Below are 57,058 nucleotides of genomic sequence, written 5' to 3'. Positions count from 1 at the left end.
ACCTCGGTCCAGGCGCTTCGGCAACGAAAAGGTCTGAGCATTCACTCGCTGATGCGGACGAGCTTTACCGATTGGTGGCCGAGGCGGGATTTCGTCAGGTGACCATCCACACGACGACACAGAACATCCGATTTCCCTCGTCGAGGGAATATGTGCGACTACAATTGGCGGCGACTCCGCAGGCCGGGCTGGTCAGCGGAATGGATGCCGGACATCGGGAAGCAGTCATCGCAGCGATCACCGGTGATCTAAATTTTTCGCTGGCAATCTATTCAACTGAAGGGGAGCTGATGTTCCCCCAAGAGGCCCACGTCGTGCTCGCACGCAAGTAGCGTAGCTGACCGATGAGCCATGGCACCGACGCGCTGGGGGGGTTGGGGCGCGACCACCTGTGGGTCGACGTAGCTCAGGACAGCAGCCACGACGCCGACGATCATCTGGAGACGCGCCAGGGCGATCGCCTCATTGTCCTTGAAGAATGCGAAACGCAAAAACCGCGCTCCATCGGAACGCGGCTTTGCCAGATACGCATGGCGCTTCGCCAACAATACACTTGCGAAACTAACGGCGAAACTTACGGGCTCCGGTACGCGAGACCTGATCCGGAGCGCCGGGCGGATGTCCGCCTCGCAATCCGTTTTAAACGCATATCGTTACTGCAGGGTTAGCAAGAGCTTAAGCAAATCTAAATTTGCCGGCTTTCCGCTTTGGGCAGATCGAAACCTGTGAACTTGGAGCTTACGCCGGGTTACCACGGAGGAAATTAATGATGCCGGAAAAATCCGCGCCGGCATTCCCTTGTGCGTTGAACAGCGCATAGAGCTGGGCTGCCTCGGCGCCGAGCGGCGTTGCCGCACCGACGCTCTGTGCGGCCTCCTGCGACAGTTTGAGGTCCTTCAGCATCAGTGCCGCCGCGAAGCCAGGCTTATAGCCATTGTTGGCGGGCGATGTCGGCACCGGGCCGGGCACCGGGCAGTAGGTGGTCAGCGACCAGCACTGGCCGGACGAGGTCGAGGCGACGTCGAACAGCGCCTGGTGCGACAGGCCGAGCTTTTCCGCCAGCACGAAGGCCTCGGCAACGCCGATCATCGAAATGCCCAAAATCATATTGTTGCAGATCTTCGCCGCCTGTCCTGCGCCGTCGTCGCCGCAATGAACGATGCGGCCGGCCATCGGCTTGAGGATTGGTTCGGCCTTGGCGAAGGCCTCCTTCGAACCGCCGGCCATGAAGGTCAGCGTGCCGGCCGCCGCACCGCCCGTGCCGCCGGAGACCGGCGCGTCGATCGTCAGCAATCCGTGCTTGGCGGCGATGGCATGGGCCTTTCGGGCCGACTCGACATCGATGGTCGAGGAATCGATGAACAGCGCACCTTTTTTCGCCTTGGCCGCGATGTCTGCGTAAACCGACAGAACATGCTTGCCGGCCGGCAACATGGTGATGACCGCATCGGCATCCTTCACCGCCGCAACGGCATTGGCCATGACGACGACGCCGTGCTCCCTGGCAATGACGAGGTTCTCCGGCACTAGGTCGAAGCCGTGCACGGCATATCCGGCCTTGACCAGGTTGGCGGCCATCGGATTGCCCATATTGCCGAGGCCGATGAAGGCGATGGTGGTCATAATGGCGCTCCGTGAGTGGAATAGTGAATAGTGAATAGTGAATAGTCAGTAGTCAGTAGTCAGTAGGGATCATGTATTACTCATGGTCTATATGATAGACTCACCATTCACCATTCACCATTCACTATTCACTAAATTCTCTATCGTCCGATCAGCGCGCGTGCGATGATGACGCGCATGATCTCGTTGGTGCCTTCGAGGATCTGGTGGACACGCAGGTCCCGCACCAGCTTCTCGATGCCGTAGTCGTGCAGGTAACCATAGCCGCCATGCAGCTGCAGGGCGTCGTTGGCGACGTTGAAGCCGGTGTCGGTGACGAAGCGCTTGGCCATCGCCGACCATTTCGAGGCATCCGGCGCGTTGCGGTCGAGCTTCGAGGCGGCGGTGTAGAGGAAGACGCGCGCTGCCTGCAGTTCGGTCTCCATGTCGGCAAGCTTGAACTGCAGCGCCTGGAACTGGTTGATCTTCGAGCCGAAAGCCTTGCGTTCGGCGGTGTAGGCGAGTGCCTTGTCGAGCGCCGATTGCGCGCCGCCGAGCGAGCAGGCAGCGATGTTCAACCGGCCGCCGTCCAACCCGGCCATGGCGATGCCGAAACCGGCGCCCTCGACCGACAGCAGGTTTTCCGCCGGCACCTTGCAGTCCTCGAAGACGACCTGGCGGGTCGACTGCATGTGCCAGCCCATCTTGCGCTCGTTGGCGCCGAAGGAAAGGCCGGGCGCATCGTTCGGCACGACGAAGGTGGAAATGCCTTTCGGCCCGTCGGCGCCGGTGCGCGCCATGACGACATAGAGGTCGCTGTCGCCGGCACCGGAGATAAACTGCTTGGCGCCGTTCAGCACATAATCGCCGCCGCTTTTGACCGCACGCGTCTTCAGCGCCGCGGCATCGGATCCCGAACCCGGCTCGGTCAGGCAGTAGCTGGCCAGCCATTCCATCGAGGTCAGCTTCGGCAGGAAGCGCCGACGTTGCTCGTCGCTGCCGAAGCGGTCGATCATCGATGCCGCCATATTGTGGATCGAGATGAAGGCGGAAAACGCCGGATCGGCCCGCGAAAGCGCTTCGAAGATCAGCACGGCGTCGAGCCGGCCGAGCCCCGAGCCGCCGACATCCTCGCGGACATAGATGCCGCCAAGGCCGAGCGGACCTGTCTCGCGGATCACATCGGCGGGGAAATACTTGTTGCGATCCCAGTCGAGTGCGTTCGGCGCCACACGGTCGGCGGCGAAGGCTTGCGCCATCTCCTGGATGGCGCGCTGGTCTTCGTTGAGTTCGAACTGGCTGGTGCCCGCATCGACAGCGGCGTCCATGGCGTGCTCCCTGATGTTTCCGGCCTGCTGGCCTGTCGTTTTTGGCTTTGCGCGCAGTCCAATCTAGACCAATGATGCCGCCGCGCAACCCGATCGTCTCCATCCAACCATCTGGGCAGCGGCTGTGTGCGAATGCGCTTTGGAGCAAAGTGTGACGACAAATTTCGACGAACTGCTTGGACGCTTCCATGCCTATCTCCAGACGTTCGATGATGCGCTGGTGCGCGACGCCGTGGCCCGAATCGGCTGGGACATGCCAAGCCGGCCGCTCGAACCGCATGCACTGCCTTGTCTCCTTCAGCTCGACCGTATCGTCGAACTCGCTCCCGCTGCGGCCAAGCCGCTGGCGCGGCTGGTTGCGGAGCGTCGCGGCGATCTGCGCTGGGGGCAAACCTATGGCGAGGCGGATTTCGGCAAGGTTTTCATCGACAATTACGGCTGGCTGGAGGTGTTCGGTACACGCGGGCATTTCGTCAATGACGAGGTTGCGGCCGGCCTGCTGATCCTTGGACCCGACATCGTCTACCCCGATCATCACCATGTCGCGGAGGAGATCTACATCCCGCTGACCGGCGGCACCGAATGGCGCATGGGCGACGGCGGTTTTCGCCTTCGAGCGGCGGGCGAGGTGATCCACCATGCCTCTGACGTCAACCACGCCATGCGCACTGGCAAGGAGCCGCTGCTGGCGCTCTATCTCTGGCGCGGCGGCCCGCTGGCAGCCAAGTCGACGATCACCGCAACCGTTGCGCAGGGCAGGGGCTGATAATGGCCAAGGCAATCATGCTGCAGGGCACGGGTTCGGATGTCGGCAAGACAGTGCTCGTCGCCGGTCTGTGCCGCGCGGCGAAGAAGCGCGGCTTGAAAGTGCGGCCCTTCAAGCCGCAGAACATGTCGAACAACGCCGCTGTCGCCGATATTCCGGGCGATTCAGGCGGCGGTGAGATCGGCCGCGCGCAATGGCTTCAGGCGATCGCCTGCGGCGTGGCGCCGACCGTCCACATGAACCCGGTGCTGCTCAAGCCGCAGACCGATGTCGGCGCTCAAGTCGTCGTGCAGGGCAAGGTGTTCGGCGAGGCGCGGGCGCGCGACTACCAGGCGCTGAAGGGCCGGCTGATGGATGCGGTGCTGGACTCCTGGGCAAAGGTCGGCGAGGGCGCCGATCTGGTCATCGTCGAGGGCGCGGGATCGCCGGCCGAGATCAATCTCAGGAGCCGCGACATTGCCAATATGGGCTTTGCGACGCGCGCCGGCGTGCCGGTGATCCTGGTCGGCGATATCGATCGCGGCGGCGTTATCGCCTCGGTCGCCGGCACCCATCTGATCCTGCCGGAGGAGGACCGGCGCATGATCGTCGGCTATCTCATCAACAAGTTCCGTGGCGACGTCTCGCTGTTCGAAGACGGCATCAAGGCGATCGAAAAATTCACCGGTTGGCGCTGTTTTGGCGTCGTGCCGTGGCTGAAGGCGGCGGCGCGGCTGCCATCGGAAGATTCCGTCGTGCTCGAGCGACTGGCGTCCGGCGAGAAGCGCGCGCTGAAGATCGCCGTGCCGGTGCTCTCGCGCATCGCCAATTTCGACGATCTCGACCCGCTCAAGGCCGAACCGCAGGTCGAGGTGGTGTTCGTGCCGCCTGGTGAGCGCTTGCCCGAAGGTGCGGGTCTGGTGGTCATTCCCGGCTCGAAGTCGACGATCGGCGATCTCCTGAAATTTCGCGAGAACGGCTGGGACCGCGACCTTGCCGCGCATAGGAAACGCGGTGGTCATATCGTCGGCATTTGCGGCGGCTTCCAGATGCTTGGTCATATCGTGCGCGATCCCGACGGCATCGAGGGCAGCGTTACCGAAACGCAAGGCCTCGGCCTGCTCGACGTCGAAACGGTGATGGAGCCGGAAAAGACGGTGCGCAACGTCAGCGCGCGCTCGGTGCCGTTCGATCTGCCGCTCGACGGCTACGAGATCCATCTCGGCCGCACCACCGGTCCGGATACGCTGCGGCCGTCCGCCGTTATCAACGGCATCGATGACGGCGCTATCTCGGCCGATGGCAAGGTGCTGGGCACCTATATGCACGGGCTGTTTTCCGCCGATGCCTTCCGGGCGAAATTCCTCGAAAGCCTTGGCGTCAAGGGCGGCGGCATCGACTACCGCGCCGAGGTCGAACGGGCACTCGACGAGATCGCAGCCGAACTGGAAACCCACCTCGACTGCGACGCGATTTTTGGGCTGGCGCGTTAGATACTTTGCTTGAGCATGATCTTGTCCGAAAACCGGTCTCCACTTTTCGGGATCATGCTTTCTCGTCAGCCTTCGGCCAGTAGGTGCCGAACGACCAGACATTGCCTTCCGGATCGCGGCATATGAATTCGCGGCTGCCATAGTCGCGGTCGGTGAGCTCTTCCAGAATCTCGGCGCCGGCGGTTTTTGCGCGCGCGTATGCCGCGTCGGCATCAGCGACCGCAATGTAGATCGACTTGCCGCCGCCCGAGCCGGGCGCGCCGACCATCTTGCCATAGGCATCGTCGCGCGCCGTGCCGAGCATGATGATCGAAGAGCCGAATGCGAGTTCGGCGTGGTGCACCACGTCGCCTTCGCCATGGCGGGCGCGAACGCTGAAGCCGAAGGCCTCGCACAGCCAGTCGATCATGTTGCCGGCATTTCTGTAGCGCAGCGCCGGATAAAGCCGCGGTGGTTCGGTGGTGTTCGGCATGGCTGATCTCCTTCAACGGGTTGGTCGATCAACCCAGTCTGCGCGAAGGCCGGTTGCGCGTCTTGAAGAAATGTTACCTCGCGGCGACAGTGGTCGGCGTGACGCCTGCGAGGTCGCGGAACTCGCGCACCAGATGCGCCTGGTCGGCATAGCCGCAGCCGGCGGCGATGTCGGCCCAAGCGCTGTTCGCCTGTCTCGACAGGCCAAGCGCATGGTTGAAGCGGACGATGCGCGACAGCGTTTTTGGGCCGGTTCCGATCGCGTCCGAAAATTTTCCGGCAAGATGCTTGCGGCTCCAGCCAAGCTTTTCGGCCAGCGTCGAGATGCGGGTCCGGCCACGCGTCGAGACGATCGTCTCATAGGCCCAGACTATGTCGGCTTGAGTGCGGTCTGCGGTTGCCAACCGATCGGCGACGAAGGCTTCGACGATGGCGAAGCGTGTGCTCCAACCCGGCGCATTGCCGAGCCTTTCACGAAGGGCGATGCCTTCAACGCCGAGCACGTCATCCAGGCCGACCATGCGGTCGGTCAGTTCGCTCATCGGCCGGCCGAAGAAGCGACGAGCGCCGAGCGGGGTGAAATTGATCTGCACACAGCAGGTGCCGCCGCAGGATTCGATCACCACCGGCCCGGCATAAAGGCCGGCGGCAAAACTGGCGAAGCGGTCATTGTCGCTGGGGTCCCTGCCGAGCCCGATGGCAAAGGGTTCGGCAAAGCTGATGACCAGCGGCACGGTCAGCGAGGCATATTCGATAGCGCGGAAATGGCCTGGCATGGTTTCGCGAAAGCCGCACATGTCGGTGACGGCGCCCTGAAGCCGATGGCTCGGCGCGCGCCGCACCATCTCGAATCGATCGAGGCCTGGGCTGTCGTGATGGCTGCCGTCTTTGCTGTCGGCGGGCATGCGCTTTCCTTCCGCCAAGCGACTTTAACAGACCATCCGTCGGAATCAAAAGCGCCCGGCTTTTGGCCGGGCGCTCCGAGTTGCCTGAGATTCGGAGTTGTCTGGATGTGTTTAAGCCCCGCGCATCAGGCAGCCGGCGGCCAGCACGATGTAGGCGATGACGACAATCCACGCGGCATTCAAAGGTATAAACGCAAGAACGCCAAGCGCGGCGAGAACGCCGATGATGGCGATGACAAGGGATATAATGAAAATAAGCTGGGTAGGCGCACTGAGATTCATGTTCGGTCCCTCCTCAACATGATTCGTACAGCGGCATAGTATCAGGCGCGCGGTCACACACCAATGAGCGCACGCAGCGGGGCTTGCCGGATTGGCCAGCAGTTTTATGGGAGTGGCCAGAACGGTGCTGCGCGTTCGATCAGAAGGGCATCGCTTCAGACGAATGACAGTTTCCAAATTGTGGCGGAGACCACCAATTGTCGATGTCGCCGCCGCCCCTCATTGCCCTGCCGGGCATTTCTCCCCGTATAGTGACGGGGAGAAAGGGCTGGTCGCAACGTCGGCGCCTTTTCTTGCATCGCCTGCGATTGGCGAAATCGGTGACGAGAGCGCCCCTCTCCCCGTCACTAAACGGGGAGAGGACGCCGGCAGGCAGGTGAGGGGCAGCGCCAACGCCCTAAAAGGGTGAGGAGGCGAATTCAAACCTGAAGCGATTGTCCTTTTCACCATTCGCACCCCGTTTGCGCAAATCCGATTCCGCGCTACCTTCCGAACGAATCGGAAGGGGCTGATGGCGATGGGATTGCTGGACCAGATACGCTCGATCTTCGACGGCGATCCTGGCGTGCGCAAGGTCGCGGACGATCCGGTGCTGTCGGCGGAGCTGCTGATGCTGTTCCGTATGATATTGGCCGATGGATCGGTCAGCGAAAGCGAAATGACCGCCTTCAGGCGTATCTGCCGGGACGCCTTCGGCATTCCCGAAACCAGCATCGACAGCGTCATCGAATATCTCAACGAATTCGGCTACGAGACCAACGGCTCGCAGGCCGTCGCGCAGTTCCGCGACCTCGACGTCGAACGGCGCAAGCTGCTCGCCCGCCACATGGCCGAAATCGCCAAGGCCGATTCGCAACTCGCCGGGAGCGAAATGCAGCTGTTGCGCCGCACGCTCGACCTGCTCGACATCAGCCCGGCCGACGTGGTGAAGCCGCAAGGCTGAGGCATCGGCTGACTGTTGACGTTCTGAACGTCATTTTGTCTGTCATAGGCCATCCTCCAAGGATAGCCTGTCACAGAAATTACCGTGTCTCACTTACGGGGTGCAGTCCAGCACTGTCACCGTAGTTCCCGTTTTGTACATCTGGCGAAAAAAAATCTTGAGGCATCTAATTGCTCTATTTACCTTTGCGTATCCATCGCAAACTTTTTAAACTCTTCGATAATCTTCGACAAGTTCCTTGCCCCTCCAAATCCCTTGAAAGTACCGTCATTTACTGTTACAAAAAACCAATCTATTTCGTCGCCATACTGAAAGCTTACGTCTGTAAACTTTCTTCCATAGAGCTGCGTCCCGTGCAAATCTATTGAAACTTCCCATCCAGGGTTGTCGATCGTATCAATTTTTATGCCGTATTGGTGTTCCCAATCGCCGTTGCACTGCCCTTGGTACCACTCCTCTAACCACTCGAGCATTGATAGGTCGACCATTAGCCCCTCCTGTTAGTCGTTTGGAACAGAGGGAGGTTTATCGCCTCCTTTGTTGGGGGACTAGGCGAAGGCGACAAAGTGCACCCGTCACCCCATCCCCTAATTCGTCACCGCAATTTAGAAAAGTTCGCCGGCAAAGTCCCGTCGCGCAATCAGATGTCGTTCAGGCCGAAAGCTGGCGTCCTGTAGCCTTGGGAGAAGGACAATGCCCTCGAAGTAGTCACGTATGCCACGTCTCACAGTCGAAGCCGCTACAATCTCCATGATCTGACTTCATTTACTTATTGAATTATCCACTATTATTATGTTATCCTCGCCGTGATAGACAAAGCTTTCCGGAGAAATCCCGCGCTCAATTACTCGCGATATGCGAATCTCAGATCTGTCAGAGAATATAATGGAAACCCATCCGGAGTCGGTGACAACGTCAATAATATTGATAGACTGCATGTATGCCAGGATAGAGCATGAAATTTTGGTATTTACTGCGATGGAACCTCTCTCAAGTACGATCATGATACTGCCGTTTTCGTACTTAATTGATCGAAATTCTTTTCCAATGAGATTTTCCTTTAGGTAGTCCATATGACGTTTACCCTCTCGCGTTCAGTTTGGAATGTGTGCGAATTGACGTTCCCTTGAACTGGCCCCCCCCCCCGGAAGGTACCAAAAGTGGGCCCCGGTGTAAGGGTTCAGAGATTGTCTGGCAGGACTTGAACTGCCGCACTCGGGTTTGTCGCGTTCATCATTCTCAGATTCGTCGTTTCCTTGGTTCGGCAGCTTTGCTCCGCTCCGCGTCAAGCCCTTCACTTCGTGCGGCATTCATGCAAGCCCGAACGCCAGGACCAAGAAGCCCATCGCTCCGAACCCGGCGTGGATAACCATCCCGGCCCATGTGCTGCGACGCCGCTGGACGACATAGGGCAGCAGCAACGTGATCGGCACAAGGGTCAACAGGACTTGCCAGGGGAAGGCAGCGTGGAACAGCAACCACGGGATCCCATTGACCAGCCAAGCCCGCCTGCCGAAGGCGATCTCTTGCCGCGGCAGCGCGAAACCCCGCCAGACAAACTCTTCCCCAACGATGTTCAGCACAAAAAACGGAAGCCACGCGCCGAGAATCCAGTACCGGCCGGGACCGAGCGGCTCGAAAGCCATGAACGAGGGATTAAAATTCTTCCCGTCTTGCAGCATCCGGAGCGCGGCGCCGATGCCGCCGGTCAACACGCCGACGGCCGCCAGCCCTCCAACAGCCCAGAGCCAGTCGCCGCCATTCATCGGGCGAAGCCATAGCCGCGCGCCCAACCACCCCGGCCTTCCTGAACGCCGTTCCCGATACAACAGCAGGGCAGCCGTGAGAAGCAGGGGGCCAAAAAGGACGATGCTTGCGGCCAGGAACCACATCACCACAGGCTCTGCCCCGGTGGCGGAGACGAATGCCGGGACGGCTACCCGCGTTGTCAGGAACAGCAGCAGAGCACCCGCGCCGAACAGAGCAGCGGAGCCGCCCAGGCCCAGCGGAGGAACCCGATCAGGCTCCGGCCCGTCGCGCCTTTCATAACCGTTTGCTGTCAATGGCCATTCTCCCGCCCATGCGCCGAACGAATAAGGTTAGCCGTGCCACGAAGCGACACAGCCGGGTCCCCGCTGCTCCGCAGCGTCCCGGCGTTCGCTGGCCTTTCATTGTGCCACCGGCACGATGAACTCGCTTTGCGAACCGGCTGCTCAGCCCTGTTCGTGCAGCCGTTTTGCAATCGCCCGGTGCAGGTCTGGAGCAGCAGTGACCAGCGCCTTGGCCGCCTCGGACTGCGGGTGGTCGAGCACTTCGTTCGTCCTGCCGCGCTCGACGATCTTGCCATCATGCATGACCATCACCTCGTCGGTGATGGCGCGGGCGACGGTCAGATCATGGGTGATGAACAGATAGGCGATGCCGAGTTTTTGGTTGAGCTCGGCGAACAAATCGAGGATCTGCGCGCGGATCGAGACGTCGAGCGCCGAGACCGGCTCGTCGGCGACGACCAGCTTCGGCCGGGTGATGATGGCGCGGGCGATCGACAGGCGCTGGCGCTGGCCGCCCGAAAACTCGTGCGGGTATTTGTCCATGTCGCCTGGTGAGAGGCCGACCTCGTGCAGCGCATGCGCCACCATCTCGCGCCGCGCGGCGGGCGCCGGCTTCTTCTCCAGCACATGCAGCGGCTCGGCCACCAATCTCTCGACCTTCTGGCGTGGGTCGAACGAGCCGTACGGGTCCTGGAACACGACCTGCATGTCGCGCCGCGCCGGCTTCAGCTCCGCCTCGCTCTTGCCGGTGAGGGTATCGCCGCGGAAGCGGATCGTACCGGCCGTCGGCTTGTCCAGCGCCAGAACCATGCGGGCAAGCGTCGACTTGCCGCAGCCGGAACGCCCGACGAGCGCCACCGACTGGCCGGGCGCCATCGAGAAAGAAACATCGTCGACGGCGCGGATGGGAGCCCCTCGCTTGAGCAGCGATGTGCGCCGTGCCGGATAGTCGCGCGTCACGCTGTCTACCTCAACCAGAGGTTTTCCTTGGCCGACGCTGTGCCTAGCCCGCGCGGGTACATGCATCGAGGCCTGCGCCAGCTGGCGCGTATAGGGATGAAGCTGTCCGGACAGAATGCGCGCCGTGTCGCCGGCCTCCATCACCTCGCCGTGGCGCAGGATGGTGATGCGGTCCGCCATCTCGGTCACCACGGCGAGGTCGTGCGAGATAAGCAGCAGCCCCATGCGGTTTTCCGCTACGAGGTCGCGCAGCAGGTCGAGGATCTGCGCCTGCAGCACCACGTCGAGCGCGGTCGTCGGCTCGTCGGCAATCAGCAGCTTGGGTTTCAGCGCACAGGCGATGGCGATGACGACGCGCTGGCGCTGGCCGCCGGAGAGTTCGTGCGGATAACGCGACAGCGGGAACTGCGCTGCCGGCAGGCCGACCCGGTCCAGCATTTTTCGCGCCCGTTGCTCGGCGTCCGCGCGGCTCGCCCTGGTGTGCCAGCGAATACCCTCGGCAACCTGCTCGCCGATGGTCTTGACCGGGTTGAGCGCCGTCATCGGCTCCTGGAACACCATGCCGATGTCGTCGCCGCGCAGCGCGCACATCTGGTCCTCGCTCGCCGCCAGAATATCGATGCCGTCGAAGGTAACGCGTCCCGTGGCGTGCGCCGCCCAGGGCAGTAGCTGCATCACGGTGAGCGCCGTCATCGACTTGCCGGAGCCGGATTCGCCGACCAGCCCCATGACTTCGCCGGGCGCGACGGATAGCTCGACGTCTCTGAGGATGGGCGTGCCGCCGATGGTCAGCGATAGTCTCTCGATTTCGAGCAGGCTCATCGCTGCCGCCGCGACTTCGGATCGAGAATGTCGGCAATGCCGTCGCCAAGCAGGTTCAGGCCAAGCACGGTGATGACGATCGCCATGCCCGGAAAGATCGCCATCCACGGCGCCACCACCATGCGGGTCTGGGCGTCGAACAGCATGCGGCCCCAGCTCGGCATCGGCGGCTGGGTGCCCAGCCCGACATAGGAAAGCCCGGCTTCGGCCAGTATGCCCAGCGCGAACTGGATGGTGCCTTGCACCAGCAGCAGCGTGGCGATGTTGGGCAGCACATGTTCGATGCTGATCAGCGTCCTGCTCTTGCCGGCGGCGCGCGCGGCGAGGATGAATTCGCGCGGCCAGATCGCCAGGGCGCCGGCCCGGGCGACGCGCGCGAACACCGGGATGTTGAAGATGCCGATGGCAATGATGGCGTTGAACGCGCCCGGCCCGAAGATGGCGGTGATCATGATTGCCGAAAGCAGCGCCGGAAAGGCGAAGACCAGGTCGTTCAGCCGCATCAGCATGTCGTCGACGAAGCCGCCGCGCGCCGCGGCAAAGGCGCCGAGCGGCACGCCGATGCCCATGCCGATGCCGACCGCCACCAGCGCCACGGCAATCGAGTTGCGGGCGCCGACCATGATCATTGACAGGATGTCGCGACCGAAATGGTCGGTGCCGAACCAGTGCGCCAATGATGGCGCCTGGGTCTTGTCGGAAATGACAAGCCTGGTGACGTCGTAAGGCGTCCACAAGAAGGAGAGGATCGCGACCGCGGCCACCAGTGCGGTGACGACGAGGCCGGCGAGGAACGAACGGTTTCGAAACGCCTTGGCCAGGATGCCGGCAAGGTTCTCGTCGGGGATGTCGATGTGCAGCGTCATTGCCGGCCTTTCAGGCGCGGATCGACCACCGCATAGGAGAGATCGACAACGAAATTAACGATGATGACCGCGGCGACCAGCAGCATGACGACGCTCTCGACCACGATCAGGTCACGCTGGTTGATCGCCTGGAACACCAGCCGCCCGAGGCCGGGCAAATAGAAGACGTTTTCGATGATGATGGTGCCGGCAAGCAGGAAGGCGAATTGCAGGCCTAAAATGGTGACCACCGGGATCATGGCGTTGCGCAGTGCGTGCCGCCACAAGACAAGCCGGTAGGGCAGGCCCTTGGCGCGGGCGGTGCGGATGTAGTCCTCGTTCAGCACTTCGATCAGCGCCGAGCGGGTGACCCGGGCGAGGATCGCCGCCTGCGGCAGAGCGAGAGCGACTGCCGGCAGGAGCAGCGACTTCAGCGCCGGCCAGACACCGGCGCTCCAGCCGGGAAAACCGCCGCCCGGCACCAGCCGCAGCCAGACGGCGAACAGATAGATCAGCATCAGCGCGAACCAGAAGTTGGGCACGGCGACGCCAAGCTGGGCGGCGCCCATCGCGATCGTGTCGCCGGCCCGGCCGCGCCGGCTGGCGGAAAACAGCCCGACCGGGATGGCAATGACGGTGGACAGCGCCAGCGCCATCAGTGCCAGCGGCAGCGAGACGACGAGGCGCTCACGGACCAGATCGATGACCGGCACCGAATAGGTGTAGGAACGGCCGAAATCGAGGCTCAGCAAGCCGCCGGCCCAATGCAGATAGCGCAGCACGACGGGAGCATTGAGGCCCATCTGGTTGCGCAGCAATTCGATCTGGTCGGCGCTGGCGTTCAGGCCAAGCATCAGCCGCGCCGGGTCGCCGGGAATGATCTCCAGCACGGCAAAGACCACCATCGAGGCCAGAACCAGCGTGACGATGGCGATGGCGAGGCGCTTGAGGAGATAGGCGGTCATGAGCCGCCTGATGCAAGCACTGGGCGAAGCTTGCGTTCCCGCCCACCCCCCTCTGTCCTGCCGGACATCTCCCCCTCAAGGGGGGAGATTGGCAGTTTCCACGCCGGCACTGTCCTTGCAACGCTAGTGGTTAGCGAAAGCGGCGGTGAGGGCTCAATCTCCCCCCTTGAGGGGGAGATGTCCGGCAGGACAGAGGGGGGTGTGACGGAGTGCAATTTTCGCCTTTCTGTCAGCGATCAATCCGTCCACTTCACCTTGGTCAGGTCGTTGGCCTGGATCGGGGCATTTTCCCACAGGCCCTGCAGTTTGGCGTCCCAGACGCCGACCTTCGGCAATTCGTAGAGGAAGCCGACCACGGCGTCATCGGCCAGGACCTTCTGCGCCTCGCCGAGCAGCGTCGTGCGCTTGGCCTCGTCGGAGGTAAGGTTCAGCTCGTCGATGATCTTGTCGAAGGCCGGATTGTCGTAGTTGAAGTAATAGTCCTTACGCGAATAGATATCGATGTCGTTAGGCTCGGTATGGGAAACGATGGTCAGGTCGTAATCCTTCTTCGTGAAGACCTGGTCGAGCCATTGCGCCCATTCGACCGGGATGATCTCGAGATCGATGCCGATTTCGCGAAGCTCGGAGGCGATGATCTCGCCGCCAAGCCGCGCGTAGGAGGGCGGCGGCAGCTTCAGCGTCGCCTTGAACCCACTCTCCAGGCCGGCTTCCTTCAGCAATTCCTTGGCCTTCTCCACATTGTGCGGATAGAGGCCGGTGAGGTCGACATAGGCCTTGCTGGCGGGCGACATGTGCGAGCCGATCGGCACGCCGAGGCCGGCCGAGGCGCCGTCGATGATCGCCTTGCGATCGAGCGCAAAGGAAATAGCCTGCCTGACCTGCAGCTTGTCGAAGGGCGGCTTCTTGTTGTTGATCGACAGGATGGTTTCACCCTCGGTCGAGCCGATCACCACCTTGAAGCGCGGGTCGTCCTTGACCTGGGCGACGCTGTCGGGGTCGAAGAACGGAAAGGCCTGAACGTCGCCGGAAAGCAGCGCCGGAACGGCGGCGGCGGCATCCGGAATGATGCGGAACTCGGCCTTGTCGAGGAACACCGGGGCGCCCCAGTAATTGTCCGACTTGACCAGCGTGATCGACGAGCCCTTGGCCCAGTTCTGGAACTTGAACGGGCCGGTGCCAACAGGTTTTTCCTTGTTGGTGTCGGCTGTCTCAGGCGCGACGACAACCGCGTCGCCCCAGCCCATATTGTAGAGGAACGAGCCTTGCGGGTTCCTCAGCGTGACCTTCACCGTCGTGGGATCGACGACCTCGACCTTGTCGATGGCGGCGAACAGGCTCTTTTGCGCGTTGACGGAATTGCCGGCGCGGGCACGGTCAAGCGAGAATTTCACGTCGTCGGCGTTGAAGTCGCTGCCGTCATGGAATTTCACGCCGGTATGCAGCTTGAAAGTGTAGACCTTGCCGTCGTCGGAAATGCTCCAGCTTTCGGCGAGATCGGGCAGCACCTCGCCGTTCGGGCCGATGCGGGTCAGGCCCTCGAAGACATTGGCATAGAGTACCTCGTCGATTGCCGCGGCGGCACCCGCCGTCGGGTCGAGATGCGGGGGTTCGAGTGTAATGCCGATGACCAGGTCGGTGCGCGCGGCCATCGCCGAGGTTCCGGCGGCCAACGCCAGCGCCGCGGCGGCCAGAATGGTTTTCCACAATTTCATCGTGCAACTCCCCATATGCTAAAACACGTGCTCAAAACCCGGCGGATAGAAGCGTGAATTCGCCGCCGAGTAAATTGCGTTTCGTACCGTCCGCCGACGCCGGGAGGAATGTTTTTCCGCCCATGGCCGGATCATCGCGGGCCGGCGCCCCTCAGCAGAACGCCGAGGCCGATCGCCATCACCTTTGCCGAGTCCAGCATGTCGGCAATGCCGACCCATTCATCGGGCCGATGGGCGAGATCGAGGATGCCCGGGCCATAGGCGATGCAGTCATAGATGTGGCCGATGCGGGCGATGTGCTTCTGGTCGTAGGTGCCGGGCGAAATCACGTAATCCGGTTCGCGGTCGAATATCTCCATGATGCCTTGCGCGACCGCCTTCACCACCGGTGCGTCGCGCTCGGTCATCAGCGGCAGCACCTCCATCAGATCGCGGATTTCGTAGTCGAACTTTTTGCGCTCGCGCTTCAGCCGTTCCAGGATATCGGTCACCTCGCTCTTGACCGTAGCGAGATCCTCTTCGAGCAGGAAGCGGCGGTCGATTGTCAGCCGGCAGGAATCAGGCACGTTGGGCGAGGGCAGGCCGGGCCGGAAATCCTCCGTCTGGCCGCCATGGATCGAGTTGATGTTCATGGTCGAGCGTTTTGCGCCTTCGGGCACGACCGGCATGCGCGTCATCTTGCGGTCGAGCGCCGGAAACAGCTCATCCTCGAAGGCCCGCAGCACGGCGCCCATATGGCGCACTGCGTTGTCGCCGAGGAACGGCATCGAGCCGTGCGCGATCTCGCCCTTGGTCTCGATCTCCGCCCACCAGACGCCGCGATGGCCAAGGCAGATGCGATCCTTGTTGAGCGGCTCGGGAATGATGACGTGGTCGACCTTCGGCCTGGAGAAATAGCCGAGCTTGGCCAGATGCGCGACGCCGCCAAAGCCGCCGGACTCCTCGTCGACCGTGCCTGAAATCTCGATGGCGCCGGGAAAATCGGGAAAGACCTCCATGAAGGCTTCAGCGGCGATGATCGAGGCGGCAAGCCCGCCTTTCATGTCGCATGCGCCGCGGCCATAGACCTTGCCATCCCTGACGATGCCGGCGAACGGATCGAGGCTCCAGCCGTCGCCGGGCTCGACCACGTCGATATGCGAATTGAAATGCACGCAAGCACCCGGCGCCCGACCATCGAAACGGGCGACGACGTTGACGCGCGGATAACGGTCAGTGTCGCCGGGCGTGCCTTCGGCACGGATGAATTCGATCTCAAAACCACGCTTCTTCAGCCGCGCGCCGATATATTCGGCACATGGCCGATAGGCTTCGCCGGGCGGATTGATGGTCGGAAAGCGGATCAGATCCGCAGTCAGTGCAACCAGATCATCGGCCCGGTCATCGATAGCCTTGAGGAGCCGTTCGTTCGGTTCGTTCATTCGGCGAATTGAGCAGCGGATGAGGGGGTTTTGCAAGCCCGATGGCGAATTGCGAGGCGATTGCGTGTCGTTACGGCAACTATTGCGGGAAATCGTTCAAATTCGCTGCTTTGGATTGGTGAAATCGTCAGGGAGTAGGTGTTAGCTCGCTGGCTTGCCATCAAAACGCTGGAGAACAGCGTGAGGGCAGGCAGGCAAGGGGCATCAAAGGGGTTTGATTGCATGAAAAACACTGTTCTCATGGCAGCGGCATTGATGGCGATGCTGTTCGGTTCGTCGTTCGATAGCCGGGCGGCCAGCCTGGTCGCGAACATCGACATATCCTCACAGACGATGACAGTAAGATACGGGCTTTCGTATTACCGGTGGAGCGTTTCCACCGCCCGCAAAGGCTACATCACGCCGCGCGGCAGCTATCGCCCACAGCGGACGGCCCGGATGTGGTATTCGCGCAAATACGACATGTCGCCGATGCCCTATTCGGTGTTCTTCCGCGGCGGCTATGCTATCCACGGCACCGGCGCGATCCGGCAATTGGGACGCCCGGCATCGCATGGCTGTGTGCGCCTCCACCCCAGCAACGCCGCCGCATTCTATTCGATGGTGCGCAAAGCCGGCTTCGGCAATACGCGGATCCTCGTGACGAATTAGGGCCTGCTCCTCGGCCCGCAATAAAAAACCCGCCGGAGCGGCGGGTTCGTCGGGGCCAAATAGCACCATACCGAAATTAGTAGCATAGCTGCCGGCACAAAGCAAGAACAAAATAGCGCCTGTGCCCAAAAGATCGTTCCGCTCAGGCGGCTTTGTCGCGCACTGTCGCCGGCCGACGCTTTTTGCGACCGCTGATCTCCCAGCGCTTGTGGAACCACATCCACTGGCCGGGGTCTTCTCGCACCCAGCGCTCGACCACGTCGTTGAGAAGCTGGGTGGTGGCGCGGACGTCGACACTGCCGCCGGCGGTGCGCGGCAAGGTGAGCTTGTCCTCGATCTCGAGCCGGAAACGGTTGTTGGGCAGGCGCACGCAGCGCGCCGGGTAGACATCGCAATCGTAGTGCCGCGCCAGGGTGCCGAGAACCCGGTTGCTCTCGCAGGGGCGGCCGAAGAATGTCGTCTCGAGCCCGCCCGTGAATTTCTGGTCGACCAGCACGCCGATATTGCCGCCTTTCTCGAGGATGGCCGCAAGTGCGAACGAGGCACCGGTCGAAGACGGCAGCAGCGATCCCATGCTCGAGCGGCGGGTCGAGAGGATGTAGTCGGCGAGGTAAGGGTTGTTGGGCGGGCGAAAGAGCGCCGTGATGTTCATGCCGAAGGTCGCCGCTGCCACTGGCAGCAGCTCGAAATTCCCGAGATGCCCAGTGAAGACGATATGCGGCTTGTCCTCGCCGGCAATGCGCACGAAATGCTCCACGCCCTTGACCTCGACACGGCCCGGCTTCGTCGCAGTGGGATCGTAGTCGAACAAAGCATCGAGAAAGATGTATTCGGTGGCCAGGCGGGCCATGTTGCCCCACATGTCGGAAGCGATCGCCTCGATCTCGGCATCGCTCTTTTCCGGATAGGCCTTGCGCAGATTGTCGACAGCAACCTGATGGCGCGCTACCCAAGGGCCGATGCGGCGGGCAGCGCGGTCGGCGAAATTGAGCGCCCTGTCGGGCGGCAGCAGGCGCAGCGCGGCGATGATGATCATCGCGACGCGCGCGACCAGCCAGTAGTTGAACTGGCGAAGCCGCCTGCCATAGCGGAATCCCACGTCCCTGCGGATCTTCCTGAAGGCGTTGCCGATCATTTCAGCCGACGCGCAGGATGATCTTGCCGAAGACGTCGCGGCCTTCCATGCGCTTCAGCGCCGCATCGATTCCGTCGAAGCCAACCTCGGTGTCGATCACCGGCGCGACCAGGCCCGCCGCCATCTTCTGCATGGCGTCAGCCATGTTTTCCATGCGGCAGCCGAACGAGCCTAGCAGCTTCAGCTGCTGCTGGAACAACTGCATCAAATTGATCTGCGTCGACACGCCGGAGGTCGAGCCGCAGGTGACCAGCCGACCGCCGCGTTTGAGGCACAGCATCGAGGCGGCAAAGGTGTCGGCGCCGACATGCTCGAACACCACGTCGACGCCCTTCTTCTTGGTCAGCTTGCGCACGACGCCTTCGAAGCGGTCGTCGCGGTAATTGATGACGTGGTCGGCGCCGAGCGCCTTGGCCTTGTCGATCTTGTCGTTCGAGCCGACGGTGGTGATGACCGTGCAGCCCATCTTCTTGGCCAGCTGAATCGCGGCGGAGCCGATGCCGGAGCCGCCGGCATGGACCAGTATCGTCTCGCCGGGCTGCAGCCGGGCATTGTCGAACAGCATGTGCTCGACCGTGCCGAAGGTGACAGGCGCCACCGCCGCGCCGATTTCGCTCACGCCGGGCGGAGCTGGGACCAGAAGGCGCGCCGGCAGGTTGATCTTTTCCTGCGCAAAGCCGTCGAGATGGAAGCCGTGCACGCCCGAAACATGCTCGCAGAGATTGTCGCGGCCTTCGCGGCAGGCGCGGCAAAGACCGCAGGTGCGGGCGCCATAGATCGACACCAATTGCCCGGTCACAAGGCTGGAAACGCCTGGGCCGACCGCCTCGACCTCGCCCGAGGCCTCGGCGCCGACAACCAGCGGCAGCTTGCGCTTGGCGAAGGCCATGCCGCGCCAGCCCCAGACATCGATATGGTTCAGCGCCACGGCCTTGATGCGCAGCGTCACCTCGCCGAGCAAAGGCGGCGGCGGCGGCGGCAGGTCCATCGTTTCAAGGCGGCGGTCCTCGATAAGTTGCAATGCGCGCATGGTGCCTGTCGGTTCAGTCTGGCTGAAAAAGGTCGCTTAGACCGGTTCCCGCGCCATGACAAGGCAGGTGTTCTGGCCGCCGAAGCCGAAGGAGTTCGACAGGACCGTGCCGACCTCGGCGTTGCGCTTGGTGTTCGGCACCACGTCGAGCACGATTGCCGGGTCGGGATTGTCGTAGTTGATGGTCGGCGGAATGACGCTTTCGCGCATCGTCATCAGCGAAAATGCGGCCTCGACGGCACCGGCAGCCGATAGGGTGTGGCCGATCATCGACTTGTTCGACGAGACCGGCATTGACGAGATCCGCTCGCCGAACACCGTCGACAGCGACAAATGCTCCATCTTGTCGTTTTCGGGCGTCGAGGTGCCATGGGCGTTGACATAATCGATCCCGTTCTCACTCAAGCCGGCATCGGCAAGGGCGGCGCGCACCGCCGCGATCGCCGGTGAACCGTCCGGCTTGGAGCGGGTGCGATGGAAGTCGTCGGCCTTTTCGCCGCAGCCGCGCAATATGCCGAGAACGGTGGCACCGCGGGCAAGAGCTGCCTCCAGCGATTCCAGCACAAGGGCGCCCGAGCCTTCGGCGAGCACGAAGCCGTCGCGATCCTTGGAGAAGGGTTTTGAGGCCTTTTCGGGGATGTCGTTATGGGTCGAGAGCGCCGATAGAAGCGAGAAGCGGATCAGCGCCTCGGCGGTCGCCGAGCCGTCGGCGCCGATCGACAGCGCCCTGTCGCATTCGCCGCGGCGGATCGCCTCGACGCCGAGCTGGATCGCCGTGGCGCCCGAAGCGCAGGCTGTCGACAGCGTGATCGGCAGGCCGCGCGTTCCGAAACGGTCGGCAAGCCGGTCGGCAATCGAGCCGAACTGGGTGGTCTCGAAAATGTCGAGTTCCCTGAGGCCGCGCGCTACCCGCAGCAGCCTTTCGGCGCCGGAATCGTGCCTGTCTGAATTATTGGGCTTGTCGGAATTGTAGAGCGAAAAGCGCTCGCTCCAGTCGAGCTCGACCGGCGGCGAAGCGAGGAACAGCGGTCCGCCGAAATCGCCGGCATCGAGGCCTGCCTCCGACATCGCTTCCTGGGCGGCGGTTTCGGCAAGCTCATAGGTGAGGAGACTGGCGCCCTTGGAGCTCGACGGCAGGAAATCGACCATGCCGGAGATGCGGGTGTTGAGATGATCGACCGGGAAGCGGGTGATCGGATGGATGCCGGATTTGCCTGACGTAAGTGCCGCCCAATTGTCGGCTTTGCCGACACCGAGCGACGTCACCACGCCGATGCCGGTGACGGCGACGATGGGCCTGCCCATGTGGTCGTTCAGATTGGCCATTTGTTGTCCAAAAACCTGTTTCTCTTGGAGCGTCGGATCGCCCGAAAACCGCGCCACACGTTTCGGTCCGATGCTCTAGGCGGCTTTGATCAGCGCCATGCCCTCGAATTGGTGATAGCCGATCGCCGTTGCAAGGATGGTCTTCGGGACACCGGCAAACGGTTTTTCGACTGTGGCGTCGAAGACAGGGTAGGCGGCCTTGCGGTCGACAGCCAGGGCCGCCAGCGCGACGGCAAAGGGGAACTGCGCTTCCTTCATGTGACCGGTCAGCGTCGAAAAGCCGCGTGCGGCGATCGCCGGATTGGCGTCGAGCGCCGATTTCTCGGCGGCGGTCGCGGCATGGGCGCCCGAAGCGCCGGAGATCGCCAGCAGTTCGCCATTCGGCAATGCGGCCTGCTTCAGCAGCGCGGCGATCTCGCCATCGAGTTCGCCCCGCCGGCGCCTGGCGCGGCCGGACAGGATCGGGCCGAGTTCCGCATAGATCTTCCGGCCACGGCTTTCCGCATGCTCGCGCTGCTCCAGGACGAGAAACGCGCCGCCGGATCCGGTCACCACGCCGCCGCCCTCGGCACCTTGCCTTTGCCAGACCGGCGTCCACGGACCGCGATGCAGGTAGCCGGCCAGTTCATAGCCGAGCAGCATGTCGGAGTGTTCGGTCTGGAAAGCGCCGCCGACCAGTATATGCGTCGACTGGCCGGAGCGGATGCGCGCGGCCGCCGTCTCGACAGCGGCAACGCCGGCACCTTCCTCGCCCATGAAGGTGCGCGACGATCCCGTCACCTTGTGGACGATCGAGATGTTGCCGGCGAGCAGGTTGGAGAGCTGTGCCAGAAACAGCGTCGGGCGCAATTCCGTGGTCAGCTTCTCGTTGAGCAGCACGTCGCGGTCATTGCGGCTTTCCGATGCCGCGAGAATGGCCGCGTCGACCGCCTCGTCGCGCTCGCCGCCGCCGGCGGCCACCACCATGTCCATGGTCGCGCAGAGTTCGTCATTGCCCTTGATGCCGGCATCGTCGAGCGCAAGGCCGGCCGCATAGGTGCCGAGCCTCTGCCAGGTCTCCATCTGCCGCTGGTCGCCACGCTTGGCGATCTGCAGGTTCCAGTCGATCTCCGGCAGCGGGTGGACCGTATAGGGCGAGAAGCGCGAGGCCTCCAGAACCGGTTCAAGGCGCGGCTGGACGAGCTTTTGCCAATGCGCATCCGGACCCTCGCCCAACGACGAGACAAGGCCGATGCCTGATATGACGACGTCGCGGGGGTTCATGGGCGGCTGTTGTGGGTGAGGGCGCGGCAAGCGCTGTGCTTAGATGGCGTTCTTGGCGGCGACGAGCGCGTCGATCTTGGCGCACAGGTTCTTCATGACGAAATAGTCGTCGGTCGAGGCCTTGCCGTCGTTGACCTCCTGCGTCCACTTTTCCAACGGCACCTTGATGCCGAATTCCTTGTCGATGGCAAAGACGATGTCGAGGAAGTCGAGGCTGTCTATGCCGAGATCGTCGATGGTGTGGCTTTCGGGCGTGATCGTCTCGATGTCGATCTCGCTGGTGTCGGCGATGATCTTGGCGACTTTGTCGAACGTGGTGGACAAGGGCTTTTCCTTCGATTGCGGGCGGAATCTGTCCGCATGTGTTTTGGGCTGTCTAATCGGTTTTTCCGGGCAGGAAAAGGCCTGATACGCCGGGCGCAGATGGGATTGCTGCCCAGGCAGAGCAAGATGAGATCGGAATCCAACCACGGCTTCTCGTGGCAGTGGCATTTCGGCAACACCTATCTCGCTCGACGCGAGGAGCGACCGGCCCGGTCAGAAGGTAACGCGGCCGAGCACGCGCAGTCCGTCGCCTTGCGGCTCGACGACCACGGCTTCGCCTTCGCGCGGCGAGATGCCGGTCAATTCCTTGATGTCTTCGAGATGCGTGACCATGACCAGATTGTCGGAGCCGGAATAGCCGCGGATCTCTGCCAGGATCGCAGCGATCTGAGCGGCCTTCTCCTTTTCGTCGGTCTTCAGCAGGTCAAGCGGTGCGAACGGCTCCGGCTCGCTTTCGAAAGCGATGCGGGCGGTCTCGAGGCAGCGGCAATAACGGCTGGACAGCACGCGCTCGACCGGTGCCGCGCGGGCGCCAAACAGCGCGCCGATCTTGCGCGCCTGTTGCTTGCCGCGCTCCGAGAGATTGACCTGGGTGGTGCATTTGCCGAGGTCGAAATTGGCCGCATCGGTGGTGCCTGTGACCATGGCATGGCGAAGCAGCACGACATGCCCGCCGTCGCGCAGCAGCGCCCAGCCGGCTTCCGTCGCATGGGCTGTGGCGGAAACGGCAAGCAACAGCAGCGCCAGCACAAATCGAAGCATCAGACATCCTTTTCGGGTGACCGGCAGGCAGGTCCCCGGTGACCGGCATATAGGGACGGCAAAGCCGGCTGAAAGACAAGCCGAGTGCAACCTGCGGCCGAGACGCCTATTTCTTCGCTATCTGCTTCTTCACCAGATCGATCTTGCGGTCGGTCAGCGGGATGGGGAGTGTATAGCCAGCATCGGTAAAGCCCTGCTTGGCGTTCTCGAAGAATTCGATCGCCTTTTGGTATTCGGCATTGCCACCGCCATAGCTGCCGCGGTTCCAGTGGACGTCGCCGAGATTGTTCTGCTCGAAGGCCCATTGCATCGGCTGGCTTTCGCGGGTGAAGACCTTGAGCGTTGCCTCGAAGGCGGCTTCGGCTTCGTCCAGATATTTGCCGGTGCGTTCGAGATTGCCTAGATTGATCAGGCTCATGCCGATGCCGTTCTGCGCGTTCGCCCAGTCGACGGGCGAGGTCTCGAAGGTCAGCACCTCCAGCGCTGCCCGGCGCGCGGCGATCGAAGCGGCCAGTTTGCGGGGATCGGCCTCGCTCATGCTCAGCCATTGCAGCGCCGAGCCTAGACCGGCCTGCGCCAGTGCCCATTGCCGCGGCGTCGTCTCGCGCTTGTATTCGCGAAGTGCATCGCGATAGGCCTCGATCGCCTCCTCGTAATGCACCGGCTTGTCGGTCACGCCGCCGAGCAGTTGCAGCGTGTTGCCGAGATTGTAGTGGGTCATCGCCCAGTCGAGCGGAAACTCCTTCTTGGTGTAGACGCGCCGTGCCGCCCGGTATGCGGCCGCCGATTGCTCAAGCCTGGCAGGATCGCGCGTGCGCTGGCCGAGCGTCTGGTAGATCGAGCCGAGATTGTTCTCCGCCGAAGCCCAATCCGTCGGAAAACGTTGGCGTGTGAATATGGTCAGCGCGTCGCCATAGGCGGCAGCCGCCTCTTCGAGCAGGCCGGTGCCGAGATCGAAACGGGCAGCACTGCTCAGCGCGTTACCCAGATTGAGACGGCTGCTCGCCCAGGAGAGCGGGAAGGTGTCGCGTGTGCGGATTTCGAGCGCGGCGCGGAATGCCGCGGCTGCCTCGTCGATTTTTGCCTTGTCGTTGCGTTGCGTGCCGAGAGACACCAGCGTGTTGCCGAGATTGTTCTGGACCATCGCCCACTGAACGGGCGCCTTTTCGCGCGTGTATTCTTCAAGCGCCAGCCGGTAGGCGGCCTCGGCCTCGGTCAGGCGCTCGCCGTCCGGTTCGCGCTCCGAAAGCGCGTAAAGCGCAAGGCCAAGGTTGCTTTGCGAGGCGGCCCAGTCCAGCGGGACTTTGTCGCGGGGCCGCTTCTCCAGCGTGGCGCGCATCGCCACCACCGCCTCATTCAGGCGTTTCGGGTCGCTCTCGCGTTCGCCGATCTTCAACAGCACATTGGCCAGGTTGTTCTGGGCCGCGGCCCAGTTGATGTCGTCCTTCTCGCGCTCGAACACGGCAAGCGAATCGCGAAAGATTTTCGCTGCCTCTTCCAGCCGGTCGGTTTCGCGCTCGCGCTCGCCGATCGTCTGCAGCACCACCGCCATGTTGTTGCGGGTGATCGCCCAGTCGCGGTTCTGCTCGCCATTGGGGATGAAGTTCAGGATGACGCGGTAGGCGTCGATAGCGTGCTGCAGCGCTTGCCTGTCGCCGGTGGCGTTGCCATGCGCGTTGAGCGCTTCCGCCTCCTGGTTCTTGTAGTTCCAGCGCAGCCTGTCGTCCCATCTCTCGACCAGCGAGAAGGCCTCGCCGTAGTCGTTGGCGGCCGACAGATAGTCGAAGACCAGCGCCGAAGCGTCGGCGCGCCTGGCATAGATCGCCGCGTCGGCAAGACGCTTCTGCCTGACCAGATCCTCTGCCCGATCGACCACGCCGCTGGCCTGCTCGACCCGGCCCACCGCCTGGTCGAGGAAGTTGCGCGCGGTGACGATGGCGCCCTGGCCGATCGCTTTGTCGGCCGAGGCGACGAGGCGGCTGATCTCGGGGTCGTCGGTGCGCAGCGCGTTGCGCTCGGAGATCATCTTCTTCAGGCGCTCGGCCTGCGCATCGAGCAGCTTTTGCAGGTCGGTGGGGTCCTCCGGCATCTTTTCGGTGCCGAGCGCCTTCAGCACGCCATAAAGCGCGTCGAGCGGCACGCCGTCCTGCAGCGAGGCCAGTTCGACCTGTGCCCGCTTGGGGTTCGGCAACTCGGCGATCGTCAGCAGCAATTGCCGCCGCTCGCCGGTGATCAGGTCGTCGTCGCCGGTCGGCTCCTGCGGTGCAACGCCGAAATAGAGCAGCCGGCGCAGGCTTTCATTGACCCATGGCCGCTGCCTTGCCTTGGTGTCGAGATAGACCTCCTCGGTCACCATGCGCATGACCGAGCCGAACTCGGTGCCCTTCATTGCCGCTAGGTGGCGCAGAAGTGCCGCTGCGTAGGGGCTGTTTTCGCCGACGATGCCGTCGAGTGCCGGCCGCCCCGGCTCGGCGGCAAAGCCGATCACCGTTCCCAGATTTTCCGTCGCGGTCGCGTTTGCCAGTGCCCTGGCACCGCGCACCGGCTCCAATCCGCCGGCGCTGATCGGCGAGGCCGAGGCCGTCGGCGCCCGGCGCAGCACCGCATCCGCCGGAAACGGGTTGGTGCGGCAGGCATCGAGCAACATGATCGTTACCGGCACGGTCGTCTTCAATTCGTCCATGACGGCGGAGATCGGCACCAGGGCCTGATCGGCGTCCTTCAATGAAGAAACGTCGGCGTCGACCGGCACCAGATAGTTTTCGCCGCCGGCCTCGATGCCGTGGCCGGAATAGTAGATCAAGGCGACGTCGGCGTCCTCTGCATCCTCGGCGAAACGCTCGAGGTCGCGCTTCAGCTTTGCCGTGTCGCGGTCGGTTACACTGCGCGCGTCGAAGCCGAGGTCGGTCAGCATCTTGGCGATGTCGCGGGCGTCGTTGGCGGGGTTGGGAAGAGCCGCTATGTGCTGGTATTTCGACTGGCCGACGATCAGCGCCACACCCTTGAGGCTCGCCGGCTCCGCGGCATGAGCCGAGGTCACCACGAGGCAAAGCATGGCGCCGACGAAAGCCGTCAGCCACGCCTGCTTGAAGAAGTGCTGATTTCCGACAAGGCCCATTCGCCGCGTGTCCCCCGACAACCCTGTATAGCGCTGGCATCCAACCATGAGCAAATTCGGGCAAGATCCGAGCGGCCGGATTGTTGGCCGGTACATTCGCGAGGGAAGGGCGATTGCGCCGCCGCCGGGGCTCGCCTATCACGGGAAAAATGTCTCCGCTTACCGAAACCGTCCTCTTCGTTTTCAGTCTTGTCGGGCTCGGCTATCTTGCCGGGTTGACCGGTTATTTGAAGCCGGCGAGCGGCGAGGGCGTATCCGAATTCGCCATCAACGTGGCAATGCCGCTTTTGCTGTTCCAGACCATGGTAAAGGCCGATTTCCACGGCGTGGCGCCGTGGTCGCTATGGGGGGCTTATTTCGCGGCGGTCGCGCTTACCTGGGCTGCCGGCCATCTGGTCATTACGCGCATTTTCGGACGAGACGCCCGCGCCGGCGTCGTCGGCGGCGTATCGTCGTCCTACTCCAACGTCGTCCTGCTCGGCGCGCCCTTCATGATCGGCGTGTTCGGGCCGGCCGGGTTCGAAGTGCTGTCACTGCTCGTCTCCATTCACCTGCCGGTGATGATGATGGCCTCGATCATCCTGTTCGAGATGTTCGGCCGCGGCGGCAGCGAGCCTGTGCATCCGCTCCGCGTCGTCAGGAGCTTTCTCAGGAGGGTATTCATCAATCCGCTGATCATCGGCATACTGGCCGGGCTGGCGTGGCGCTTCACCGGTGCGCCGCTGCCGGTGCTTGCGACGCGGCTGAGCGACGCGCTGGCCGGCACGGCCGCCCCGGTGGCGCTGTTCGCCATGGGGCTCAGCCTGCGCCGTTTCGGCATTTCCGGCAATGTAAGGCCGGCGCTGGCGCTGTCGGCGCTGAAACTGTTCCTGATGCCGGCGCTGGTTCTCGGCCTGGTCTGGCTGATCGGCCTGCCGCCATTGACGGCCAAGGTGGCGGTCATGGTTGCGGCGTTGCCGTCCGGCATCAATTCCTATCTCATCGCGGTGCAGTTCAACACCGGCCAGGCGCTGGCGTCGAACCAGATGACCATCGCCACCGCCTGTGCGGTCGTGACCACTGCGTTTTGGCTGACCGTGGTCGTCCATGTTTTTGGATAAGAGCCCGGGTTTTTGGATAAGAACCCGGCTGCATCGCTCTCGCTTTGGCTGGCCCAAACCCTATATGCCATCTTGTGATTGCTTGCGGGGCTTGCCCTGGGCTAAGAGCAGTGGCTCTAGCGATGCTATCGCGCACGTCCATTCACGAAATCAGCGACCGGCCCGCCAGGTGCCGAACGGAGGCGAGATCATGCTTCAGAAAACCAGCCATTTCATGCGGCAGGCCAATCTCATCAATGGCGAATGGGTGCAGGCCGATTCAGGCCAGACGGTCGACGTCAACAATCCTGCCACCGGCCTCAAGATCGGCACCGTGCCGAAGTCGGGCAAGGCCGAGACCCGCCGCGCCATCGAGGCCGCCGACGCTGCCTTCAAGACATGGCGCAAGACCACCGCGCTCGAACGCTCGAAGCTGTTGCGCAAGCTGCACGACGCGATGATGGACAATCAGGACGTGCTGGCCGAACTGCTGACCATCGAGCAGGGCAAGTCGCTGTTCGAATCGAAGGGCGAGATCGGCTCGGCCGCGTCCTACATATTGTGGTTCGCCGAAGAAGGCCGCCGCACTTATGGCGACGTCGTGCCGTCGCCCTGGGCGGACCGCCGTATCCTGGTGACCAAGGAACCGGTCGGCGTCATCGCCGCTATTACGCCATGGAATTTCCCGTCCTCGATGCTGGCCCGCAAGCTCGGTCCGGCGCTTGCCGCCGGCTGTACCGCCGTGGTTAAGCCGGCGTCGCAGACGCCTTACTCCGGCCTTGCCTGGGGCGCGCTTGCCGAGGAAGTCGGCTTCCCCAAAGGCGTGATCAATATCCTGACCGGCGCCGCCGGTGAGATCGGCGACGAGATCTGTGCCAACCCGCTGGTCAAGAAGATCACCTTCACCGGCTCGACCGAGGTCGGCAAGATCCTGATCCAGAAGTCGTCGGTGACCGTCAAGAAAGTGTCGATGGAGCTCGGTGGCAATGCGCCGTTCATCGTCTTCGACGACGCCGACATCGAGCGGGCCGTCGCTGGCGCCATCACCGCCAAGTACCGCAATTCCGGCCAGACCTGCGTCTGCACCAACCGCTTCCTGGTGCAGGCCGGCATCTATGACCAGTTCGTCGAAAAGTTGGCTGCCGCGAGCGACGGCCTGAAGGTCGGTTCCGGCCTCGAAGACGGCGTCCAGCAGGGGCCGCTGATCGACGAAAAGGCGGTGGAGAAGGTCGAGGAGCTGATTGCCGACGCTACCGCCAAGGGCGGCAAGGTCGTCGCCGGCGGCAAGCGCCACGCGCTCGGCGGCTCGTTCTTCCAGCCGACGGTGATCGCCAATGCGACGCCGAGGATGCGCTTCATGAAGGAAGAGATCTTTGGCCCGGTAGCGCCGGTGTTCAAGTTCGAGACCGAGGAAGAGGCCGTGGCACTCGCCAACGACACCGAATTCGGCCTGGCCTGCTACTTCTACACCGGCGATCTCGGCCGCGCCTTCCGGGTCATGGAAGGGCTCAAATACGGCATGGTCGGCGTCAATGAAGGGCTCATCACCACCCCTGAGGCGCCGTTCGGCGGCGTCAAGGAATCGGGCCTCGGCAAGGAAGGCGGCCATCAGGGCATCGAGGACTATCTCGACACCAAATATGTCTGCATCGGCGGACTTGGTCTCTAGAAGCCTCATGCGGTAATACCGAAAAAGACCCTGAGCCGCTTCGGAAAAGGCCAGGCTGGCGTCGAGCAACGAACTTGCGAGCATGGCGATGAAGGACGGCGAGGTTTTCGGCACGACGCAGGCGGGCGAGGAAGTCCGCCGTTTCACCATTCGTGGCGGCGGCCTTACCGCCAATATTATCGGCCTGGGTGCGATCATCCAGGATCTGCACCTGGCCGGGCACGAGGCGCCATTGGTGCTCGGCTATGATCGTTTCGAGCACTATGAGACGGATACCGCCTTCTTCGGCACTGTCGTCGGGCGCTATGCCAACCGTATCCGCGACGGCCGCTTCACGCTTGCCGGCAAACGCTACCAGACCGAGCGCAATTTCCTCGAAAAGCACACGCTGCATGGCGGTTCGCAAGGTTTTTCGCGCCGTGCCTGGGCGGTTTCGCTGCATGGCAGGGATTTTGTCACGCTGACATTGCACGACCCGGACGGCATGATGGGCTTTCCCGGCGCGCTCGACGTGACCTGCACCTACCGGCTCAAGATCCCCGGCACGCTCAGCGTCGAACTGACCGCCACCTGCGAGGAGCCGACGCTCTGCAATCTCACCCAGCATTCCTATTTCAACCTGGACGACGGCGGCGCCGGCGACATTCTCGATCACCGGTTGATGCTGAATGCCGGCGCCTATCTGCCGGTCGACGCGGATCTCATTCCGACAGGCACGGTAAAGCCGGTCGACGGCACACCTTTCGACTTTCGCCAGGCGCGGCCGCTGCGCATGGAGACCGAGGGCGAGCAACTCCCCTACGACCAGAATTTCTGCCTCGCTTCGACGCGCGGGCCGCTGAAGCAGGCGTCGTGGGCGCAAGGCGCGAATTCCGGCGTCGAGATGGAACTCTGGACCACCGAGCCAGGTGTCCAGCTCTATACCGGCCAGTATCTGGCACCTTCCTCGCCTGGACTGGGCGGACGCCAGTACAAGGCCTTTTCGGGCTTCTGCCTGGAGCCGCAAATCTGGCCGGATGCGCCGAACCGGCCGTATTTCCCGCAAGCCACGCTGTGGCCGGGCCAGATCTATCATCACGTGACGGAATACCGGTTCAGGCTGCCTTAGGGCATGACCCCCGGAAACCGGCATGGTTTTGCTGCGCTGACCTCCGGTTCGGAAAGGATCATGCAAAATTCAAAGTGTTATAGCGTCCTTTGCGCGTCCATGACGCGCGGCGCTCTGGAGTCAAAACGCAATCACTCTGAACGACCGACTTCGAACCCTCTCGGACCTTTGACGCCGAGAGCCCTGACGACGCAAGTTGACCCGTTGAAGACGTTCATCCGCACCCGGTCGAAAGTCAGGAACGGCTGACGAGCGGTCATTCACCGCGCGGCCAACGGCGCGTTCTGGCTCCGATGCTTCCATGGGTGTAGGGTTGTGCCATAAAGAGGCGCATATGGCGGTTCCCCCTCTCAATCGGAAGCTGCTGGCGATCCTGGCGGCCGATATGGTTGGCTACTCGAAGGCGATGGAGGCCGATGAGGCCGGAACCATTGAGCGATTGAAAACCGTTCGTTCCGAGGTGTTCGACCCCGCCATCTCCCAGCACCATGGCCGCGTCGTCAAGTTGATGGGCGATGGCGCGCTTGTCGCCTTCGAAAGCGTGGTCGACGCAGTCGCCTGCGCAGCGGAAATCCAAAGCGCGGCGGCCGCGCGCAATGAAGGTCTGCCAGAGCCTGAGCGCATCGTGTTCCGCATCGGGGTCAATCTGGGCGACGTTGCGCTGGTTGACGGCGATGTCTATGGCGACGGCGTCAATGTCGCCGCGCGGTTGCAGCAACTCGCTGAGCCGGGCGGCGTGATCGTATCGGGCACGGCCTTTGACCATCTGCAGGGCAAGCTTGATTTGCCCCTCGATTTCGCCGGCGAGCAGCAGGTCAAGAACATCAGCCGCCCCGTGCGGATGTACCGACTGAGGCTCGATGGCAAGCGGGTGCGTTGGACCTTACGCAAGGCGATGCCGCGCTGGACCAGGACGACTGCAGCGGCCATCGTCGTGCTGGCTCTGGCGGGTGGAGGGACCTGGTGGTTCTTTCAGCCCGCGCCGCTGGGGGCCAAGCCATCGGTCGCGGTGCTGCCCTTCAATAACTATGGCGGCGACGAGGCCACCGGGCGTTTGGCCGATGGCTTGACTGAGGATATCATAACCGACCTCGCGCGGTTTCCCGAACTTGAGGTCGTGGCCCGGAATTCGACGGAAGTTTACAAAGGCAAGCCGGTGGATGCCCGCCAGGTAGCAAGTGCGCTCCATGTCGGCTTCGTACTAGAAGGCTCTATCCAGCGGCAAAATGGGCGGGTGCGGGTCACCGCGCAGTTGATCGATGCACAAACCGGCAACCATCTTTGGTCGGATCGTTGGGACCGGCCTGCTGAGGACGTTTTCGCCGTCCAGACCGAGATCGCAGAGCAAGTCACCAACCGTCTGGGCGGCGGCGTAGGGTTGATTCAGGCGGCCGGGCGGGCCGCGGCCAAACGTAAACGACCTGAAAACCTGAATGCTTATGATTATTATCTGCTCGGGACCGAGAAGATTGAAAAGATCACCATAGCGGATGAGGAGGAGGCCATCGCGCTTCTCAACCGCGCCGTTGAGCTGGACCCCGGGCTGGCCCGGGCCTGGGTAGAACTTTATCATGCTCATGGTATATTGGCTGGCTTCGGTATCAATCCCGAGAGCGAGATCAAGGCGGCTGCCGATGTGGCCGAACGCGCGGTGCAGCTCGATCCAAGTGACGCTGAGGCACACGCCGTGTTTGGTATGAGCCTCAGCCAGAAGGGCGACAACGCCCGCGCCAAGGCTGAGCTGGACACGGCCCTTCGTCTAGCTCCCGGTTCGTCCGAAATCCTGACATTCTATACCGGCTTTGCGGCACGCTTCAATGAACCCGAACGCGGCGCTCAGATGGTCGACCAAGTAATGCGGCTCGACCCGAACTACCCGATGTGGACGTCCAACTTCTTCGCCCCTGCCTATTTTATGGCCGGCCGATATGAGGACGCGTTGAAGATGCTGGAGCGCATGACGCCTAACAACTACGACAAGTGGAAGTGGGTGGTGCTTAGCAGCTCCCTTGCGGCTCTGGGTCGAATGGATGAGGCGAATGCTTCGGTTAGGGAAACTCTCAAGCAGTACCCGGACCTGACCGTCGAGAGCATGATTAATGAAGTGGGCTTGAGCACTAAAGAGCGCAGCCGGTTTATTGAAACAATGCCGCTCGCCGGCTTTCCGGCTTGCGCCAAGCCCGAGGCGCTGGCGAAACTCGCCAAACCTGTGCGATTGTCGGAATGCGAGGCGGGGGAGGCGAAGCCTCTCGGGCAGCCATAGAACACCCCTGTGCAAAGAAAGGCGAGGGCCGCTGCTCGCCAGCGCGCGAACGGCGCGCGTTGCCAGGAACGACCGCTGTGCATCGAAAGCGACAGTTCACTGGCCAAACGATGAATGGCGGCAAGTGGCGCTTAAATTTGGATCCTTATCGGCTGCCGGAGAGCCAATCGCTCTCGAGTGCAGGCACTCCAGTGGAGTCCAGACGTTGGATTGGACCCTCGACCTCTACAAAAGCTCACTGAGCTTCGGGTCGGGCTACGACGGCATTCCGAAGCGATCGCTTCGGCGAGAAGTCGTCGTTCTCAATCGGGCGAAGGGGGAGACATCGGCGAAGACGGCATAAGGGAGGATGGGCCAGACCGAGCCGACGGAAAGGTCGTAGCCATTGGAGCGCATAGCGCCTGGCCGGGAGGCCGCCGCCAGCCAGACTTACGCGGCGCGTCGTTGAGCGAGGTGGAGACCCGAACGGGCTCGACGAGGGTCCACGGCGGTCACAATGTGGTGGTGGTGATCGCAGTAGACGCGATCCGGCGAAGTTGGCCCAGCACAAAAACGATAGCCGCCGGGTACTGACGGGTCTTCGCTCACCGGGAAGCGGCACTGATAGAGGCCTAGCTGAATGAGAGGGACGTCTCTCGAAGTTAGTCTGATATTTTCAGGCATGATGGTTTCCTAGTTCACAGCAATTGCCGGCTGACGGCCGCAGTGCGACCCGTCGGGGCGAGCTTCTCTCGTTTGGGAGGGCTACGGACCATATGGTGTTGGTAGCACCGTTAATGAAGGCCGACGCCCTGCTTCTGAAGCCAATAGTTTGCGACTTAAGGCCACACCCGCGAACGCATTGGCAATCTACCATCGTGTCCCCGAGGCACCCGCCCGCCGGTGTTTGTCGGCGGTGGGGCACTGGCTTGTGGCCCCCTATGAGACGCGCTCTGCCGACACCCTCGTTCACAGTCCGGACCACCTCATGCCGGGTCGCTCTAGCCGCCAAAAACCCAAATCACTCTAAGACGACCGAGTTCCGACCCTTGCAGTCGATCAGTTGCGAGCGTCGCATGACGCGATCTGACCCTGAGCTGCCCTTGGTCAGCCCATTTCACTGCCCGATACCCGACATTCGCGGCACTCGGCACTGACCCCTTGCTGACCTTCTCCAAGACGAGCCCCAAGCGCAAGTCGTGGCCCCAGTGGGGACAATCGACAGGCGCGATCACCCTATGTAGCTGCTTGGCGATCGAGCCTCGAAGTCAACCTGATAGACTTTTGAAATGGGCGGCATAAAATTCGCTTTTCTGCTTTCAATGAAAGCAACGCGAAATGGCCGAAGAACGCGCCCAACGCCGCCTTGCCGCCATATTGGCTGCCGACGTGGTGGGCTACAGTCGACTTCTGGACCTGGACGAGCAAGGAACGTTGGCCGCTTTAAGGAGGAGGAGGAAGGAAATCCTCGAACCACTCGTCCGCGACCGTCATGGCCGTATTGTGAAAGTGATGGGTGATGGCGTTCTGGTCGAGTTCGGAAGCGCGGTGAACGCCGTGTCATGCGCCGTGGACCTTCAGAAGCGGATGGCGGCCGCAAACGAGGGTGTGACCGCCGACCGGAGAATCTACCTGCATATCGGCATCAATCTGGGCGATGTCGTTGTCGAGGACGGCGATCTGTTCGGCGACGGCGTCATTGTCGCAGTGCGGCTCCAGGCAATGGCCGGGGCAGGAGATGTCTGTGTGTCCGGCAGCGTCTACGACCAAGTCAAGCGGAAGCTCGATTGCGGCTTCGACGAACTTGGTCCGCAAGCGATCAAGAACGTCACCGAACCAGTGTCTGTCTACCGGATCCGGCTGTCGACCGCATCGGACGATGGCGGGTTCGCGGAGAAAGCGCCTCTGCAGCTCCCCGCCAAGCCCTCCATTGCCGTCCTCCCCTTTACGAACATGAGCAATGATCCGGAGCAGGAGGCATTTGTCGATGGCCTCACCGAAGACTTGATCACGGATCTGTCGAGGACAAGCGAGTTGTTCGTCATCGCCAGCAACTCGGCATTTGCATACAAAGGCAGGCACGTGGATGTGCGTCGCATCGCGCGAGAACTGGGAGTTCGCCATCTTCTTGAAGGTAGTGCACGGCGGGCCGCTGGACGGGTGCGTATCAACGCCCAACTGATCGACGCGATCGCGGGTGACCACCTTTGGGCCGAAAGATTCGACCGGAGCCTAGAAGATATCTTCGCCGTTCAGGACGAGGTGACCGGCAAGATTGTCGAGGCTCTGGTTGGCCGCCTGACCACCGCGCCGGCGCGCAACAGACCGAGCAACCTGGAGGCCTATGATCTCTGTGTGCGTGCCCGGGTCCTTGGCCTGCAAACGGCGCTCACCGCGAAAGAGGCCATTTTGCTGCTAGACCGGGCAATCGCGCTCGACCCGGAATACGCGGAGGCGCACCGTTGGCTGGCGCTCAACCTCTGGCTGGGCTGGGAGTTCTGGGACGAACCGATGGACCCCAACCGCGCAAGAGCGCTCGCCGAAGCACAGCTGGCGGTCGAACTCGACCCGAACGACGCCGGGAACAGATGGGTATTGGGCGTCATACTTGGACATGAGAGTCGCTGGGTGGAATCGGATGCCGAATTCGATGCTGCCCACGAGTTGGACCCCAACCACGCCGACGCTTGGGCAATGCAGGCCGAGTTGACGACGGAAAAGGGCCGACCTGCCGAAGCCATAGAGCAGGTCCGCAGGGCACTGCGACTCAACCCTCACCCGCCCGGTTGGTATTATTGGATGTTGGGCCAGGCCCAATATGCCCTGGGCGACTACGAATCCGCGATCCTAACGCTGCGCAGGCCCGAAACCTATCGCACGACTTCACGACGCCTGCTTGCAGCAAGCCTTGCGCAACTTGGCCGTTTGGAGGAAGCGGGCTGGGAGGCGAAAATGTTCATGATAAGCAATCCGCACTTCACTATCCGGCACTGGTCGGATTCGCAGCCATTCCCAGCCGAAGACGTGCGCCGGCATATCGTGGAAGGTTATCGCATGGCGGGGCTGCCAGAATGACTGTCATTGGTTATACCTTCGGCCTGCTCGACAGGCGTCCCAAGGCTGCCGCAGCAGCGAATATTTTGGTCTTCTGACGGAACGAAATTCGCCATATCGTGCGTTTGTTTCGCCTCAGGGTGTGCTTGAACATGGCCAGTGAAGACTTTCGGCACCGGATAGCGCGACGCGAGGACCTCGCCTCCATGATTGCGCTCATGGATGCAGCGATCTCCGAACTCCAGAAACCGTTTCTCGACGATGACCAGATCCGATCCAGCCGCGCAATCATGGGGCTGGACACGCAGCTTGTCGATGATGGCACCTATTTCGTCGTGGAGCACGACGGCGTCCTGGCAGGGTGCGGTGGCTGGAGCCGGCGCACGACCATGTATGGTGGTGATCAGTCACCGGGACGCAACGCGGCACTGCTTGATCCAGCCACGGACGCGGCGCGTATCAGAGCCATGTATACGCATCCGGACTTTGTCCGGCGAGGCGTCGGCCGCCTTATCCTTTCGCTGTGTGAACGTGCCGCTAAGGCTGAGGGCTTCCGCCGTGCCGATCTGGCAGCCACGATGGCAGGAGAGCCGCTCTATAGAGCCTGCGGCTACCAACCCGCCGAGAAATTCGTCGATGACCGTGGCGGCGCTCCGGTTCCGATCCTGATGATGAGCAAGACGCTCTGACCTACGCTCAAAGGCCACTCGCTCGCGGCCGGCACTCGCTCCGGCCAGTATGGCAGGAGGAGGATGCTGGAGATTGAACCAGGCCATCTCGAACGAAACAGGACTTCGCCTGTACTTCCGCTCCATGGTCGAGTCGCGACCGACGTGGAGGTTTTCGCGAACGTCTCGAGATGGCGCACGTGGTAGGGTGGCGCGTTGAGTTTAACCGGATCAAACGACCATCCGCTTCGGGTCCGCATCAGGTCGTAGCGAGAACGACCGCAATGGTGAAGCGCCATGATTGTCAGCAAATGGCGCTCTGTGCTCATTCCCGCCGACTAATTCAAACGGCAAGTTCCGCCCATCTGGGCCATTGGCGGCAGCCAGTCTGATTGAGTTTTGACCGTAATCCTCAAACGCCGCCCTCAGCGTTTCGAACGTCGCAAACACGCACAATGCAGCGCCCTCGGGATTCTTGGTCGGTGGCAGAGCTTCAGCTATCCGGCGCACCAAGGTCGTCTCAGAACCGGCTGGAGCGTTCTTTCGGCTGAGGCGACTTCAAGCCGTGACAGGAGCATTCCGGATCAGCGGGAAGTCGCGCGGCGGTCTCCAGCGCGACCCGCGAGGCTGTCATGGAGAGACTGGGCAGCACGTCCTCCTGCAGCAATTTCTGGCGATTGCGATCCATATAGTCGTTGAAGCCCGCCGTCACGAACGCGCAAGGCACGAAACACGCGCCGATCTCGCGCGACAAGGTCGCCTCAGGGGCGATGGAATGGTTGAGTACATCCGCCCCCATGCCCCGATATGCCAAGGCTTCGGCAGGCGTTGTCAGCCGGGGCCCATAACAATGGGCAGCCACCAACTGCTGTTCGATGCCATAAACGCGGCATTCGGCTGGCCAATGACGGCGGGCCGTTTCGACCAGAACCGCCGCACATCTTGGACACACGATTTGCTTGCCCGAACAGTCAAAGCTCTGACGGTCAGGAAGCAGTGAAAACGGGGTCTGCGTCAGTTCAATGATATCGGCGGTCACCACCATGTCGCCCGGCTGGATCGCCTTGTTGACGGCGCCTACAGTCGAGCAGGCGAGAACTTGCCGTACACCCGCCCGCATCAATACCCAGAACGCGCGGCGATGGCAGGAATGGTCGATACGGTCGCGGGGATTGCCGTGCGAATACATGCACAGCGCGCGTTTTGCTCTCCCTTCCGCTGTGATCGACGCATCGAACTCGAGCAGCTTCCAGTTGTCGGTGCGACCGAAAGGTGTTTCAAAACTCATGTCGCGCCGCAAGGTGCGCACACCATCGAATTCGACATCTTCCGGGAAGGCAAGCCCCCAGTTTGCCGACCCGGTGATGATGGCCAACCCTACCTGAGGGATGTCCGTCGAATGATCCGTCAGATCGTCGGCTGCATGATAATTGGTGGGCATGTTTCCAGTCTCGGTCAGGATTTTTGGCGAAGGGTCACAATCAGGACCACGGCCACGACGATGACGGTCCACAATGTCGAGATCGCCGCAATGGTCGGATCGATCTGATCGCGCAGCGACAGGAACATAAGCTTCGGCATCGTGCTGTTGCGACCGCTTGCGATGAAGATCGAAATCACGGACTCGTCGAGCGAAGTCAGGAACGCCATCAATGTCGCTGACAGCAAGCTGATCCGAAGTTGCGGAACGATGATTCCGCCAATGGACCTGGCCCAGTTTGCACCGAGGCTGCGCGCCGCCTGAACCTGGTTCCAGTCAAAGCGGGCGAGAGCGGGTAGCAACACAATGCAGGCGACCGGAACGGCCAGCACCACATGTCCGACCAGCACACCGAATAGCGTTCCGATCAGATGTTGTGCGGCCAACACAAAGAAGAGACCGATCGCAAGCAGGATACCTGGGGTGATCGAGGGGGTCAGCAGGACGCTCTGGATGGCCGAAGCGGTCTTTCCGCCCAGCCGATTCATTGAAATGCAGGCGAGCAGCGCGAAAGGCACCGCGATCAACGCCGTCAACGTCCCAAGGATCAAACTCGTTCTGAGCGCGGCCATCCACGTTGCCGAGCCGAAGAAGTTCTCGTACCAGCGCAACGAGTAGGCGTGCGGCGGAAACTCGAGGAGATTCGACGCCGAAAAGGAAAGCGGCACCACCACGAGCGTCGGCAGCATCAGAAATGCCATGACAAGAGCGGCAAAGCTCCAGAGCAAAATGCGGGCGAGCCTGTTTTGCGGATAGGCTTCAAGCATGGGAGGCTTCCACGGTGTTCTGGGCCACCAGACGGCGTGCCGCCAGCAACATCACACCGATCAGCGCCATAAGAACGAGGAGCAGAATGCCCAGGACGCTTGCCGACCCCCAGTCCTGAAAGGTCGATAATGTACGCTCGATCCGGGTAGAGAGCGGGTTTACCTTGCCGCCGCCAAGCACCGCCGGCGTGATGAAAAAACCTATGGCGTAGATGAGGACGATGATCGAACCCGAGAAGATGCCGCCCGCCGAAAGCGGCATAATGACTGTGCGGATGACCTGCCTGAGAGTGGCTCCCATGCTCGCAGCCGCGCGAATGAGATTTGGGTCGATATCGCGCATCGCAGCATAAACAGGCAGCAGAAAAAGTGGCAGCATGTAGTGCACCATGCCGATGAGCGTTCCCGTGAAGTTGTAGACCAGCGGCAATGGCTCCGCCGTCAGGCCTGAACCGGTCAAAGCCGCGTTGATCAGGCCGTCGCGCCGCAAGAGCACGAGCCAACCATAGGTACGCACCAGAATAGAGGTCCACAGCGGCAGCATGACGAACGCCATGAGCACGTTGGCCAGCCTTGGTCTGACGCTGGCCAGCGCCAGCGCCAGAGGAGTGCCGAGGAGAATGCAGCCCGCCAGCGTACCCAAGGACAGTTCGAGGGTCGTGACGAGCGCCGACCATGTCAGTCCGCTCGAAAGGACCTTCTCGTAATTGCCGACGGTGTACTCACCCCCGGTGGTCAGGAAGGATTGCCGGATGATCCAAAGGATGGGCAGTATCGCCGCCAGTCCAACGATGAACAGCGCCGGGAGCGAAAGTGAAAGAAAAAACCGCCGCTCGCGCCGCGCATCCGCAGCGAGCGCCGGGTCCCGGACGACGATCACGCCATCGCTCCCGGTATCGCGTGAACCTTCGCTGCTGGTGCATATGCGGTCATCCGCTGACCGGCGGCAAGCTCGGCGCAGCCGCCGGCCAGCGCTGCCGGAATGCAGACAAGAACCTCTTGCCCGCCGTCAAGCGCCAGCGTCAAAAGCCAGTTCTCGCCGCGGAACGCTTTGGCGCGCAGTATTCCTTCGAGAGCCACTCCGTCTCCCCCGACGAGCTTCGCATCAAGATGGAAGCTTTCGGCGCGGATCATCAGAGTTTCGCGTGATGCTTCGGCGCCGTCGATTCTGCGCGCTGAGCCCGGGGCCACAATGTTGGCCTCGCCCATGAACTCCGCGACGAAGCGGGTCGATGGACGATCATAAATCCGCTGCGGCGTATCTATCTGCTGGATGCGGCCAGAATTCATCACCGCAATCCGGTCAGACATAATCAGCGCTTCGCGCTGGTCGTGGGTTACATAGATTGTGGTGATCCGTAGATGATCATGCAGACGCCGGATCTCATACTGCATGCTCTCGCGCAGGTTCTTGTCGAGCGCCGACAGCGGCTCGTCCATCAACATCACGCGCGGTTCGAAGACGATAGCCCGCGCCAATGCCACCCGTTGACGTTGGCCGCCGGATAGTGCGGCAATATTGCGCTCCGCCAGACCATCCAGCTTCACGCGGGCCAAGGTATCAAGCGCCCGCTGACGCGCCTCCGCTCTCGGTACCTTGCGCAGCACCAGCGGATACGCGACGTTCGCCATGACATTCATGTGGGGAAACAAGGCGTAATTCTGGAATACTATGCCGATGTCTCGTTTGTTGGGCGGCAGGCGGGTGATGTCTCGATCGCCCAAGAAAAGTTTACCGGAATCCGGCCGGACAAAACCGGCCAGAGCCATGAGTAACGTGGTCTTGCCCGATCCCGATGGCCCTAGCAGCGTGAGGAATTCGCCAGCCTGGATGTCGAGCGAAACATCATCCAGTGCGACGTAGGACCCATAAGCCTTGTGCACGCTTTCGATGGTGATCGCGAGCGACTTCATCATGTGCTCCAGCCTTGAAGCGCGTCGCGTTCGACTGGCTTCACGCGACGCGCTTTAGGTTCTTGTTTTCATGCATGTCGTTGTCGCGCGCTGCACATTTTTGCGCGACATGCGTTAGAGCTGAGAGTCAGCGGGCCATCATTTCATCGAAGGCTCTTTGGGCAGCCTCGCCATTCTTGACCCACCATTCTGAATTGGAAAACACCGAAGTGCCAGCATTTTCAGGCGCGGTCGCAAGGGTCTTCAGACGGTCCTCGGGAATAAGGCCACCCTCATATGCCGCAGGATTGACGGGGCCGTAGGCAATGAAATCGGTCAGCTTGGCAACCCGCGCGGGCTGCGTCATCGCTGCGATGAGTTTCATGGCGGCCTCCTTGTTCGGCGCTCCCTTCGGCACCCCAAGGCAGTCCGTGCCGATGACCGAACCCTTGAACGTGTAGTCAGCCGCGCCGCCATCGGCTTTCACGGTTTGGGCCCGTCCGTTCCAGGTAATGACCAAATCCGCCTCACCATCTTTCAGCAACTGCGCGGACTGAGCCCCCGAGGTCCACCACACGGCGACGTTTGGTTTGATCGCTTCAAGCCGCTTGATGGCGCGCTCTAGCCCTTCCGGCGTGCTGAGCACGGAATAGACGTCCGCCGGTGCCACGCCATCGGAGAGAAGCGCGATCTCGATCGAGTCTTGCGCATTGGCGCGCAACGCGCGACGGCCAGAAAATTTGGCAACATCCCAGAATTCCGCCCACGTCTTCGGCGGGTTCTCGCCATAGGTCTTGGTGTTCCACGACATGACGGTGCCATAGGAGTCAAACGGATAGCAGTAGTCGGACTTTGCACCTACCGGCACGGATTTCGGATCGATGATCTTGTAGTCGAGCGGCTCCAGCAGCGATTGTGCGGCCGCCTGGGCACCTTCCGGTGAGCCCAGGTGAATGACGTCGGTCGTGACCGCACCCGAGGTGACCTGCATCTTCAAGGCGGCCAGGCCGTCGCTTAGGGTCTCCTCGCGGACATCATAGCCAAGCTCTTTTGCAGCAGGGCCCCACATGGCTTCCTTCATGGCGTTACCATAATCCCCACCTGCGGTCGTGATGGTGACTGTTTGCGCATGAACGGGCAGGGCAGCCGAGATTGCGAATGCTGTTAAGGAAATGCGTAGCCAAGACATAGGTTCTCCTCCCCAACTTTATCAAACATCGCTCAAAAGAGCCATTATTTTGTAATCGTAACGTTACGATTGCATCTCAATGCGCTGGAGTCAAGCTGCTTCCTACGGGAGTTTCGATTGACCGGGATGTCGAATTCGGTAACGTTATGGCGGTCAGCAAATCAGCCGGCGCTTTCGCAAATGAAGTCGGGCGAACAATGGCCAACCTAAAGCAGATCGCCGCGGAACTTTCCCTCTCGGTGACCACGGTGTCCCGCGCTCTGAAGGATGGGCCGGAGGTGCAGCCCTCGACCATAGCCCGCGTCAAGGAGGCGGCTAAGCGGGTCGGCTATTTACCAAATCATCATGGTCGCGCGCTCAAAACCGGTCGAACGCAGACGCTGACGGCAGTACTCCCGATGGAAACACGAGACCATCTGTCCGATTTGTTGAAGCTTCCTTTGATCGAAGGCATGACGCTGGCGGCGCGGCAAGCCGGTTATAGTCTGTCCATCTATTCCACCACTCCCGACGACGATCCCGTTGAGAGTGTGCAGCGCCAGCTTCAGGCGCGCAACGCAGACGGCCTGATCATCACGCGTCTGGTGTCGGCTGATCCGCGCGTCAAGCTGCTGCTGGACAAACGCATGCCGTTCGTCGCGTTTGGAAGAACCGACCTGGATATCGCGTATCCTTATGTCGATGTCGATAATGAACAGATTGCCTACGAGGCGACCCGGCGGCTCATGGATAAGGGCTGTCGACGCATTGCGCTGCAACTTCTCGTTCCGGAGGACCAGACGAGTGCCATGCGTCTTTCCGGGTATGGAAGGGCAATGGCCGAGGCTGGTATTCCGATCGACCAATCGTTGATCGGTCATGGCATGTTCACCATGGAATCGAGCGCAGGCTGGTTCGATCGCTTGCTGGCGTCATCAGATCCGCCAACGGGCTTGGCGTGCGCCAACGAACTGGGCCTTCTGGGAGCGTTGCACGCTCTCGGCAAGCGGGGTCTTACACCTGGCCGCGACGTCCACATCGTCACCCGTGACAGCACGCGGCTGGCACGCTTCCTGCCGGCAAAGATCGGAGTTCATTCCGTGGATATGGCGGGTGTTGGACGCAAACTTATCGAAGTCCTGGAGAGCCGGATCATCAATCCGCTTGGGCCGGTGGAGACAGTCTTGGTGCAAGGCAGATTCGAGCCGGCCGAATAATCCGGGCTGCCCTCAGGAGGCCACCTCGTCTTGAACCGGCCGGATCAGCGCCTTTGCGGCAGCTGCTCCCGCCGCTAGGATACGATCCGATAATTCCGTTCCTTCCACGGCGCGCGCGAGTTGGAGCGCGCCGATGAGCGTTGCAAACATGCCCAACGCAGCGCCCTCGGGATCGTTCGTCTGCGGCAGAGCTTCAGCTATCTGGCGCACCAGGGATTGAGCGCGCTCGGCATAGAGGGCTCGCGTTTCAGGCGGCTGCCGCGCGATTTCCGGCAACAACGCGGCCGAAGCGCAACCCTTTCCAGGATTGTCCCGGTGCTCGGCCGATAGATACGTCTCTATGGCCATTTCCGGACCGCCGGCGGCCAATGCTTCCTGCACTTGATGCGACTGCGCGTCCAAGGCCACCGCGACGCTTTCACGGACGAGCTCCGCCTTCGACTGGAAGTGCGGATAGAAGGCGCCGTTCGTCAGCCCGGCGTCGCTCATGATGGTTGCCAGCCCGGACGCCGCGATGCCGTCAGATCGAAAACGTTCGGCGGCGACCTCCATGATCCGGCTGCGTGACGCGTCTTTTCGGCCCTTTTCGTAGCGCATGGTCTTTCTTCCCTGTCCTGCTATTGCATTATGCTCATAATCTGATATTACTACCATAATTCAATTCGTGGAAATAAGCTAGACCTCTCGAACCTGGAACATCAAAAATGAATGGGAATTCTGAAAAGACCGCAATCGTGACCGGAGCCTCCTCGGGCATCGGCCGCGCCAGCGCCGAGGCCTTGGCGCGGGCGGGTTTCACTGTCTTCGGGACAAGTCGCCGCAAGACCAGTAATGGTCCGGGCGGAGTGACCATGCTGGCATGCGACGTGACCGATGATGCGGCCGTCAATGCGCTCGTTGCCAACGTGCTCGCGCAGACCGGCCGGATCGATCTCCTGGTCAACAATGCTGGTGTCGGTCTGCTAGGCGGCGCCGAGGAATCCTCGGTCGCACAGGTACAAGCTCTATTCGACGTCAATCTGTTCGGCGTCATGCGGATGACCAATGCGGTGTTGCCGTCGATGCGGCGGCGCGGCGAAGGGCGCATCATCAATATCGGCTCGATCCTGGGACTGGTACCCGCGCCATACTCAGCTCATTACTCGGCGGTCAAGCACGCGCTCGAAGGCTATTCGGAATCGCTCGACCACGAGGTGCGCGCCTTCAACGTCCGCGTTTCCGTCATCGAGCCGGCATTCGTCCGCACCGTCTTCGACCAGAACGGCATCGAGCCGGATTCGCTGTTGAAGGAATACGATCGGGCTCGAGCCGGGCTCAAGGCGCTGCTGGGCGATGTGATGCCCAAGGCCGATCAGCCGGAAGTGGTGGCGGATGTGGTTGTCAAGACAGCGACCGATGCCCGTCCGCGGCGGCGCTATACCGCTGGCAAGGCAGCGCGCCAGGTCAGCCTGCTGCGCCGCTTTGCCCCCGCGGGGATTTTCGACAAGAGCCTGCGCAAGCAGTTCCGACTGCCGGTCTGAACAACGGCGAGCCAGACGATTTCACGCACATGCGACTAGCAACTACGACACATTTGGCCAGGCCCTACGAAACGGAGGCGCCAAGCATGACACATAGATCCAATCGGTCGCCGCGTTCACCGGCGTTGTTCCAGGACGCGCCAACGCGCTCCGTCGATGTCGGCGGCATAGCTTTTGCGTACAGGGAACTCGGGCCTAGGACGGGCGTGCCAGTGATCCTGCTCAACCATCTGGCTGCTCAGCTGGACAATTTTGATCCGCGCATCGTCGATGGCCTCGCTGCGACCCGGCGGGTAATTGCCTTCGACAATCGCGGCATCGGCGCTTCGGGTGGCAAAACTCCGTCGACCATTTCCGGCATGGCGCGGGATGCAATCGCCTTTGTCCGGGCGCTGGGGTTCGAAGAAGTCGATCTCTTCGGCTTTTCACTCGGCGGCTTCGTGGCGCAAGAGATTGTGCTGACCGAGCCCAAGCTTGTGCGCAAACTCATCCTGGCTGGCACGGGGCCGGCCGGTGGGCAAGGCATCGACAAGGTGACGCCGCTGACGATCGTGGACATGATCAAGGGCGCGCTGACTTTTCGGGATCCGAAGTACTATCTCTTCTTCACAAGAACGACGAATGGGCGCCGCGCCGCAAACGCATTTCTGGAACGGCTGAAGGAGCGCCGGAATAACCGGGACAAGGCGATATCGCTGAGCGCGTTCGGCGCGCAACTCAAGGCGATCAAGGCCTATGGACTCCAGGCGCCTGAAGACCTGAGCACCATCCGCATTCCCACTTTGGTTGCGAATGGCGACCAGGACAGGATGGTGCCGAGCAGCAATACCTATGATCTCGCAGGGCGTATCCCGGGGGCGCATCTGGTTATCTATCCGGATGCCGGGCATGGCGGGGTATTTCAGAACTACGCCGATTTTGTCCCGAAAGCCCTGTCCTTCCTCGAGGCTGAGGCCTTGCCGCAGGGCGGCTATGCAGCTGAAAACGTTCGGCTTGTTTCGTCCCGAACAACAACAGACATTCTTAGAAAGTAACTGCCATGAAGGCATTCGTTGTCGATAAGTATAACAAGAAGGGCATTCTGCGGCTGGCCGAAATGCCGGAGCCGGAGCTCCAGGACAGCGATGTCTTGGTCGAGGTCCATGCCGCAGGGGTGAACCTGCTCGATTCCAAGATCAGAACCGGGGAATTCAAGCTCATCCTGCCTTATCGCCGGCCCTTCATCCTGGGCCACGACGTGGCTGGGAAGGTTGTTCGCGTGGGATCGAAAGTCCGCAAGTTCAAGGCCGGCGACGATGTCTATGCGCGGCCGCGCGACGGCCGGATTGGGACATTCGCCGAATTCATTGCCGTGAATGAGGCCGACGTAGCCTTGAAGCCCGAGAATCTCAGTATGGAAGAGGCGGCGTCGATTCCCCTGGTCGGTCTCACCGCCTGGCAGACGCTCATCGAACGGGCAAACCTGAAGAAGGGACAGAAGGTCTTCATTCAGGCTGGTTCCGGCGGCGTCGGGACATTTGCTATTCAGTTGGCCAAGCACCTCGGCGCGACCGTTGCGACAACCGCGAGCGCGGCGAGTGCCGATCTGGTCAAAAGTCTCGGCGCCGATGTCATCGTCGACTACAGGAAAGACGACTTCGAGAAAGTTCTGTCGGGCTACGATGTCGTCTTGAACAGCCAGGACGCCAAGACACTGGAAAAATCCCTGAGCGTGCTGAAACCGGGTGGCAAGCTCATCTCCATCTCCGGTCCACCGGATGCCGAATTTGCCAGGGAAAAGGGGCTGAACTTGATGCTGAGGCTGGCGCTGCGCTTCCTGAGTCGCGGAATTCGGGCCAAAGCCAAGCGCCGCGGCGTGCAGTTTTCGTTCCTTTTCATGTGGGCGCAGGGCGATCAGCTGAGCAAAATCACCGCTCTCATCGAAGCCGGCGCGATCCGCCCGGTTGTGGATCGGGTCTTTCCATTCGAAGCGACCAATGACGCCCTGGCCTATGTCGAAACAGGACGCGCTAAGGGCAAGGTCGTCATCAAGGTCAGATAGCAGTTGCCTCGAACGCTGCCCTCAGCGTCTCGAACGGCGCCAGGGCGCCGCGCACCTGCACGACGGCGGCGGCAACGCGATGGGCGCGCAGCACCGCCTCTGCCGGGGCATGGCCGGCAAGTCGGGCGGCGAGGTAGGCGCCGTTGAAGGAGTCCCCGGCGCCGGTGGTGTCGACCGGCGCGGCGACATGCACCGCCGGAACCGATTGCAAGGTTCCGTTTTGCGCGATCAGCGCCGGTTCCTCACCGTTCTTGACCACGACTTCGCCGGCCAGCTTTCGCAGCCGTTCAGCTGTTTTCTGCGGTGTCGTATCACCAAACAGCATCTGCTCGTCGGGAAAGGTCGGGAGCGCGATGTCGGCGACGGCGAGCGCCTCGAGGATCGCGGCCTGCGCTTCCTCGCTTTGGCGCCATAGCCGCGGCCGGTAATTGGGGTCGAAGGCAATCAGCGAGCCGGCCGCGCGCGCCTTGGCCACGGCCGTCAGCAGCACCGTGCGTGCGTCGTCGTCGAGGATTGCCAAAGTGATTCCGGAAAAATAGACAAGCGCCTGGTTTTCAAGGCTTTTCTGCAAAGCGGCTGGGTCCGAAGCCAACTGCCTTGCGGCCGCATCGGCCCGCCAATAGGTGAAAGAACGTTCGGCGCCGGTCAGCGTGATCGCATAGAGGCCGGGGCGGGCGCCCGCTATCACCGGGCTGGCGCCGATGCCGATGCCGCTCTCGGCCAGGAACTTGATCTGGTCGCGTGAGAACGGGTCGTCGCCGAAGGCCGACACATAGGTCGCCCGCCGCTCGCCGCTCAAGGCATGCAGCGCCCACAAAGTGTTGAACGTGTCGCCGGCAAAGCCCATGCGCCAGTTCGGCCCGGCCTGGCCCGAAAGCTCTAGCATGCACTCGCCGATCGAGGCGATGCCGTTTCCTGCCATGAAGCACTCCTCCATCCCTGCAATTGCGGTGCTGTAGCTTTTTGCAGCCGGCAGCGCCATGCTTGGCGACGGCGGATTCTTGCACTGGGCGCGATTTCCCACAGGGGCGTGGGACGCGATCTGCCCAGCGAAACGTTATCCGCAGAACAGGAATGGGTTTGGCATCGTTATGGCGTTATCTTCTTGGAGGCCTCGGCCTGGCTGCCTTGCTCGCCGGCGTGCTGGCAATCGTCTATCTGACGGCGCCGCGTGCGCCGCAACCAAGCTCGGATGTCGGCCGTTCCAAGACGACGGCGAACAAGCTGTTCGCGGCGACTTTCGAGCCCGAGAAAGGCGTCATCCGGCAGGGCGAACTGGAATCCTGGCTGCTCACGCTCAAAACCGTCGAGGGTGCGCCGGTGGAAGGTGCTGCGATAACGATTTCCGGCGGCATGCCGCAGCACAAGCACGGTCTGCCGACCAGCCCGCAGGCGACCGATTACCTCGGCGCGGGGCGCTATCGCATCGACGGGGTCAAATTCACGATGAGCGGGTGGTGGCAATTGCATTTTGCCATTTCCGCTGCGGCCGGTTCGGACACTGTCGTCTTCAATGTGGTGCTGTGAGCCATAGATGAGCCGGTTTCCCAGTCTTCTCGCGTTGGTGGTGGTGGCCGTGCTTGCCGGCTGCGGCAGACCGGAGTTTTCCGATGCCGAAAAGCAGACCATCGCCTCACTGGCCCTGTCCAAGCTGCCGCCGCTGAAGCCCGATACCACCAATCGCTTCGCCGATGTGCCGGCCGCCGCGGCACTCGGCTCGACGCTGTTTTTCGACACCGGGATGAGCGGCGACGGCACGGTATCGTGCTCGACCTGCCACAAGATCGACCGGCAGTTCCAGGACGACCTGCCGCAAGCGGTCGGCGTCGGCCGCACCAACCGTCGTACCATGCCGTTGGCCGGCGTCGCGCATGATCCCTGGTTCTTCTGGGACGGGCGGCGCGACAGCCTGTGGGCGCAAGCGCTGACACCGCTCGAAAATCCGCTGGAGCAGGCCGGCAACCGCGCCGCCTTCGCACATTACATCAAGGCCCGCTTCGGCGAGCGCTACGAGCGCATCTTCGGGCCGCTGCCTGACCTTTCGGGCGTGCCGGCCAATGCCGGCCCGTTCGGCACCGATGCCGAGAAGGCGGCCTGGAACGCCATGCCCGCCAGCCAAGCCGAGGAGGTCAACCGCGTCTTTGCCAATATCGGCAAGGCGATCGCCGCCTTCGAGCGCTCGATCGCGCCGCCGCAGACACGCTTCGACCGCTTTGCCCTCGACCTGGCTGCGGGCGCCGAGCCGAAAGGCGACGCCGCCTTTTCGTCGGAGGAAATCCTCGGCCTGAAATTGTTCATCGGCAAGGCCAATTGCGTGACCTGCCACAACGGCCCGCGTTTTACCGACGGCAGCTTCCACAATACCGGCGTGCCGCCGGTCGCGGGCCTGCCGCCGGATCGCGGCCGCGTCGAGGCGGTGGCGCAGGTCGAGGCCGATCCGTTCAACTGTTTCGGCGCCTTTCGCGACGGCGATGCCAGCGCCTGCCGCGAGTTGCGCTTCATGGTCAAGACCGGGCCGGAACTCGTCCGCGCCTACAAGACGCCGTCGCTGCGCGGTGCCGCCACCCGTCCGCCCTACATGCATGCCGGGCAGTTTTCCTCGCTCGACGAGGTGGTGGCGCATTATTCCAAGGCGCCGGCAAGTGTCGAGGGTGTGTCAGAGGTCCACCCGCTGCAGCTTTCGGACCACGAGCGCGCGGCGCTGGTGGCGTTTTTGAAGACACTGGCGGAGTGACGTTGGGTTTGCCGGGACGTGAAGATAGATTTCGACTTTCCCGACTTGAAGCAAATTAAAAAGGTGGCAATCACAAAGCCTCGAGATTAGCTGAGACATCTCTCCACTTCGTCATCCCAGGGTCTGCGCCGCGTCGCTTCGCTCCTTGCTCCGCCCTGGGATGACGAAGGGATGGTGGGGATAGGCTAGTCGCCAGCGTTGGATCGGCCGCTGATATCGGTCTGTATGCAGAGATACTCACCGATCCTTCACCGTCTCCATCGCGACAAACGTCGAGGTCTGGGCTACGTGCGGCAGGGCGGAGATGCGCTCGCCAAGCACGCGGCGGTAGGCGGCGATGTCGGTGGTGCGGACCTTCAGCAGATAGTCGAAGCTCGATGCCATCATGTGGCACTGCTCGATCTCCGGCACCGCCTGCACGGCGCGGTTGAAGGCGTCGAGCGCGGCCGAGCGGGTGTCGGACAGTTTCACCTGGACGAAGGCGACATGGCCTTCGCCCATGCGCTCACGGTCGATGATCGCCTGGTAGCCCCTGATGAAGCCGTCCTTCTCCAGCCGTTTGACTCGTGCCTGCACCGGCGTCTTCGACAGGCCGACTTTAGCCGCCAGGTCCGACATGGAAAGCCGGCCATTGCTGCCCAGAGCCGACAGGATGTTCCTGTCGATCCGGTCCAATTGGTCTTCTGTCACTGGATTCCTGGTCGAATTGGAGGTGATCAGTCCTAATGATAGATCGATCGATCTGTTCTGTCGACTTCTTTGGACCGACTGCAATCCCTACTTATGTTAGCTTGCGCCGTTCGGTCCGGTGACCGCCGGCCCGCTCCCTTATGCTCGCTCTACAGGACCGCCATGCCAGCGCTCGACACCATCCGCCAGCAGATCCGTGCTAATTATTTGCCCGACGAAGACCAGGCGGTGAAGCGGCTGGCCGAGGCGGCCGGGCTGTCCGCGCAAGACCGCAAGGCGATTTCGGCCCGTGCCGCCGATCTAGTGCGGGCGGTGCGCGGCTCGTCCGATCCGCGGCTGATGGAGGTCTTCCTGTCCGCCTATGGCCTCTCGACCAAGGAGGGCGTGGCGCTGATGTGCCTGGCCGAGGCGCTGCTGCGCGTGCCCGACACCGAGACGATGGACGACCTCATCGCCGACAAGATCGCGCCGCACGACTGGTCGGCGCATTCGGGCGGCTCGAGCTCGATCTTCATCAATGCATCGACCTGGGCGCTGATGCTGACCGGCCGCGTGCTCGACGAAGGCGAGGGCGGCATCGAAGGCACGCTGCGCGCCATGGTGCGCCGGCTCGGCGAGCCGGTCATCCGCAAGGCGGTCGCGGCGGCCATGCGCGAGATGGGCGAGCAGTTCGTGCTTGGCCGCACGATCGCCGAGGCGGTCAAGCGCGGCCGGCCGATGACGCAGAAGGGCTATCTCTATTCTTTCGACATGCTGGGCGAGGCGGCCCGCACCGAGGCCGATGCGCTGCGCTACCTCAAGGCATATGCCGATGCGATCTCTTCGCTCGATGCCGGCGCCAACGGCCCCGACATCCGCCAGAACCACGGCATTTCGGTAAAACTGTCGGCGCTGCATCCGCGCTATGAAGTGACGCAGAAGGAAAAGATGCTGCCCGTCATGGCCGAGCGGCTTTGGTCGCTGGCGCTGGCGGCGCGCCATTCGCGCATGGGCCTCAACATCGACGCCGAGGAGGCCGACCGGCTCGACCTGTCGCTCGACGTCATCGAACGGGTACTGGCCGAGCCGGAGCTTGCCGGCTGGAACGGCTTTGGCGTCGTCGTCCAGGCCTACGGTCCGCGCGCGGCCTTCACCGTCGACTGGCTCTATGCGCTGGCGAAGAAATACGATCGCACCATCATGGTGCGGCTGGTCAAGGGCGCCTATTGGGACACCGAGATCAAGCGGGCTCAGACGCTCGGGCTCGACGGCTATCCGGTTTTTACCCGCAAAGCCAACACCGACGTCTCCTACCTGGCCTGCGCGAAGAAGCTTTTGTCGATGACCGACCGCATCTATCCGCAATTCGCCACCCACAACGCCCACACCGTCGCCGCCATCCTGTCGATGACGACGGAGCGCGATACATTCGAGTTCCAGCGGCTGCACGGCATGGGCGAAGCACTGCACGAGACGGTGCGCAAGGCCGAAGGCACGCGCTGCCGCATCTATGCGCCAGTCGGCGCTCATTCCGACCTGCTCGCCTATCTGGTCCGCCGGCTGCTCGAGAACGGCGCCAATTCCTCCTTTGTCCACCAGCTCACCGACGAGGAAGTCGAGCCGGAGGATATTGCTCGCGACCCGCTCGACACGGTGGAGAAACAAGGCCCCGCGGCCAATCCGGCGATCGTGCCGCCGTCGGCGATCTTTGGCCCCGGCCGGCGCAATTCCAAGGGCTTCGATATCACCGACACGCCGACGCTGGCGGCGATCGACAAGGCCAGGGCCGAGTTCGCCGGGCCGGACCGCTGGCACGCCAAGCCGGTCAGCCGCGCCGCCGGCTACGGCAAGCAGCGTCCGGTGGTCAATCCTGCGAAACCTTCGGAAGTGGTCGGCACGGTCAGCGAGGCCGGCGCCAAGCAGGTCGAGACCGCCGTGCGCATCGCCGTCGAGGCACAACCGGCATGGGCAAGACGCCCGGTCGCCGAGCGCGCTGCCATCCTCAACCGGGCGGCCGATCTCTACGAGGCGAACGCCGTCGAGTTCTTTGCGCTCGCCGCCCGCGAAGCCGGCAAGTCGCTCGCCGACGGCGTTGCCGAGGTGCGCGAGGCGGTCGATTTCCTGCGCTACTATGCGGCCGAGGCCGCCAATGCCGAGGCGGGCACCGAGGCGCGCGGCGCCATCGCCTGCATCTCGCCGTGGAATTTTCCGCTCGCCATCTTCACCGGCCAGATTGCAGCGGCACTCGTCACCGGCAATTCGGTGATCGCCAAGCCAGCCGAACAGACGCCGCTGATCGCCTTCCGCGCTGTCCAGCTGCTGCGCGAGGCCGGCGTGCCGGAAGACATCATCCAGCTTCTGCCCGGCGACGGCCCCACGGTCGGCGGCCCGCTGACCGCCGATCCGCGCATTGCCGGCGTCTGCTTCACCGGCTCGACCGAGGTCGCCAAGCTAATCGAAAAGCAGCTCGCCGACACCGCCGCGCCTGACGCCATGCTGATTGCCGAGACCGGCGGCCTCAACGCCATGATCGTCGATTCCACCGCACTTCCCGAACAGGCGGTGCGCGACATCCTCGCCTCCGCTTTCCAGAGCGCCGGCCAGCGCTGCTCGGCATTGCGCATTCTCTACGTGCAGAAGGACGTCGAGAAGAAGATGCTTGAGATGCTGAAAGGCGCGATGGAAGCGCTCAGCCTCGGCGACCCGTGGCGGATATCGACCGATGTCGGCCCGGTCATCGATGACGAGGCGCAAGCGTCGATCCGTGACTATTGCACCAAAATGGGCCTGCAGGGCCGGCTGATCGCCAAGCTCGAAGCGCCGAAGGACGGCCGCTTCGTTGCGCCGCACGTCTTTCGGGTCAAGGGCATCGAGGAGTTGGAGCGCGAGGTGTTCGGGCCGGTGCTGCATGTCGCCACCTTCGATGCCGACGAGATCGATGCGGTGATCGCTGCGATCAACCGCAAAGGCTATGGCCTGACCTTTGGCCTGCACACCCGCATCGAAGGCCGCGCCCAGCATTTCGTCGATGGCATCCATGCCGGCAACATCTACGTCAACCGCAACCAGATCGGCGCCGTCGTCGGCGCGCAGCCGTTCGGCGGCGAGGGCCTTTCCGGCACCGGGCCGAAGGCCGGTGGCCCACATTATCTCCGGCGCTTCCGCAAGGGGCCGGAAGCCGGCACCCATCTTGCCGAAGGCCGCAAGGTGACGGCGACCGAGCTCGCCGACAATCTGCCGGACCCGGCCTTTGGCGGCTGGTCGACGCGGCCGGATCGCGTCGCCATCCTGAGGAAACATCTGCGCGGCAAGGGTGCGGCGGCTATCGGCACTGCCGCCGGCATCGATTTCGGCCAGGTCGACCTGCCCGGGCCGACCGGCGAGGCCAACACGCTGTCGCTGTCGCCGCGCGGGCGCGTGCTGTGCCTCGGTCCCGACGCCGACACGCTGCTTGCCCAGGCCATCCAGGCGCTGGCCGCCGGCAATGCCGTGCTCGCCGTCGCACCCGGCGCGCCGGCGGCGCTGTCGGCGCTGACCGGCAAGGGCCTGCCGCTGGCGGCCATCGACGGCCGGCCGGACCCGGTCGAAGCGCGCTCGCTGCGCGTCGATGTCGTTGCCTTTTCCGGCACGCCCGAGGCCGCGCGCATCGTGCGCAAGGTCATCGCCGAGCGCGCCGGCCCGATCGTGCCGCTGATCAGCGAAGTCTATTATCCGGCCGCCTACGCCCACGAGCGCGCCGTCTGCGTCGACACCACGGCGGCGGGCGGCAATGCCAGCCTGCTGGCCGCTGCGTAGGTTTCGCCAGGGTTCGCGTATCGCGGGGCAGGGCGGCGCCGACTTTGGTATCCGCATGAGGACGATCGTTACCTGATACCGAGCGGCACTTCGAACTGCCAAGCCGAGCGACCGGCTCCTTCCGGAATGGGAGGAAACGGAGAAGCCCGGCGGACTGCGTCGAGCGCGGCTTTGTCCAGCGCGGCAACACCCGAACTGCCCGTCAGCCTGGCCGACCGGACGCTGCCGTTCGAGCCGACGGTAAAGGCAACGGTTGCTGTGCCGGTGGCGCGCGTGCGTGTCGAATTGAAGGCCCGCACCAGTTTTGACCTGATCTTGCCGGGATAGTTCGTGACGGCGGCATTGCCGATGCCGGATTTTCCGCCCCTGCTGGCGGTCAGGATCTTGCCGTCCTTCCTGCCGTCGGCCATGCCGCGCGCGACATCCGCTTCGTCACGGCCGCCAGAGCCGGCTTTTTTCTTCTTGGTGTCCGCCTTGGCCGCAGCCTTGCCCGCCTTCTTGCCCAAGGCCGGCTTTTCGGGCTCGTCCGGTTCGGCTTTCCTGGCCGGCTTGCTCTTTGCGGTCGCCTTCTTCGGCTGCCTGGGCTTCGGCCTGTCCGGCTTCGGTTCTTCCGCCGCTACGACGGTCTCGGCTGTCTGAACCGTTTCGGCCGGCGCCGGGTCGGTTGGTGCCGGCGCACTCGTCTCGGCAGGCTCGGCCGTTTCGACCGCACTGACTGGCGGCGGCACCGCATTGTCGTCGGCGGGCACCAGCCTGTCTGTCGCAAGAATGTCGGGCGACGGGGCCTGGCGCGCCGGCTGGACAGGTTGAACAGGCGCAGGCGCGGTCCGGTCGGCAACGGCAGCGGTTTCCGTGGCCGCCTCGCTGACCGGCTCGACCACTTCTTTGTCCGATGCTTCCGCCGCATCGGTGACCGGCTGGAGCGTCTCCTCTGCCGCGGTCGCCTGCGCCTCGACCGTTTCGACGGGCTTGGAGTCGAGCATGGTCACCATCGTTACGTTGGCCACGTCCGGGTCGTCTGCGACATCGCCGGCCGCCTGCTGCGGGTCGGCGCCGAGCAGCATGTCGCCCTGCTGGTCGGCACCTTCGATCCTTGGCCGGTCGTCCGGCAGCGTGAGAAAGGCCAGCGCCACGGCTACGTGGAATGCGCAAGAGCAGGCGATCGCCACCGTCCAGTTGCGGCGCCGCTGCATCTGTCGCGTCTGCCGCAATGGCTCCGCAGGCACCGTCGGCAAGTCGCCGTCGGCATCGGCGATGTAACTGTCTTCCGGCCTGTCGCGCAGCGAAACACGCAGCGCCCCGCGCGGGATGGCGAAATCCGGATCGTCCGGTTCCGGCGGCAGGAAACCGGCCAATGGCCACGCGACGGGGTTTCGCGCGAATGCGGGTTCCGGTCCCAAAATTCAGACCCCGAAGGCGATGCCGGTCCTGGTCTGCGTCTTCAGCCCGCGCATGCAGGCATTCGGCTCGGCGCCGGCGCATTCCGTGGCGCTGTTGATCAACACGCGGCTGACCTTGCCGCAATCCGTGCCGGCAAGATCGAAACGCGTCACCTTGGTCTTGCCTGCCGGCAGCTCCTTGAAGTCGAGCACGGTCAGCCGGTCGACGACGCCGGCCTCGTTGAACAATGCGATCTCGAACGCCGCCTTGGAAAGATCGGCGCCGAGATTGTTGGTGACGACGAAGGTCAGGCGGCAGCCCTTGTCGGAGGGCTGCGCGCCGTTCAGCTCGAGGATCAGCGCCGGTGCTTGCTGTTGTGTCCACGCCGGAGCCGCAAAAAGCGACATTGCCAGCGCCGCGGCGAACAGACGAAGGGATGCTGTGATGCCTGTCATTGTCGTCAGCCTCCAAACCTCATCGTCGCCGCCAGCTTCAGGGTGACGCCGGGCTCGTAGACGACGCTCGTCGTCGATGCGTTCAGCGGGTTGGCGTATTTGACGTCGAACAGATTGTCGGCGCGGAAATCGACCTTGAAATTGTCGGTCGCCTGGTAGCTGGCGAAGGCATTGACCAGCGTATAGTCCTTGGCCACCGGGTTGCCCTGCGGCTTGCCATTGTATTGCACCTCGCCACCGATGGTCAGCCTGTCCTCGAGGAAGCGAAAGCCGAGTTGCCCGGTGATCTGTGAGGAGGGGACGGTGACAAGGTCCGCCCGTTCGCCTTCATAGGAAATCGTGTGGCCGTCGGTGAACGACGCCGAAAGCCCGGCAAAGCCCCAGGCTGCGTCATAGACACCCTCCATCTCGAAACCGTGGATCTTGGCCTTGGCGAAGTTCTGATACTGGAAGCAGATCGGTATGCCCGGACCGAACGGGCAGCCGCTGGTCGGATCGAACGCCGATAGCGTTACGCCATCGATGTAATCGTCAACATTGTTGTTGAAATAGGCCGCCTTCAGCCGCAGCGCGTCGCCGGCCTCAATGACGCCGTTGGTGCTGTAATTGACGCCGAATTCCACGGTCTTGCCGGTTTCGGGCTTGAGATTGGGATTGGGGAGGAACGGGAAGCTGACGCCGGCCGGATGATTGCCGCTGATCAGGGTCTCCGACAGCGACGGAGAACGGTAGCCTTCCGCATAGGTGCCGTAGAATTGCAGGCCGGAAAGGCTGGCGGTTTCGAAGGGCGAAATGCCCACTGTGATGCGTGGCGACAGCCGGTCGCCAGAGGTTTCGCCGACATCACTGTCGAGCTTGTAGCTGTCGTAACGCAGCCCGGCGATGACCTCGAGCCAGTCCCAGGTGAGCTTGTCCTGAACGTAAGCGCCGGAGACGTTCCTGTTGCCCGAGGGCGTATAGAAGCTGTCGCCGCCCGCCGTGCCGCCTGTCTCGACATCGTCGCCAACCCAGTCGCCGCCATAGGTCAGCTCATGCGCGATTCCAACGGTCTCGAATCTCGACGTGTTCCAAATGTCGATGCCGGAGGTGCCGATGTCGAACGTCGATTTCGAACCCGCCGGCAAAACCACGGGCAGACCGGTGACCGGATCAAACCGGTTTTGCGCGACAAGGGCCGTCAGATCGAGCTTGGTCTTGTTGTAGGACGCGTTGATGTGGAGGTCGAGCCAGCTCTTGTCTTCGTCGGTGATGTTGTAGCGGGCCGTGAAGGTATTCGCCTTCAGGTCGGCGTCGTTCACCGGCGCGCTGCCGCTGGTCTCGGTCCATCCGTCGTTCGAGCCGATCCAGCCCAGCTTCAGCTCGCTGTTTTCGCTGGGGCGGATGGTCGTCTTGAGGAGGCCGCTCAAGACGTCGAAGCCGGTGCCCGCTACAGTGTCGCCGCCGCCATGCTTGTAGTCGTCATAGTCGCGGTAGACGATATTGCCGAGCACGTCCCAGTTCTCGTTGATCCGATAGGCGCCGGTGGCGCTGGTGGTCCAGCCTTTGCCGTTGGTTTCGTAGCGCCCAGTTGCGGATACCGCCCAGGTCTCGTCCGGCTTGAGGAAATCCTGCGCATCCTTGGTGTCGAAAAATACGACGCCGCCGATCGCCCCGGAGCCATAGGTGTTGGCGACCGGGCCGCGGATCACATCGACGGATTTGATCAATTCGGGATCGATGTAGAAGGTCGATTGCGTACCGTGATCCGAGCGCTGGAAATTCTGGCGGGCGCCGTCGACGATGACGGAGACGCGGCCGAAATCCTGCAGGCCGCGGATGTTGATGCTGGAACTGACACGCCTTGCGTCGGCCTGGACGGCGACACCCGGCACACCGAACAGCATTTCGTTGGGCGTCGTCGCCATGCGGCGCTCGAGCTGTTCCTCGTCGACATGGCTGGCTGAAGCAAGCGACTCGATCGCC

Annotated in this window: 49 protein-coding genes (2 of these 49 cut by a window edge); 19 read left to right on the top strand and 30 right to left on the bottom strand. The window is 62.6% G+C overall.

Annotated features, from left to right (window positions below; all coding sequences use genetic code 11):
* Both NKI67_RS06115 and NKI67_RS06110 read left to right on the top strand, forming a co-directional pair.
* Window positions 1-332 carry the 3' end of a class I SAM-dependent methyltransferase gene (locus NKI67_RS06115; protein ID WP_352587688.1) on the top strand. 493 nt of this gene lie to the left of the window's left edge, so the window shows 332 of its 825 coding nt (coding positions 494-825); its start codon lies off the left edge, out of view; the stop codon is at window positions 330-332.
* A gap of 12 nt (window positions 333-344) precedes the next feature.
* Window positions 345-668 carry a hypothetical protein gene (locus NKI67_RS06110; RefSeq protein ID WP_352644766.1) on the top strand — a complete coding sequence of 108 codons (324 nt, stop codon included), beginning with the start codon at window positions 345-347 and terminating at the stop codon, window positions 666-668.
* A 70-nt stretch (window positions 669-738) separates the two neighbouring features.
* On the opposite strand, the gene mmsB is transcribed toward NKI67_RS06110, so the two are convergent.
* Both mmsB and NKI67_RS06100 read right to left on the bottom strand, forming a co-directional pair.
* Complete coding sequence (mmsB, locus tag NKI67_RS06105; RefSeq protein ID WP_352624624.1) at window positions 739-1,623, bottom strand: 3-hydroxyisobutyrate dehydrogenase; 885 nt, start codon at window positions 1,621-1,623, stop codon at window positions 739-741.
* A 140-nt stretch (window positions 1,624-1,763) separates the two neighbouring features.
* Window positions 1,764-2,930, bottom strand: a complete 1,167-nt coding sequence (locus tag NKI67_RS06100) for an isobutyryl-CoA dehydrogenase (RefSeq protein ID WP_352587693.1) — start codon at window positions 2,928-2,930, stop codon at window positions 1,764-1,766.
* Between the two features lie 151 nt (window positions 2,931-3,081).
* Between NKI67_RS06100 and NKI67_RS06095 the strand changes: the two genes are divergently transcribed.
* Together NKI67_RS06095 and NKI67_RS06090 are read left to right on the top strand one after the other, a co-directional pair.
* The gene (locus NKI67_RS06095) at window positions 3,082-3,696 is read left to right on the top strand and encodes a dimethylsulfonioproprionate lyase family protein (protein ID WP_352587696.1); all 615 of its coding nucleotides are present in this window, start codon (window positions 3,082-3,084) and stop codon (window positions 3,694-3,696) included.
* Between the two features lie 2 nt (window positions 3,697-3,698).
* Window positions 3,699-5,168 (top strand): cobyric acid synthase, encoded by a 1,470-nt coding sequence (locus tag NKI67_RS06090; protein ID WP_352454593.1) that lies wholly within the window; start codon window positions 3,699-3,701, stop codon window positions 5,166-5,168.
* Window positions 5,169-5,220: 52 nt separating this feature from the next.
* Here the strand turns inward: NKI67_RS06090 and NKI67_RS06085 are convergent, their stop codons facing one another.
* The 3 genes from NKI67_RS06085 to NKI67_RS06075 form a co-directional block, all read right to left on the bottom strand.
* Window positions 5,221-5,640, bottom strand: a complete 420-nt coding sequence (locus tag NKI67_RS06085) for a VOC family protein (protein WP_352587699.1) — start codon at window positions 5,638-5,640, stop codon at window positions 5,221-5,223.
* 73 nt (window positions 5,641-5,713) lie between these two features.
* Window positions 5,714-6,544, bottom strand: coding sequence for a helix-turn-helix domain-containing protein (locus tag NKI67_RS06080; protein ID WP_352454591.1), 831 nt, complete (start codon window positions 6,542-6,544; stop codon window positions 5,714-5,716).
* Window positions 6,545-6,655: 111 nt separating this feature from the next.
* Complete coding sequence (locus NKI67_RS06075) at window positions 6,656-6,826, bottom strand: hypothetical protein (protein WP_023676480.1); 171 nt, start codon at window positions 6,824-6,826, stop codon at window positions 6,656-6,658.
* A gap of 511 nt (window positions 6,827-7,337) precedes the next feature.
* On the opposite strand from NKI67_RS06075, the gene NKI67_RS06070 reads away from it, so the two are divergent.
* On the top strand, window positions 7,338-7,769 hold the full coding sequence (locus NKI67_RS06070; protein WP_023676479.1) for a TerB family tellurite resistance protein: 432 nt from the start codon (window positions 7,338-7,340) through the stop codon (window positions 7,767-7,769).
* A 179-nt stretch (window positions 7,770-7,948) separates the two neighbouring features.
* On the opposite strand, the gene NKI67_RS06065 is transcribed toward NKI67_RS06070, so the two are convergent.
* The 7 genes from NKI67_RS06065 to NKI67_RS06035 form a co-directional block, all read right to left on the bottom strand.
* Complete coding sequence (locus NKI67_RS06065; protein WP_352644764.1) at window positions 7,949-8,257, bottom strand: immunity 53 family protein; 309 nt, start codon at window positions 8,255-8,257, stop codon at window positions 7,949-7,951.
* An 822-nt stretch (window positions 8,258-9,079) separates the two neighbouring features.
* Window positions 9,080-9,832 carry a CPBP family intramembrane glutamic endopeptidase gene (locus NKI67_RS06060; RefSeq protein WP_352644762.1) on the bottom strand — a complete coding sequence of 251 codons (753 nt, stop codon included), beginning with the start codon at window positions 9,830-9,832 and terminating at the stop codon, window positions 9,080-9,082.
* Between the two features lie 150 nt (window positions 9,833-9,982).
* Entirely contained in the window at window positions 9,983-11,602 is a 1,620-nt protein-coding gene (locus NKI67_RS06055; protein ID WP_352644760.1) for an ABC transporter ATP-binding protein, read from the bottom strand.
* Window positions 11,599-12,468: an ABC transporter permease gene (locus tag NKI67_RS06050; RefSeq protein WP_352644758.1), complete on the bottom strand. Its 870-nt coding sequence runs from the start codon at window positions 12,466-12,468 to the stop codon at window positions 11,599-11,601. Before NKI67_RS06050 ends, NKI67_RS06055 begins: the two co-directional genes overlap by 4 nt.
* A complete protein-coding gene (locus NKI67_RS06045) occupies window positions 12,465-13,412 on the bottom strand; it encodes an ABC transporter permease (protein WP_352644756.1) in 948 nt (315 codons plus the stop codon). The genes NKI67_RS06050 and NKI67_RS06045 overlap by 4 nt, the downstream gene beginning before the upstream one ends.
* A 236-nt stretch (window positions 13,413-13,648) precedes the next feature.
* Window positions 13,649-15,127 carry an ABC transporter substrate-binding protein gene (locus NKI67_RS06040; protein WP_352644754.1) on the bottom strand — a complete coding sequence of 493 codons (1,479 nt, stop codon included), beginning with the start codon at window positions 15,125-15,127 and terminating at the stop codon, window positions 13,649-13,651.
* 131 nt (window positions 15,128-15,258) lie between these two features.
* Window positions 15,259-16,548: an acetylornithine deacetylase/succinyl-diaminopimelate desuccinylase family protein gene (locus tag NKI67_RS06035; RefSeq protein WP_352529775.1), complete on the bottom strand. Its 1,290-nt coding sequence runs from the start codon at window positions 16,546-16,548 to the stop codon at window positions 15,259-15,261.
* Window positions 16,549-16,770: 222 nt separating this feature from the next.
* Here NKI67_RS06035 and NKI67_RS06030 point away from each other — a divergent pair, with 222 nt between their 5' ends.
* The gene (locus NKI67_RS06030) at window positions 16,771-17,199 is read left to right on the top strand and encodes a L,D-transpeptidase (RefSeq protein ID WP_352644889.1); all 429 of its coding nucleotides are present in this window, start codon (window positions 16,771-16,773) and stop codon (window positions 17,197-17,199) included.
* A 142-nt stretch (window positions 17,200-17,341) separates the two neighbouring features.
* Here NKI67_RS06030 and NKI67_RS06025 read toward each other — a convergent pair whose 3' ends face one another.
* From NKI67_RS06025 to NKI67_RS05995, 7 genes are all read right to left on the bottom strand, one after another.
* Window positions 17,342-18,334, bottom strand: coding sequence for a lipid A biosynthesis lauroyl acyltransferase (locus NKI67_RS06025; protein WP_352644752.1), 993 nt, complete (start codon window positions 18,332-18,334; stop codon window positions 17,342-17,344).
* Between the two features lies 1 nt (window position 18,335).
* The gene (locus tag NKI67_RS06020; RefSeq protein WP_352568924.1) at window positions 18,336-19,364 is read right to left on the bottom strand and encodes a zinc-binding dehydrogenase; all 1,029 of its coding nucleotides are present in this window, start codon (window positions 19,362-19,364) and stop codon (window positions 18,336-18,338) included.
* Between the two features lie 36 nt (window positions 19,365-19,400).
* The gene (locus NKI67_RS06015; protein WP_352568923.1) at window positions 19,401-20,690 is read right to left on the bottom strand and encodes a beta-ketoacyl-ACP synthase; all 1,290 of its coding nucleotides are present in this window, start codon (window positions 20,688-20,690) and stop codon (window positions 19,401-19,403) included.
* Window positions 20,691-20,765: 75 nt separating this feature from the next.
* Complete coding sequence (locus tag NKI67_RS06010) at window positions 20,766-21,953, bottom strand: beta-ketoacyl-ACP synthase (protein WP_352568922.1); 1,188 nt, start codon at window positions 21,951-21,953, stop codon at window positions 20,766-20,768.
* A gap of 39 nt (window positions 21,954-21,992) precedes the next feature.
* Entirely contained in the window at window positions 21,993-22,277 is a 285-nt protein-coding gene (locus tag NKI67_RS06005; RefSeq protein ID WP_023676462.1) for an acyl carrier protein, read from the bottom strand.
* A 213-nt stretch (window positions 22,278-22,490) separates the two neighbouring features.
* Window positions 22,491-23,039 carry a histidine phosphatase family protein gene (locus tag NKI67_RS06000; RefSeq protein WP_023676461.1) on the bottom strand — a complete coding sequence of 183 codons (549 nt, stop codon included), beginning with the start codon at window positions 23,037-23,039 and terminating at the stop codon, window positions 22,491-22,493.
* Between the two features lie 106 nt (window positions 23,040-23,145).
* Window positions 23,146-26,157 (bottom strand): caspase family protein, encoded by a 3,012-nt coding sequence (locus NKI67_RS05995; RefSeq protein ID WP_352505777.1) that lies wholly within the window; start codon window positions 26,155-26,157, stop codon window positions 23,146-23,148.
* A 149-nt stretch (window positions 26,158-26,306) separates the two neighbouring features.
* Between NKI67_RS05995 and NKI67_RS05990 the strand changes: the two genes are divergently transcribed.
* The 6 genes from NKI67_RS05990 to NKI67_RS05960 all read left to right on the top strand — a co-directional run bounded on the left by NKI67_RS05990 (window position 26,307) and on the right by NKI67_RS05960 (window position 35,998).
* A complete protein-coding gene (locus tag NKI67_RS05990; RefSeq protein ID WP_352624606.1) occupies window positions 26,307-27,257 on the top strand; it encodes an AEC family transporter in 951 nt (316 codons plus the stop codon).
* 190 nt (window positions 27,258-27,447) lie between these two features.
* Window positions 27,448-28,905, top strand: a complete 1,458-nt coding sequence (locus NKI67_RS05985) for an NAD-dependent succinate-semialdehyde dehydrogenase (protein WP_352644749.1) — start codon at window positions 27,448-27,450, stop codon at window positions 28,903-28,905.
* 82 nt (window positions 28,906-28,987) lie between these two features.
* Window positions 28,988-30,013, top strand: a complete 1,026-nt coding sequence (locus NKI67_RS05980; protein ID WP_352470329.1) for an aldose epimerase family protein — start codon at window positions 28,988-28,990, stop codon at window positions 30,011-30,013.
* Window positions 30,014-30,347: 334 nt separating this feature from the next.
* On the top strand, window positions 30,348-32,276 hold the full coding sequence (locus NKI67_RS05975; RefSeq protein ID WP_352635583.1) for an adenylate/guanylate cyclase domain-containing protein: 1,929 nt from the start codon (window positions 30,348-30,350) through the stop codon (window positions 32,274-32,276).
* Window positions 32,277-33,593: 1,317 nt separating this feature from the next.
* Window positions 33,594-35,330, top strand: coding sequence for an adenylate/guanylate cyclase domain-containing protein (locus tag NKI67_RS05965; RefSeq protein ID WP_352635581.1), 1,737 nt, complete (start codon window positions 33,594-33,596; stop codon window positions 35,328-35,330).
* A gap of 185 nt (window positions 35,331-35,515) precedes the next feature.
* Entirely contained in the window at window positions 35,516-35,998 is a 483-nt protein-coding gene (locus NKI67_RS05960) for a GNAT family N-acetyltransferase (RefSeq protein ID WP_352454573.1), read from the top strand.
* A gap of 499 nt (window positions 35,999-36,497) precedes the next feature.
* Here NKI67_RS05960 and NKI67_RS05955 read toward each other — a convergent pair whose 3' ends face one another.
* The 5 genes from NKI67_RS05955 to NKI67_RS05935 all read right to left on the bottom strand — a co-directional run bounded on the left by NKI67_RS05955 (window position 36,498) and on the right by NKI67_RS05935 (window position 41,306).
* Window positions 36,498-37,418, bottom strand: a complete 921-nt coding sequence (locus tag NKI67_RS05955) for a phosphorylase family protein (protein WP_023676454.1) — start codon at window positions 37,416-37,418, stop codon at window positions 36,498-36,500.
* Between the two features lie 14 nt (window positions 37,419-37,432).
* A complete protein-coding gene (locus NKI67_RS05950; RefSeq protein ID WP_352644747.1) occupies window positions 37,433-38,224 on the bottom strand; it encodes an ABC transporter permease in 792 nt (263 codons plus the stop codon).
* A complete protein-coding gene (locus tag NKI67_RS05945; RefSeq protein WP_352644745.1) occupies window positions 38,217-39,104 on the bottom strand; it encodes an ABC transporter permease in 888 nt (295 codons plus the stop codon). The genes NKI67_RS05950 and NKI67_RS05945 overlap by 8 nt, the downstream gene beginning before the upstream one ends.
* Complete coding sequence (locus NKI67_RS05940; RefSeq protein ID WP_352568997.1) at window positions 39,101-40,138, bottom strand: ABC transporter ATP-binding protein; 1,038 nt, start codon at window positions 40,136-40,138, stop codon at window positions 39,101-39,103. Before NKI67_RS05940 ends, NKI67_RS05945 begins: the two co-directional genes overlap by 4 nt.
* A gap of 127 nt (window positions 40,139-40,265) precedes the next feature.
* Window positions 40,266-41,306 carry an ABC transporter substrate-binding protein gene (locus tag NKI67_RS05935; protein ID WP_352568912.1) on the bottom strand — a complete coding sequence of 347 codons (1,041 nt, stop codon included), beginning with the start codon at window positions 41,304-41,306 and terminating at the stop codon, window positions 40,266-40,268.
* Between the two features lie 146 nt (window positions 41,307-41,452).
* Between NKI67_RS05935 and NKI67_RS05930 the strand changes: the two genes are divergently transcribed.
* Window positions 41,453-42,502, top strand: coding sequence for a LacI family DNA-binding transcriptional regulator (locus NKI67_RS05930; RefSeq protein ID WP_352568911.1), 1,050 nt, complete (start codon window positions 41,453-41,455; stop codon window positions 42,500-42,502).
* 12 nt (window positions 42,503-42,514) lie between these two features.
* Here the strand turns inward: NKI67_RS05930 and NKI67_RS05925 are convergent, their stop codons facing one another.
* Window positions 42,515-43,099: a TetR/AcrR family transcriptional regulator gene (locus NKI67_RS05925; RefSeq protein WP_352568910.1), complete on the bottom strand. Its 585-nt coding sequence runs from the start codon at window positions 43,097-43,099 to the stop codon at window positions 42,515-42,517.
* 107 nt (window positions 43,100-43,206) lie between these two features.
* On the opposite strand from NKI67_RS05925, the gene NKI67_RS05920 reads away from it, so the two are divergent.
* The 3 genes from NKI67_RS05920 to NKI67_RS05910 all read left to right on the top strand — a co-directional run bounded on the left by NKI67_RS05920 (window position 43,207) and on the right by NKI67_RS05910 (window position 46,063).
* A complete protein-coding gene (locus NKI67_RS05920) occupies window positions 43,207-44,022 on the top strand; it encodes an oxidoreductase (RefSeq protein WP_352568909.1) in 816 nt (271 codons plus the stop codon).
* 86 nt (window positions 44,023-44,108) lie between these two features.
* On the top strand, window positions 44,109-45,056 hold the full coding sequence (locus NKI67_RS05915; RefSeq protein ID WP_352568908.1) for an alpha/beta fold hydrolase: 948 nt from the start codon (window positions 44,109-44,111) through the stop codon (window positions 45,054-45,056).
* Window positions 45,057-45,061: 5 nt separating this feature from the next.
* Window positions 45,062-46,063, top strand: coding sequence for an NADP-dependent oxidoreductase (locus NKI67_RS05910; protein ID WP_352568907.1), 1,002 nt, complete (start codon window positions 45,062-45,064; stop codon window positions 46,061-46,063).
* Here NKI67_RS05910 and NKI67_RS05905 read toward each other — a convergent pair.
* The gene (locus NKI67_RS05905) at window positions 46,056-46,985 is read right to left on the bottom strand and encodes a sugar kinase (protein ID WP_352568906.1); all 930 of its coding nucleotides are present in this window, start codon (window positions 46,983-46,985) and stop codon (window positions 46,056-46,058) included. The genes NKI67_RS05910 and NKI67_RS05905 overlap by 8 nt on opposite strands.
* A gap of 158 nt (window positions 46,986-47,143) precedes the next feature.
* Between NKI67_RS05905 and NKI67_RS05900 the strand changes: the two genes are divergently transcribed.
* Together NKI67_RS05900 and NKI67_RS05895 are read left to right on the top strand one after the other, a co-directional pair.
* A complete protein-coding gene (locus tag NKI67_RS05900) occupies window positions 47,144-47,590 on the top strand; it encodes a FixH family protein (RefSeq protein WP_352568996.1) in 447 nt (148 codons plus the stop codon).
* Between the two features lie 7 nt (window positions 47,591-47,597).
* A complete protein-coding gene (locus tag NKI67_RS05895) occupies window positions 47,598-48,797 on the top strand; it encodes a cytochrome-c peroxidase (RefSeq protein ID WP_352644741.1) in 1,200 nt (399 codons plus the stop codon).
* A gap of 237 nt (window positions 48,798-49,034) precedes the next feature.
* Here NKI67_RS05895 and NKI67_RS05890 read toward each other — a convergent pair whose 3' ends face one another.
* Entirely contained in the window at window positions 49,035-49,487 is a 453-nt protein-coding gene (locus NKI67_RS05890) for an Lrp/AsnC family transcriptional regulator (protein ID WP_352568904.1), read from the bottom strand.
* 162 nt (window positions 49,488-49,649) lie between these two features.
* On the opposite strand from NKI67_RS05890, the gene putA reads away from it, so the two are divergent.
* The gene (gene putA / locus NKI67_RS05885) at window positions 49,650-53,261 is read left to right on the top strand and encodes a bifunctional proline dehydrogenase/L-glutamate gamma-semialdehyde dehydrogenase PutA (protein WP_352644739.1); all 3,612 of its coding nucleotides are present in this window, start codon (window positions 49,650-49,652) and stop codon (window positions 53,259-53,261) included.
* A 68-nt stretch (window positions 53,262-53,329) separates the two neighbouring features.
* Here the strand turns inward: putA and NKI67_RS05880 are convergent, their stop codons facing one another.
* The 3 genes in view from NKI67_RS05880 to NKI67_RS05870 are tightly spaced (at most 48 nt apart) and all read right to left on the bottom strand, a layout consistent with a single transcriptional unit that may run on beyond the window.
* A complete protein-coding gene (locus NKI67_RS05880; protein WP_352644737.1) occupies window positions 53,330-54,616 on the bottom strand; it encodes an energy transducer TonB family protein in 1,287 nt (428 codons plus the stop codon).
* A gap of 48 nt (window positions 54,617-54,664) precedes the next feature.
* The gene (locus NKI67_RS05875; protein WP_352644735.1) at window positions 54,665-55,096 is read right to left on the bottom strand and encodes a hypothetical protein; all 432 of its coding nucleotides are present in this window, start codon (window positions 55,094-55,096) and stop codon (window positions 54,665-54,667) included.
* 5 nt (window positions 55,097-55,101) lie between these two features.
* Window positions 55,102-57,058 carry the 3' portion of a TonB-dependent hemoglobin/transferrin/lactoferrin family receptor gene (locus NKI67_RS05870; protein ID WP_502909323.1) on the bottom strand. 257 nt of this gene lie beyond the right edge of the window, so only the last 1,957 of its 2,214 coding nucleotides appear in the window; its start codon lies off the right edge, out of view; it ends in the stop codon at window positions 55,102-55,104.

The organism is Mesorhizobium sp. M0408 (assembly GCF_040321495.1).
Taxonomy (GTDB): domain Bacteria; phylum Pseudomonadota; class Alphaproteobacteria; order Rhizobiales; family Rhizobiaceae; genus Mesorhizobium.
This window is presented reverse-complemented; position numbering and strand designations above follow the sequence as displayed.

Coding starts and splice junctions, on each gene's coding strand:
- NKI67_RS06110 (WP_352644766.1), top strand. CDS start 345: ATGAGCCATGGCACCGACGCGCTGGGGGGGTTGGGGCGCGACCACCTG.
- mmsB (WP_352624624.1), bottom strand. CDS start 1,623: ATGACCACCATCGCCTTCATCGGCCTCGGCAATATGGGCAATCCGATG.
- NKI67_RS06100 (WP_352587693.1), bottom strand. CDS start 2,930: ATGGACGCCGCTGTCGATGCGGGCACCAGCCAGTTCGAACTCAACGAA.
- NKI67_RS06090 (WP_352454593.1), top strand. CDS start 3,699: ATGGCCAAGGCAATCATGCTGCAGGGCACGGGTTCGGATGTCGGCAAG.
- NKI67_RS06085 (WP_352587699.1), bottom strand. CDS start 5,640: ATGCCGAACACCACCGAACCACCGCGGCTTTATCCGGCGCTGCGCTAC.
- NKI67_RS06080 (WP_352454591.1), bottom strand. CDS start 6,544: ATGCCCGCCGACAGCAAAGACGGCAGCCATCACGACAGCCCAGGCCTC.
- NKI67_RS06075 (WP_023676480.1), bottom strand. CDS start 6,826: ATGAATCTCAGTGCGCCTACCCAGCTTATTTTCATTATATCCCTTGTC.
- NKI67_RS06070 (WP_023676479.1), top strand. CDS start 7,338: ATGGCGATGGGATTGCTGGACCAGATACGCTCGATCTTCGACGGCGAT.
- NKI67_RS06065 (WP_352644764.1), bottom strand. CDS start 8,257: ATGGTCGACCTATCAATGCTCGAGTGGTTAGAGGAGTGGTACCAAGGG.
- NKI67_RS06055 (WP_352644760.1), bottom strand. CDS start 11,602: ATGAGCCTGCTCGAAATCGAGAGACTATCGCTGACCATCGGCGGCACG.
- NKI67_RS06050 (WP_352644758.1), bottom strand. CDS start 12,468: ATGACGCTGCACATCGACATCCCCGACGAGAACCTTGCCGGCATCCTG.
- NKI67_RS06045 (WP_352644756.1), bottom strand. CDS start 13,412: ATGACCGCCTATCTCCTCAAGCGCCTCGCCATCGCCATCGTCACGCTG.
- NKI67_RS06040 (WP_352644754.1), bottom strand. CDS start 15,127: ATGAAATTGTGGAAAACCATTCTGGCCGCCGCGGCGCTGGCGTTGGCC.
- NKI67_RS06035 (WP_352529775.1), bottom strand. CDS start 16,548: ATGAACGAACCGAACGAACGGCTCCTCAAGGCTATCGATGACCGGGCC.
- NKI67_RS06030 (WP_352644889.1), top strand. CDS start 16,771: ATGAAAAACACTGTTCTCATGGCAGCGGCATTGATGGCGATGCTGTTC.
- NKI67_RS06025 (WP_352644752.1), bottom strand. CDS start 18,334: ATGATCGGCAACGCCTTCAGGAAGATCCGCAGGGACGTGGGATTCCGC.
- NKI67_RS06020 (WP_352568924.1), bottom strand. CDS start 19,364: ATGCGCGCATTGCAACTTATCGAGGACCGCCGCCTTGAAACGATGGAC.
- NKI67_RS06015 (WP_352568923.1), bottom strand. CDS start 20,690: ATGGCCAATCTGAACGACCACATGGGCAGGCCCATCGTCGCCGTCACC.
- NKI67_RS06010 (WP_352568922.1), bottom strand. CDS start 21,953: ATGAACCCCCGCGACGTCGTCATATCAGGCATCGGCCTTGTCTCGTCG.
- NKI67_RS06000 (WP_023676461.1), bottom strand. CDS start 23,039: ATGCTTCGATTTGTGCTGGCGCTGCTGTTGCTTGCCGTTTCCGCCACA.
- NKI67_RS05995 (WP_352505777.1), bottom strand. CDS start 26,157: ATGGGCCTTGTCGGAAATCAGCACTTCTTCAAGCAGGCGTGGCTGACG.
- NKI67_RS05990 (WP_352624606.1), top strand. CDS start 26,307: ATGTCTCCGCTTACCGAAACCGTCCTCTTCGTTTTCAGTCTTGTCGGG.
- NKI67_RS05985 (WP_352644749.1), top strand. CDS start 27,448: ATGCTTCAGAAAACCAGCCATTTCATGCGGCAGGCCAATCTCATCAAT.
- NKI67_RS05980 (WP_352470329.1), top strand. CDS start 28,988: ATGGCGATGAAGGACGGCGAGGTTTTCGGCACGACGCAGGCGGGCGAG.
- NKI67_RS05975 (WP_352635583.1), top strand. CDS start 30,348: ATGGCGGTTCCCCCTCTCAATCGGAAGCTGCTGGCGATCCTGGCGGCC.
- NKI67_RS05965 (WP_352635581.1), top strand. CDS start 33,594: ATGGCCGAAGAACGCGCCCAACGCCGCCTTGCCGCCATATTGGCTGCC.
- NKI67_RS05960 (WP_352454573.1), top strand. CDS start 35,516: ATGATTGCGCTCATGGATGCAGCGATCTCCGAACTCCAGAAACCGTTT.
- NKI67_RS05955 (WP_023676454.1), bottom strand. CDS start 37,418: ATGCCCACCAATTATCATGCAGCCGACGATCTGACGGATCATTCGACG.
- NKI67_RS05950 (WP_352644747.1), bottom strand. CDS start 38,224: ATGCTTGAAGCCTATCCGCAAAACAGGCTCGCCCGCATTTTGCTCTGG.
- NKI67_RS05940 (WP_352568997.1), bottom strand. CDS start 40,138: ATGAAGTCGCTCGCGATCACCATCGAAAGCGTGCACAAGGCTTATGGG.
- NKI67_RS05935 (WP_352568912.1), bottom strand. CDS start 41,306: ATGTCTTGGCTACGCATTTCCTTAACAGCATTCGCAATCTCGGCTGCC.
- NKI67_RS05930 (WP_352568911.1), top strand. CDS start 41,453: ATGGCGGTCAGCAAATCAGCCGGCGCTTTCGCAAATGAAGTCGGGCGA.
- NKI67_RS05925 (WP_352568910.1), bottom strand. CDS start 43,099: ATGCGCTACGAAAAGGGCCGAAAAGACGCGTCACGCAGCCGGATCATG.
- NKI67_RS05920 (WP_352568909.1), top strand. CDS start 43,207: ATGAATGGGAATTCTGAAAAGACCGCAATCGTGACCGGAGCCTCCTCG.
- NKI67_RS05915 (WP_352568908.1), top strand. CDS start 44,109: ATGACACATAGATCCAATCGGTCGCCGCGTTCACCGGCGTTGTTCCAG.
- NKI67_RS05910 (WP_352568907.1), top strand. CDS start 45,062: ATGAAGGCATTCGTTGTCGATAAGTATAACAAGAAGGGCATTCTGCGG.
- NKI67_RS05905 (WP_352568906.1), bottom strand. CDS start 46,985: ATGGCAGGAAACGGCATCGCCTCGATCGGCGAGTGCATGCTAGAGCTT.
- NKI67_RS05895 (WP_352644741.1), top strand. CDS start 47,598: ATGAGCCGGTTTCCCAGTCTTCTCGCGTTGGTGGTGGTGGCCGTGCTT.
- putA (WP_352644739.1), top strand. CDS start 49,650: ATGCCAGCGCTCGACACCATCCGCCAGCAGATCCGTGCTAATTATTTG.
- NKI67_RS05875 (WP_352644735.1), bottom strand. CDS start 55,096: ATGACAGGCATCACAGCATCCCTTCGTCTGTTCGCCGCGGCGCTGGCA.